50 protein-coding genes and 1 tRNA gene are annotated in these 57,671 nt (G+C 27.0%); 16 read left to right on the top strand and 35 right to left on the bottom strand.

Going from position 1 to position 57,671, the window contains the following annotated elements; all coding sequences use genetic code 11:
* The first annotated feature begins 103 nt into the window (after positions 1 to 103).
* The 6 genes from T483_RS0114845 (at position 104) to T483_RS30525 (ending at position 6,274) form a co-directional block, all read left to right on the top strand.
* Positions 104 to 1,117, top strand: a complete 1,014-nt coding sequence (locus T483_RS0114845) for a type II TA system antitoxin MqsA family protein (RefSeq protein ID WP_026887574.1) — start codon at positions 104 to 106, stop codon at positions 1,115 to 1,117.
* 176 nt (positions 1,118 to 1,293) lie between these two features.
* On the top strand, positions 1,294 to 1,632 hold the full coding sequence (locus T483_RS29170) for a hypothetical protein (RefSeq protein ID WP_035790215.1): 339 nt from the start codon (positions 1,294 to 1,296) through the stop codon (positions 1,630 to 1,632).
* 52 nt (positions 1,633 to 1,684) lie between these two features.
* Positions 1,685 to 3,613, top strand: a complete 1,929-nt coding sequence (locus tag T483_RS0114835; RefSeq protein ID WP_026887572.1) for an N-6 DNA methylase — start codon at positions 1,685 to 1,687, stop codon at positions 3,611 to 3,613.
* 1,006 nt (positions 3,614 to 4,619) lie between these two features.
* Positions 4,620 to 5,468 carry a glycoside hydrolase family protein gene (locus T483_RS0114825; protein WP_026887570.1) on the top strand — a complete coding sequence of 283 codons (849 nt, stop codon included), beginning with the start codon at positions 4,620 to 4,622 and terminating at the stop codon, positions 5,466 to 5,468.
* 109 nt (positions 5,469 to 5,577) lie between these two features.
* The gene (locus T483_RS0114820) at positions 5,578 to 6,030 is read left to right on the top strand and encodes a hypothetical protein (RefSeq protein WP_026887569.1); all 453 of its coding nucleotides are present in this window, start codon (positions 5,578 to 5,580) and stop codon (positions 6,028 to 6,030) included.
* Positions 6,031 to 6,103: 73 nt separating this feature from the next.
* Positions 6,104 to 6,274: a YvrJ family protein gene (locus T483_RS30525; protein ID WP_080697005.1), complete on the top strand. Its 171-nt coding sequence runs from the start codon at positions 6,104 to 6,106 to the stop codon at positions 6,272 to 6,274.
* 290 nt (positions 6,275 to 6,564) lie between these two features.
* On the opposite strand, the gene T483_RS0114810 is transcribed toward T483_RS30525, so the two are convergent.
* Positions 6,565 to 7,899, bottom strand: a complete 1,335-nt coding sequence (locus tag T483_RS0114810; RefSeq protein ID WP_026887568.1) for a hypothetical protein — start codon at positions 7,897 to 7,899, stop codon at positions 6,565 to 6,567.
* Between the two features lie 574 nt (positions 7,900 to 8,473).
* Here T483_RS0114810 and T483_RS0114805 point away from each other — a divergent pair.
* Complete coding sequence (locus T483_RS0114805) at positions 8,474 to 9,058, top strand: sigma-70 family RNA polymerase sigma factor (protein WP_026887567.1); 585 nt, start codon at positions 8,474 to 8,476, stop codon at positions 9,056 to 9,058.
* A gap of 185 nt (positions 9,059 to 9,243) precedes the next feature.
* Here the strand turns inward: T483_RS0114805 and T483_RS0114800 are convergent, their stop codons facing one another.
* Positions 9,244 to 10,161, bottom strand: coding sequence for a tyrosine-type recombinase/integrase (locus T483_RS0114800; protein WP_026887566.1), 918 nt, complete (start codon positions 10,159 to 10,161; stop codon positions 9,244 to 9,246).
* A 138-nt stretch (positions 10,162 to 10,299) separates the two neighbouring features.
* Here T483_RS0114800 and T483_RS0114795 point away from each other — a divergent pair, with 138 nt between their 5' ends.
* The 4 genes from T483_RS0114795 to T483_RS0114780 all read left to right on the top strand — a co-directional run bounded on the left by T483_RS0114795 (position 10,300) and on the right by T483_RS0114780 (position 11,477).
* Positions 10,300 to 10,521 (top strand): DUF1659 domain-containing protein, encoded by a 222-nt coding sequence (locus T483_RS0114795; RefSeq protein ID WP_026887565.1) that lies wholly within the window; start codon positions 10,300 to 10,302, stop codon positions 10,519 to 10,521.
* A 109-nt stretch (positions 10,522 to 10,630) separates the two neighbouring features.
* Positions 10,631 to 10,849: a DUF2922 domain-containing protein gene (locus tag T483_RS0114790; RefSeq protein WP_026887564.1), complete on the top strand. Its 219-nt coding sequence runs from the start codon at positions 10,631 to 10,633 to the stop codon at positions 10,847 to 10,849.
* Positions 10,850 to 10,915: 66 nt separating this feature from the next.
* A complete protein-coding gene (locus T483_RS0114785; protein WP_026887563.1) occupies positions 10,916 to 11,140 on the top strand; it encodes a DUF1659 domain-containing protein in 225 nt (74 codons plus the stop codon).
* A 112-nt stretch (positions 11,141 to 11,252) separates the two neighbouring features.
* A complete protein-coding gene (locus tag T483_RS0114780; protein WP_026887562.1) occupies positions 11,253 to 11,477 on the top strand; it encodes a DUF2922 domain-containing protein in 225 nt (74 codons plus the stop codon).
* 73 nt (positions 11,478 to 11,550) lie between these two features.
* Here T483_RS0114780 and cloSI read toward each other — a convergent pair whose 3' ends face one another.
* Positions 11,551 to 13,149, bottom strand: coding sequence for a clostripain (cloSI, locus tag T483_RS0114775; protein WP_026887561.1), 1,599 nt, complete (start codon positions 13,147 to 13,149; stop codon positions 11,551 to 11,553).
* A gap of 528 nt (positions 13,150 to 13,677) precedes the next feature.
* On the opposite strand from cloSI, the gene T483_RS0114770 reads away from it, so the two are divergent.
* Both T483_RS0114770 and T483_RS0114765 read left to right on the top strand, forming a co-directional pair.
* A complete protein-coding gene (locus T483_RS0114770; RefSeq protein WP_026887560.1) occupies positions 13,678 to 14,322 on the top strand; it encodes a septal ring lytic transglycosylase RlpA family protein in 645 nt (214 codons plus the stop codon).
* 234 nt (positions 14,323 to 14,556) lie between these two features.
* Positions 14,557 to 15,648: a hypothetical protein gene (locus T483_RS0114765; protein ID WP_026887559.1), complete on the top strand. Its 1,092-nt coding sequence runs from the start codon at positions 14,557 to 14,559 to the stop codon at positions 15,646 to 15,648.
* A gap of 133 nt (positions 15,649 to 15,781) precedes the next feature.
* Here T483_RS0114765 and T483_RS0114760 read toward each other — a convergent pair whose 3' ends face one another.
* The 20 genes from T483_RS0114760 to T483_RS31040 form a co-directional block, all read right to left on the bottom strand.
* Positions 15,782 to 16,507: a LytR/AlgR family response regulator transcription factor gene (locus tag T483_RS0114760; protein WP_026887558.1), complete on the bottom strand. Its 726-nt coding sequence runs from the start codon at positions 16,505 to 16,507 to the stop codon at positions 15,782 to 15,784.
* A 25-nt stretch (positions 16,508 to 16,532) separates the two neighbouring features.
* Positions 16,533 to 17,849: a sensor histidine kinase gene (locus T483_RS0114755; protein WP_026887557.1), complete on the bottom strand. Its 1,317-nt coding sequence runs from the start codon at positions 17,847 to 17,849 to the stop codon at positions 16,533 to 16,535.
* A gap of 287 nt (positions 17,850 to 18,136) precedes the next feature.
* Positions 18,137 to 18,307, bottom strand: a complete 171-nt coding sequence (locus tag T483_RS30520) for an AgrD family cyclic lactone autoinducer peptide (RefSeq protein ID WP_080697002.1) — start codon at positions 18,305 to 18,307, stop codon at positions 18,137 to 18,139.
* Positions 18,279 to 18,911, bottom strand: coding sequence for an accessory gene regulator B family protein (locus T483_RS0114745; RefSeq protein ID WP_026887556.1), 633 nt, complete (start codon positions 18,909 to 18,911; stop codon positions 18,279 to 18,281). Before T483_RS0114745 ends, T483_RS30520 begins: the two co-directional genes overlap by 29 nt.
* Before the next feature lie 1,113 nt (positions 18,912 to 20,024).
* Positions 20,025 to 21,431 carry a HAMP domain-containing sensor histidine kinase gene (locus T483_RS0114735; RefSeq protein WP_026887555.1) on the bottom strand — a complete coding sequence of 469 codons (1,407 nt, stop codon included), beginning with the start codon at positions 21,429 to 21,431 and terminating at the stop codon, positions 20,025 to 20,027.
* Positions 21,424 to 22,119 (bottom strand): response regulator transcription factor, encoded by a 696-nt coding sequence (locus tag T483_RS0114730; RefSeq protein ID WP_242841868.1) that lies wholly within the window; start codon positions 22,117 to 22,119, stop codon positions 21,424 to 21,426. Before T483_RS0114730 ends, T483_RS0114735 begins: the two co-directional genes overlap by 8 nt.
* A gap of 77 nt (positions 22,120 to 22,196) precedes the next feature.
* Positions 22,197 to 23,531: a lanthionine synthetase C family protein gene (locus T483_RS0114725; RefSeq protein ID WP_026887553.1), complete on the bottom strand. Its 1,335-nt coding sequence runs from the start codon at positions 23,529 to 23,531 to the stop codon at positions 22,197 to 22,199.
* A 10-nt stretch (positions 23,532 to 23,541) separates the two neighbouring features.
* Positions 23,542 to 25,350 (bottom strand): ABC transporter ATP-binding protein, encoded by a 1,809-nt coding sequence (locus tag T483_RS0114720; RefSeq protein WP_026887552.1) that lies wholly within the window; start codon positions 25,348 to 25,350, stop codon positions 23,542 to 23,544.
* 27 nt (positions 25,351 to 25,377) lie between these two features.
* Entirely contained in the window at positions 25,378 to 28,506 is a 3,129-nt protein-coding gene (locus tag T483_RS0114715) for a lantibiotic dehydratase (protein WP_026887551.1), read from the bottom strand.
* A gap of 281 nt (positions 28,507 to 28,787) precedes the next feature.
* The gene (locus tag T483_RS30515; RefSeq protein WP_080697001.1) at positions 28,788 to 28,943 is read right to left on the bottom strand and encodes a gallidermin/nisin family lantibiotic; all 156 of its coding nucleotides are present in this window, start codon (positions 28,941 to 28,943) and stop codon (positions 28,788 to 28,790) included.
* A gap of 491 nt (positions 28,944 to 29,434) precedes the next feature.
* Complete coding sequence (locus tag T483_RS0114705; protein ID WP_026887550.1) at positions 29,435 to 30,802, bottom strand: sensor histidine kinase; 1,368 nt, start codon at positions 30,800 to 30,802, stop codon at positions 29,435 to 29,437.
* Positions 30,793 to 31,452, bottom strand: coding sequence for a response regulator transcription factor (locus T483_RS0114700; RefSeq protein ID WP_026887549.1), 660 nt, complete (start codon positions 31,450 to 31,452; stop codon positions 30,793 to 30,795). The genes T483_RS0114705 and T483_RS0114700 overlap by 10 nt, the downstream gene beginning before the upstream one ends.
* 142 nt (positions 31,453 to 31,594) lie before the next feature.
* Positions 31,595 to 32,356: a lantibiotic immunity ABC transporter MutG family permease subunit gene (locus T483_RS0114695; protein ID WP_026887548.1), complete on the bottom strand. Its 762-nt coding sequence runs from the start codon at positions 32,354 to 32,356 to the stop codon at positions 31,595 to 31,597.
* Positions 32,356 to 33,084, bottom strand: a complete 729-nt coding sequence (locus tag T483_RS0114690; RefSeq protein ID WP_026887547.1) for a lantibiotic immunity ABC transporter MutE/EpiE family permease subunit — start codon at positions 33,082 to 33,084, stop codon at positions 32,356 to 32,358. Before T483_RS0114690 ends, T483_RS0114695 begins: the two co-directional genes overlap by 1 nt.
* Before the next feature lie 5 nt (positions 33,085 to 33,089).
* Positions 33,090 to 33,791 carry a lantibiotic protection ABC transporter ATP-binding protein gene (locus T483_RS0114685; RefSeq protein WP_035790213.1) on the bottom strand — a complete coding sequence of 234 codons (702 nt, stop codon included), beginning with the start codon at positions 33,789 to 33,791 and terminating at the stop codon, positions 33,090 to 33,092.
* Between the two features lie 183 nt (positions 33,792 to 33,974).
* On the bottom strand, positions 33,975 to 35,264 hold the full coding sequence (locus T483_RS0114680; protein ID WP_035790211.1) for a lanthionine synthetase C family protein: 1,290 nt from the start codon (positions 35,262 to 35,264) through the stop codon (positions 33,975 to 33,977).
* Positions 35,265 to 35,284: 20 nt separating this feature from the next.
* On the bottom strand, positions 35,285 to 37,033 hold the full coding sequence (locus T483_RS0114675) for an ABC transporter ATP-binding protein (protein WP_207641435.1): 1,749 nt from the start codon (positions 37,031 to 37,033) through the stop codon (positions 35,285 to 35,287).
* Between the two features lies 1 nt (position 37,034).
* The gene (locus T483_RS0114670; RefSeq protein WP_026887543.1) at positions 37,035 to 40,079 is read right to left on the bottom strand and encodes a lantibiotic dehydratase; all 3,045 of its coding nucleotides are present in this window, start codon (positions 40,077 to 40,079) and stop codon (positions 37,035 to 37,037) included.
* A 120-nt stretch (positions 40,080 to 40,199) separates the two neighbouring features.
* Positions 40,200 to 40,343 (bottom strand): gallidermin/nisin family lantibiotic, encoded by a 144-nt coding sequence (locus tag T483_RS0114665; RefSeq protein WP_026887542.1) that lies wholly within the window; start codon positions 40,341 to 40,343, stop codon positions 40,200 to 40,202.
* 1,083 nt (positions 40,344 to 41,426) lie between these two features.
* Positions 41,427 to 41,567 (bottom strand): gallidermin/nisin family lantibiotic, encoded by a 141-nt coding sequence (locus T483_RS31040; RefSeq protein WP_155268484.1) that lies wholly within the window; start codon positions 41,565 to 41,567, stop codon positions 41,427 to 41,429.
* Between the two features lie 352 nt (positions 41,568 to 41,919).
* Between T483_RS31040 and T483_RS0114655 the strand changes: the two genes are divergently transcribed.
* A tRNA-Glu gene (locus T483_RS0114655) sits at positions 41,920 to 41,994 on the top strand.
* 73 nt (positions 41,995 to 42,067) lie between these two features.
* Here T483_RS0114655 and T483_RS31630 read toward each other — a convergent pair.
* The 3 genes from T483_RS31630 to T483_RS0114640 all read right to left on the bottom strand — a co-directional run bounded on the left by T483_RS31630 (position 42,068) and on the right by T483_RS0114640 (position 44,645).
* On the bottom strand, positions 42,068 to 42,199 hold the full coding sequence (locus T483_RS31630) for an FDLD family class I lanthipeptide (protein WP_196244879.1): 132 nt from the start codon (positions 42,197 to 42,199) through the stop codon (positions 42,068 to 42,070).
* Between the two features lie 55 nt (positions 42,200 to 42,254).
* Positions 42,255 to 42,404, bottom strand: a complete 150-nt coding sequence (locus T483_RS31035; protein WP_155268483.1) for an FDLD family class I lanthipeptide — start codon at positions 42,402 to 42,404, stop codon at positions 42,255 to 42,257.
* A 792-nt stretch (positions 42,405 to 43,196) separates the two neighbouring features.
* Complete coding sequence (locus T483_RS0114640; protein WP_026887541.1) at positions 43,197 to 44,645, bottom strand: S8 family peptidase; 1,449 nt, start codon at positions 44,643 to 44,645, stop codon at positions 43,197 to 43,199.
* 776 nt (positions 44,646 to 45,421) lie between these two features.
* On the opposite strand from T483_RS0114640, the gene T483_RS0114630 reads away from it, so the two are divergent.
* Positions 45,422 to 47,506 (top strand): glycoside hydrolase domain-containing protein, encoded by a 2,085-nt coding sequence (locus T483_RS0114630; RefSeq protein ID WP_026887540.1) that lies wholly within the window; start codon positions 45,422 to 45,424, stop codon positions 47,504 to 47,506.
* Between the two features lie 68 nt (positions 47,507 to 47,574).
* On the opposite strand, the gene T483_RS0114625 is transcribed toward T483_RS0114630, so the two are convergent.
* Entirely contained in the window at positions 47,575 to 48,108 is a 534-nt protein-coding gene (locus T483_RS0114625; protein WP_026887539.1) for a hypothetical protein, read from the bottom strand.
* A 174-nt stretch (positions 48,109 to 48,282) separates the two neighbouring features.
* Between T483_RS0114625 and T483_RS0114620 the strand changes: the two genes are divergently transcribed.
* Complete coding sequence (locus T483_RS0114620) at positions 48,283 to 48,948, top strand: hypothetical protein (protein WP_026887538.1); 666 nt, start codon at positions 48,283 to 48,285, stop codon at positions 48,946 to 48,948.
* A 74-nt stretch (positions 48,949 to 49,022) separates the two neighbouring features.
* Here the strand turns inward: T483_RS0114620 and T483_RS0114615 are convergent, their stop codons facing one another.
* The 8 genes from T483_RS0114615 to T483_RS0114570 all read right to left on the bottom strand — a co-directional run bounded on the left by T483_RS0114615 (position 49,023) and on the right by T483_RS0114570 (position 57,500).
* Complete coding sequence (locus T483_RS0114615; protein WP_026887537.1) at positions 49,023 to 49,529, bottom strand: hypothetical protein; 507 nt, start codon at positions 49,527 to 49,529, stop codon at positions 49,023 to 49,025.
* 113 nt (positions 49,530 to 49,642) lie between these two features.
* A complete protein-coding gene (locus T483_RS29165; RefSeq protein ID WP_242841869.1) occupies positions 49,643 to 49,825 on the bottom strand; it encodes a BhlA/UviB family holin-like peptide in 183 nt (60 codons plus the stop codon).
* A 53-nt stretch (positions 49,826 to 49,878) separates the two neighbouring features.
* The gene (locus T483_RS0114605) at positions 49,879 to 50,409 is read right to left on the bottom strand and encodes a sigma-70 family RNA polymerase sigma factor (RefSeq protein ID WP_026887536.1); all 531 of its coding nucleotides are present in this window, start codon (positions 50,407 to 50,409) and stop codon (positions 49,879 to 49,881) included.
* A gap of 1,241 nt (positions 50,410 to 51,650) precedes the next feature.
* A complete protein-coding gene (locus T483_RS31625) occupies positions 51,651 to 52,214 on the bottom strand; it encodes a hypothetical protein (RefSeq protein WP_035790209.1) in 564 nt (187 codons plus the stop codon).
* Positions 52,208 to 52,960, bottom strand: a complete 753-nt coding sequence (locus tag T483_RS0114595; protein WP_026887535.1) for a ParA family protein — start codon at positions 52,958 to 52,960, stop codon at positions 52,208 to 52,210. Before T483_RS0114595 ends, T483_RS31625 begins: the two co-directional genes overlap by 7 nt.
* Before the next feature lie 290 nt (positions 52,961 to 53,250).
* Positions 53,251 to 53,496 carry a type II toxin-antitoxin system Phd/YefM family antitoxin gene (locus tag T483_RS0114590; protein ID WP_026887534.1) on the bottom strand — a complete coding sequence of 82 codons (246 nt, stop codon included), beginning with the start codon at positions 53,494 to 53,496 and terminating at the stop codon, positions 53,251 to 53,253.
* 202 nt (positions 53,497 to 53,698) lie between these two features.
* On the bottom strand, positions 53,699 to 53,842 hold the full coding sequence (locus tag T483_RS31030) for a hypothetical protein (RefSeq protein ID WP_155268482.1): 144 nt from the start codon (positions 53,840 to 53,842) through the stop codon (positions 53,699 to 53,701).
* Positions 53,843 to 56,342: 2,500 nt separating this feature from the next.
* Positions 56,343 to 57,500, bottom strand: coding sequence for a replication initiation protein (locus T483_RS0114570; RefSeq protein ID WP_242841867.1), 1,158 nt, complete (start codon positions 57,498 to 57,500; stop codon positions 56,343 to 56,345).
* Between the last annotated feature and the right edge of the window lie 171 nt (positions 57,501 to 57,671).

The raw sequence follows: 57,671 nt of genomic DNA, 5'->3' as shown, positions 1-57,671 counted from the left end.
TTTCGAGCCATATGATATTATATATCTATAAGCTATTAAAATTGTATTGTATTTTTAGCATAGCTAATATATAAAAACTCTTTAAAAATAAGGAGAGATTAAAATGGAAAAATTTTTTTGTGAGAAATGTAATAAAAAAGTTAATTATTATATAAAAGAAAATACTATAAAAGAATATAAAGGTCAAATTGTAAATGTTAAAGAAAATATTGCTGTTTGCTCTGAGTGTAAGAATGATATTTTTGTACCAGATATAGAAAATGATAACTTAAAAAGACTTTATGCTAAGTATGGAGAGTTAGTAGGTATAATATCTGCTGAAGAAATTATTAAATTCAGAGAAAAATATAATATATCACAAAGGGAGCTTGTTTTAGTGCTTGGCTGGGGAAAAATGACTATTAACAGATATGAAAAAGGTGCCCTTCCAAGCAAAAGTCACAGTGATATTTTAAAAGATATAATCGATAATGAAGAAAGATTTAAATTAATTGTTAATGAAGCCTTTGAAGCTAATCGAATTAATCAAAAGACTTATGATAAACTATTAAGTTCTTTTCAAAGCTCTAAAAAGAATATAATTAAGTCATTACTAGAACTAGAACTTAGTCATGATGAAGATATAGAAAATGGATTCAGAAAATTTGATATTGAAAGAGTTGAAAATTTAATAAGTTATATTGCATCAAAAGTTGATAATTTATATAAAACAAGCCTAAATAAATATTTATGGTTTATCGACTTTGAAAATTTTAAAGAAAATGTAAGATCAATAACAGGTCTTAGATATGTGAAGCAGCAATATGGACCTGTTATTGAAAATAAAGGTTATGAAAAGATACTTGATTTACTAGATGATAAATTTTATAAAGAAGAAACTGAGGATATTTACTCTAATTCAAGTAAAGCGAAAATAATAAGTAAGAATAATTATGATATGTCTATATATACTGAGGATGAGATTGAAGTAATAGACTCTGTAATTGAAAAATTGAAAAATATAAGCTGCAGTCAAATATCAGATGAATCTCACAAAGAAAATGGATGGATTGAAAATGATATAAATGATATAATTTCTTATGATTATGCTGATGAATTAAAAATGGAATTCAAATAAAAATTACATCTAATTGTTTTTTACCTAAAATATGATTAATTGGTAAATAGTGCTTGACTTTAAATTGGAATAGATATATCATTTAAATATGCAGAAAAGTTCTGCATATTTATTTACAATGATTGCATTAGTTATCAAAAGTATACATTAAGATATGTTGAAAGGGGGTACATATTATGAGAGATGAGTTTCTAAATGAATTCTTAAAAAAAGTTAAAAAAACTGTTGCTAAAAAAGGACATCCTTGTTTGGCTAAAGATAAGCAAGGAAACTATAGAGGAAAAAATTATAAATTTTTAATAGACAATGGTTTAACTTTAGATCATGCTAAGGAAGCTATACTTCAGCTAAGCAGTAAAGACAAGGTCGGAGGACCCGAAGTAGATAGAGATGGTTATCCTGGTTATGTATTTAAGTTTAAATCTAAATATTTAATTGATGAAGTTATATATATCAAGATTAGATTTAATCCACCAGATGAGGTTGTATGTATATCATTTCATGATGATGAATAAGAATATTTTTACATCAAAATAATTAGATACCTAAGGTATACGTGGAGGAAGCATGATTAAAGAACGAGAAAATATAGTTAATGATCTTTTTAATAGAACAATTCAATTATTAAATTTATTAAAGTCTCAAGCTTTGCAGGAAGAAATTTATTTTCTCCCTGTAGGGATATTATTGTTAAAATGGATTAATGATTCAGAAGAAAGATTTAAATGGAATATTCCATTAGAATGTAAAAAAATATTTACTAGTGATTTGGATATGTATATGAATAATTATCATAATAATGGATTTAGCGAAGAGCTTTATACTATGGCAGCAAAACTTGAACATAGTAATCCCATACTAAAGGGTATATTTACATCTTTATGTTTTTATAGCCTTGATTATGTTAATCCCAAATACCTAGTGAACATATTTATGAGTTACAGTGACTTTGAATTTAATTATATAGATTCTGAAAGGAATATAACTGGACCATTTATCGAACTATTTTTACAAACATTAAGTTATGATTCAAGTTCTTATTCATTTATAACTACAAAATCTATAAGAGAATTACTAGTAAGATTATTTGAATTTGATATGTATAAAAATATGGACATAGCAGATATTACTTGCGGAACAGGTGGTATTTTAGCTGAAATTATTAATGAGTGTAATTATAGAGATATAAATTTTAATAGAATTAATCTATATGGACAGGAAATAAACTTTAAAATAGCACTTATAGGTAAACTTAATTTACTACTTCATGGAATTATGAATTCTAATATATCTATGAGAGATAGTTTAAAAGATCCAATTTTAAATAGAAATAGTTTGGATATAATATTATCTAATTTACCACTTGGATTAAAATGGGATATAAGCGAAATAGGTTATAGAGATGAGTTTAAATATGGTATTCCTAGCACTATGAATGCTGATTGGTTGTTTATTCAAAGGGGGATAGCTGCATTAAATGATTCTGGCAGAGCTGCATTTATAGTTAGTAAAGGAACACTAACCCGTAAAACAGAAAGTAAAATAAGACAATATATTTTACAAGAGTATCTTATTGAAGCTGTTATTTCTCTTCCAAGTAATTTATATATATCTACAAATATATCTATTGAAATTTTAATAATAAACAAAAATAAGAAAGCAAGCTTAAAAGATAAAGTATTATTTATTGATGCAAGTAAGGATTTTTATAAAAGAGAACGTGGGAAAAATGATTTAAAACCTGAACATATTAATAAAATAATTAATGTATATCACAATTTTAGCGAAATTGATGAATATAGTAAAATCGTTGATATTTCAATGATTGAAAAACATAATTTTGAATTAGACAGCTCTTTATATATAAATAACTCTTTAGATCATTTAAAAGATGCAAAAATGAAATTTTTAAGTGAAGTTGCTGATGTAAAAAGGGGGTTGCAGCTATCAAAAAACGATATAAATAGTAGTAATTATTCAGAGAATAATTCATATTGTTACATTAAAATAAGTGATATCAATAATGATACTATTGAATTTAACGAGGAAAATGAAAAAGTAAATAATTTATCTGATAGTAAGATACAATCATATGAATTAAAACCTAACGATATTCTTATATCTGCAAGGGGAACATTAATAAAACTTGCTATTTATGATGAAGATATGCCTCCAAGCGTTTTTTCAGGAAACATTTTGCTTATAAGAGTAAAGCATGATTACAATCCTTATTTTCTGAAATTTTACTTAAGTAGCCCTAAAGGTAGAGAACTTATATCTAGTATGCAAAGTGGTTCAACTATAATTGCTTTAAATCCTAATAAATTAAAAGATATGTTGGTACCAGATATAAGTTTAGAAGAACAAAATGTATTAGCCGAAAGAATAAAATCAAATGAAACAACTTACAAAGAAAGAATTCAGCAGGCAAAAAAAACATATGAGCAAAACTTAAAAGCTATTGATGAAGAAATAAATTATTATATAAATTATTAAAAACGTTATTTTATTAAAGCTAACTGAAGAAATTGAGTTGAACTTCAGATCTTATATTGCATCATATATAGCCGATAAATTTGGATCACTTGGTTATTTAGATAGCAATAACTTTTTCAATGCTAGTCATCACAAAAATTTTGATAACATTATAAATATGTATAATATTAAAAAGTCATATTTATCAGGATTTTTTCCTGATTGGAAAAATAAATTAAAAAAAATAAGAAAGGCTTAATGCCTTTCTTATTTTTATAGAAATATATATCTGTATATATAATTCTAATATTGCCTCATACCTATTCTGCAGTGCAAATGCCTTATGCGTCATGAGTTCTATCATTAATAGTATATTCGAATTTATTAATGTTGTTAATTATTATATAAAACTGAATTAATTAAAATCCGTTTGTTAAACGAGTTGAATAAATACTATTAGCTTAAAACTAAGTAAAAACTCTTATATTTTTATTTTATAAGAGTTTTTCAATAATTACATAATTTAATTTTAAAAGTTAATCCCTATTTGTATTATAGCATATTTCCAAATTAATACATTAATCGTTCATAAAAATGTCACTTAATCTGTTACAAAATGTATTACATTTTTATGTAACCTAAGTAGTAATAAATATTGTTACTATATTAATTATAATTATCTGCATTAATTATTATGTTACCTCAAATTTTGTATTATTTTATAGTATAAAAATTTTAAAATAAATTACAAAAAATCATCTAACTTAATTAATATATTTATAACATTAAATTGCAATAATTCTCTCAAAATTTACATACCTTTTTTACAAAATATACAAAAACTTAACTCTAAAGAACAAAAAAACAAAAAATTTTTTTATAAAAAAGACATAAAACTTGCAAAATGATAAATTGAATAAATTTAACAGTGCGTTTGGCAACGTAGATAAAAAATCTTATATACATATCAATCATGTACTAATTTGCTTATATATTTAAGATTAAACTTTATTGGAGGTATAAAATTATGATCTTAAAAATTGGTTCTACAGGTAGAAATGTTAACATAGTTCAAAGAAATTTAAAGATGATTTCTTATGATCCAAAAGGTGTTGATTGTATTTATGGAGAAAATACGGAAACTGCAGTTAAGAATTTTCAAAGTGAAAACAGTTTAGTATGTGATGGAATTGTTGGAGATCATACTTGGAATGTATTAATAGATACAATTAAAAATATTCAAGCTGCATTAAATTCATATGGCTTCGATTTAGTTGTAGATGGAATAGCTGGCATTGATACTTATAAATGTCTTTTGAGATTTCAGGAAGAGTATAATTTAACTGCTGATGGAATTGTAGATCCAGAAACAAAAAATGCTCTATTTAAAAATAATAATAACAGCTTAACAGATTTTGATATTTCAGAGAATGGAGTTAACTTTATAGCTGATTATGAAGATTTTTATGCTGAGCCATATCGAGTATTAGATTCTCAAAATCAAACTATAGGCTATGGGCATGTTATAATCTCAGGTGAACATTTTGAAAGTATTACTAATGTTCAAGCTAAAGCTCTGCTAAAAAAAGACCTTCAAAGCTTTGTTGATATAGTTAACACTATAACTTTAAATCTTACCCAATGCCAATTTGATGCCATTATTTCATTTGCATATAATTGTGGAATATCCGCTCTTAAGAATTCAACCCTTTTAAAAGATATTAAAGCTAATGCTTCAATTGAAAAGATCAGGGAAGATTTTCTAATGTGGTGTAATTGCAATGGAAAGCGTGAACTTGGTTTATATCGCAGGCGCTATGATGAATTTGAAATGTATAAAGATGCTGATTATACAAGGACGTATAGAGATTTTTAAGTAAATTAATATTCAGGAAGATACTACATTTTCCTGACTTTTTATCATATAGTTATCTAGATATCTTGTTTGAGAATATATCTAGAAATATTTTAAGGAGATGATTTCTTTGGGCAAAAAAGGTCAAAATTATAAGCCACTTAATGAAAGTGAATATACTGATATTGAAATTAATGGATTCACGAACTCAGAACCACTAGATGATGGTATTGAAATAGAAGCATTTTCTTTTTCTGATAAAGATGATACTTCAAACTATAATACTCAAAATATTATTAAAAGCTTTGAATATTCTAAATCAAATTTTTCAAATATAAGAGATAATCATAGCTCTAAAAACAAAGAAATAAATTCATTGGTCCAAATTCAAAAGGTACGTGGATTAACCCCTGCTGTTAATGGAGAAAGCTTTGATATAAAGAGATGTTATCAATTTAGAGCTTCAACTTTGAAGAAATTAAATCAGATTAAAGGCGAATCTGATAATGTAAATATTTATCTTAATGAAATTATAGATAAAGCTATCTGTCACTACTATAATTGTGTTTTTAGTAAAAATTAACTGTTTATTCTTAAAAATGTATAAACCTCCCTGCATACTTATTTAAAAGTACAATGCAAAGGAGGTTTTCTTTATGGGTGAAATGATAACATTAATTACAAACGTTGGCTTTCCTATAGCTGTTGCAACATACCTATTAATCAGATTTGAAACCAAGATTGATGGATTAACAAAAGCTATAACAGACCTTTCTGCAGTAGTTACGGAGCATTCAAACTATAAAGGCGATGATAAAGTTGCTTAATAAGCAAGAAAATCCTTTAAGCTATAAGTTTTTATAGCTTAAGGATTGCTTTATTATATAAGAGCGTATTTCAGGAAACAAATTATTAAGCCAATCTCTACTAAGCTCTAGCCCAGTATTATACAGTAACCAAGTATTTTAAGCTTAAGTATGATTGTACTTAATATTGAATTACATATTCCAAAACTTAAAAGTAAACAGGCTACGCCCCATTAATATAAGGGCGCATTTCATGATACCAGTAAACTTAAGTCAATATCTATAAGTACGTATTTGGTGATACCAGTAAATCATATATTCCAGTATCTTTTTACTGTTGCGATTCCTTTTCCAAGTTCTTTTGAAACGCTACTTTGGCTTAATCCTCGCTCTTTTAATTCTTGCACAGCTTTAATTGTATCTCGCTTTTGCTGTTCTCTTTTAGTTAATCCATCTTCATTTCTTCTTGCTTCTCTTTCTTTTAAAAGCTTTCTACGCAATTTTTCACTTGGATTTATAATTGTTGTCATTAGCTTCATTTCATCATCTGTAATGTTTAATTTCTCTATTAATGTTTCATTTTTATAATTGTATCCACCACGTTTATACACGCCATTTGGGCTGTCTAAGAGCCACTTCTCATAGGCCTTTTCTGCTTGCATTGTTATTTTCTCAACTTCATTATTAACTAATGGTTTCCTAAAGCCTTGATTAAACTCTAATGCGTTCTTTAAAGCCTGCACTGGATCATTACAGTAGCAGCAATACCAATACCTATACAGAAAGCACATAAACTCTCTTTGACCTTCCTCAGTAAGAACTCCATCATTATTCCTGCAGTATCCGTCTCTTATCTCCTGAAGCTTCAATATATCATTAAGTCTTGCATGATGCAGGGAATACAATGTATAAAAGTTTACTACTTTGGCTTTTCTTCCGCGTCCTTTGTATGCTGGATTTTTTATGTACGGTGTAAGCTGTGGCAGATAATCATTTTGTATATTTCTTAATGTATAAACTAAGTTTTCATCATACATGTAAAGCTTTGATCTTAGCCCAGTTTTATCATTAATGCTTCCAGCAAGTCTCATTATCCTGGCACCGTCAATACTCTTGGAATCTGCTCCCATATCTTTAAGCTTGTCTACAAAAAATTTCTGTATTGAATTCCAAAGTGGAAGTACTTTTATTGGAACTGGTTCAATAAGCCAGTATATAGCAAGTCCTCGACCTGTATATATAACAAAACTTGGCTCTGGAACATCTTGTCCAAAATAATCATTTTCGAGTATGGCAAGAATCCTTTCATGATCATACGTCCTTAAATTTTCAATATTATAATAATCAATATCTATGTACAACGCGTTTAATTTTCTTATATTTTCAATCTTTCTTTTTGGCATAAAAAAAGAATTTGGTGTCATATATATATTTGCATCAAGGCTTACAGCCTTTCCTATGTTATAAGTTAAATCATCAACTTTATAATGATATTGAACATACTCCTTGTCTTTTTTTGCAGCTATAGCAATAAATCCATCATCTCCTTCATGGAGAATAGATATATTTTTTACAGCTTCATCTTTAAACTTAGGATCAATATTATACTCTATGTCTTCTGTCAATTTTCTAATAGCGCTAAGCACGTTATTTTCCCCCTTTGTTTTCTATACAATTATAAAAAAACAAAAAAACTATAAATAAATGTATAAATAAACATACATATTTATTTACAATCACTAACCCACTCACTTATTGACTTAATATGTCACATATTGTATAATTATTCTATAATAAATAAAATATAATTAAGTAAGTGATTCCCTATAGTGTATTTAAGTTTCCTAGGCCTAGTACATTATAGGGGTTGTTTTTTATATGGAATTGTTTGGATTTTGTTATTTATATCATACAATATTCTTTCAAATTATACAAATATTTTACATTTTTATCTAAATATTTTCTTTTTGATTCATCTAATGTTAATCGTTTTCGATTGTGATATAATAATCTTATGGCTGCGCACTCCTGGACTGGGTGCCCTTGGTGGTATTAGTTCAACTAAATTCAGCCAGAGTCAAAACTCCATCTGAAAAGTTTCACTTTATATATTTAAAGTTAATCCCCTTTGTAAATTTTTATAACTTTTGCATATATATTAGCAATTAGAAATTGACTGCTGATAATTAACACTGTCAATTGATTTAAGGGGGTATTTTAATGAATTATGACCAAATAGAAGATCATGTTAAACTCGCCAAATCAGGCAACTCTGAAAGCTTAACCAAGCTGCTGCTCCAATTTAAACCTTTCATATTTAAAACAGCTAAAAGTTTTAATATAAAAAATTATGATGAATATGATCTTGTACAAATAGGATATATTGCTTTAATTAATGCTGTAGATAAATATGATACTTCAAAACATTCATTTTCAAGCTATGTTTATAGTGCAATAAAAAATATAATGAAATATACAGCAAGAGAAAATAAAAAACATCAAAGTACATTAAGCATAAATGCATCTATTGATGGTAATTGTCCTAATGACTTTACAGAGTTTCTACAAAGTAATGAAAATTTAGAGCTTGATTATTTGGAGCATGAACGAATATTGAATATTCAGAGAATAGTTTCAGATCTTGAGCCTGATGAATTCGAACTTATATTTTTTGTATACTACAATAATTTTTCACTTACGGATTATGCAGCCAAGAAAAAGATTTCTTACTCAAAGATAGTTAGGAAAAAGAACTTTATTTTAAATAAGCTTGGATCCATGCTTAGACAAAATATAAAAAACTAGTATAATCCACACCTGGACTTGTGGGTTCTACTAGTTTTTTTGTGCAATTTAGTTTTAATATAATTATATCATTAACCATACCTATTTTTATTAAACTTGTTACTATTACTTATACATTAAACTTTAGAAATACCTTTTATAAAATATCTCAAAGCTAATATCTTTTCAATCATTATATCTCTTCTTTAAAGTTGCATTTCATTTAATGGATTAGATCTTATTGCATTTCTTACTTGTTCATTATCTACATGCGTATAAATTGTAGTAGTTGATATATTCTTATGTCCTAAAATAGTTTGAATAGTTCTAATATCAACATTACTATGTTTGTAAAGCAGTGTTGCTGCCGTATGTCTTAATTTATGTGTTGTATATTTACTTGTATCAAGGCCTGTGCTTGAAATATTCTTTTGTACTATGTATTGAACCTGTCTCTTACATAACTGATTTTTTCTTTCAGATACAAATAGATAACTATGTTTGATATGTTTTCTTTCTTCCATATAATCTTCAATTGCTCTTAGGCACATTTCATTTAAATAAATGGTCCTATCCTTATTCCCCTTCCCCCTTACAACAAGTGTATCTTCCTTAATGTCTTTAAATCTTATATTACAAAGTTCTGAAAGTCTAAGGCCGCAGTTTAAAAATAATGTTAAAATTGCTAAATCTCTTTTTTTATTTCTTCCCACTATGTCTTTAAGTAATTTTTTAGATTCATCTAAGTTTAAATAGTTAATTTGTTTATTGGGCTTTTTGGGAACCTCAAGCTCCCTGCATGGATTATTATTTATTATTTTAAGCTTGGTTTCACAATATTTAAAAAAAGATTTAATTGAAGCTATCTTTCTAGCCCTTGCAAAAGAACTATTATTCCTTTCATTTTTTACATAGCTTAAAAATCCATACAAATCATGCAGCTCTATTAATTCTATAAAACTTTTATCAATTTCTAAATTCTGATACTTATCTTTGGTTTTTAAATAATTTATAAGTAACATTATATCAACTATATAACAATATACGGTGCTAGATGCTTTTTCCTGAATAATATTCAAATAATCCTTGTAACTTTTAATTATCTCTGGTAAATCTCTATTCATTTGCTTTGCTCTCTTTCTTAAATGGAATATCTATATTGTAACATTATTGCACCCATTCTATATAATTTCAAATGATTTGAAAAAAATATCTTTGATTGCATACATATGTATATCCAAATGGTAAAGGAGGGAATATCCATGGCTGTAACTACAACACTTAAAAGCAAAACTCTAGCTATTGAGGTTCAAACTGATACAGATAAAGCTGGCGATCCTATCTATGGAAAGAAGAGTTTTTCAGGAGTTAAAACTGCAACTGATCAAGGTGTTTATAACGTTGCTGAAGCTATTAAAGCTGTAATAGAAGCAGACACAAGGGGCACATACATTAATGAAGTTGAAACACTTGCGAATGCTTAAGCAGATATCTAAAATCTATGATTTTATGATAGTCGCTTACTCTGTGAGTACACCTACGACGTCAGAAGTAGGTGTTTCCTTAAATAAATTGTAAAGGAGGTACACTTTCATGGAATATACTTTGAATATGGTTTTTCTAACTGCAGGTGCAAAGAAAACTACATTTTCAATAACAGATGTTAAAAGTACTCTTGCTAAAGCTCAAGTTGTTGAACTTATGGATAATATCTTAAAAGAGAATATTTTCACTACATCTTCAGGAGATCTAGTAAAAAAAGATTCAGCTACTATAGTAGCTAAGACTGTAACTCAAATTAAAATGGATTAGGTGATTTATAAGGATCAAGTCTTCTCAATTGCTCTAAGATAAAAAAATATGAAGGAGGTTATTTTCATGGCAGTTACTAAAGTAATTGATTCAACATCACTTTCTATTGAAGTTAAAAGTGGAACTGATGAAAAAGGCGCAGCTACTTATTCTAAAAAAAGTTTTGCAAATATTAGAAATGGAGTAGATGAGCAAAGTGCTTATGATGTTGCTGAAGCCATTAAAGCAGTACTCTCAGAACCAACTAGAACTTACTTCTTAAATCATAGCTCTGAAATAGTAAACGCATAAGCACACATATAGAATCTATGATTTTATGATAGTCGCTTACTATATGAGCACTCCTAAAAGACATTAGGAGTCGGAGTTTCTTTAACTAAATCATAAAGGAGGATAAACTTTCATGGAATATACTTTAAGTATGGTATTTATAACTGAAAATGGTCTTAAGAGTTCTTTGTCTGTTAGTGGTGTCAAAGCAAACATCACACAAGCAGAAGTTGATACTCTTATGGACACTATAATTGCTAAAAATATATTTTTACCAGACTCAGGTGCATTAGAAAAAAAAGAGTCAGCTCAACTTGTAGCTAGAACAGTTACAAAATACGAAGTGACTAAGGCTTAATTATAAGAGCAATAGGAGGTTCTCCTATTGCTCTTATTTTTTGTATAACTTAAAATAGTTTATTTATACTTCATTACCACCTATACCAATTATCTCCGCCACTCTCATCATTTGTACTATCAAACCATGAATCAAGAAGTTCAAACCAATTGCCAACATCATTAACTTTAGAAGATTGTCCATCTTTGCACCAACTTAATTTTCCATATAGATAATCTGGTTGAAGGATTGATGTATCTATTGAATTATACCACCTTTGACCTTTCCACTCTGAATAACTTGTATTGGTAGGTATATCTTTGTAAATCCTGCTTCCATCTGGCAAAAAAATGCTTAATCCATTTTTACCTTCAGTAAATCCATTATATTTTGAACCACCGTATGAGTAAACTATCATATCATCTACATTTTTCATTACATCTTTAGCTAAGTTCCTAATATTATCACTAAAGTTATTGCTTGTACTTATTTTCTCACATAAATCATATAAATCAAAGTAAGGATAGTTTAACCACTTACTTCTGCTTCCTTCTTGGAAGTAATGAATAAGAGATACATTCTTCTGATTTCCTCTAAGATCTTCAATATCCGCTTTCTTATTTTCATTCCACAGGCTTACAGATAGCTTATCTACAGATTTTTTTACAGCTTCTATTTTTTCAAGATCATAACAGCTCAAGACTTGATCATTTACATTTGCTGCATTGACCGAATCTCGTTGAGCTTCAACCATTATTGCTCCTAGCTGAAGATCTGTAACATTAGAAGGATTAAAGAATTTTTCTTGCCCCCCCAATGTCGAGTCTACTAGTCCATTATTTCCATCTTCAGATTTAAGCCGGCTAAAAATTTTTTCATAATCATATCCATCTCCCCAAACCTCAGGAGGTGACGCAACCATAACATTTGCCTGAAAGCTTCCATTTCCTGGCCTATATTCATATGCAATTTCAGCTGTTCCCATTAAACAGGCGTCATAAGCCAATACATCTACAGATTCATTATTAGTTAATTTATCTGATATTTCTGCAGTATATAAGCAATCTGAATCATTTGTTTCATCAATACACACTGACTTTGGATCTTTTACTTGCTCTGTTAACTTATCAACTCTTGCGCCACCACCGTGATTAGAAATAATTAATGAATATTTATCTGCTGGATAATTTTCCTTACAAGAATCTATAAATTTCTTTAGGGTATCAGCATCACCCATATCCGCTTCATAATCACTGGTCTTAGTTATTTCAGGAAACTTATCTCCGCCATCAATTCTGATTGCTTCATTTTTTTCAATTTTATACATTCTTGTATCTGAAAAATTTTCTCCTAGTACAGTTGAATCATCAGAATAATCAGGACTTCTATCAATTAAAACAATTAAGTTTAAGTTTGGATTATTTACATAACCATCTTTCATTTGCTGAATATCACCTAGCAGAGAATCTTCAAGATTATTATCCCCATCGCTATAAACCATAACTGTTAATTTTTTATCTGTATCGTTATACTGTACCGCTGATTCGGTAGTGGTATACGTCACTGCTGATCCCGTAGTGACATTCACATTAGTGCTGCTAATATTATCAGCTGCTTTTACTGGTGCAATACTATATAAAGAAGCAACTAAAAATACAGATGAAGTAAATAAAATAAATTTTTTCTTAATCATAACTTAATCTCCTTTAAATATAATTATGTGTAGCTTAAGCTTACACATAATTATATTGATAAATTTTTCTATGATTTTAACATGTAATTTTATGAAGATATAAATTATGACATAAACGTTAGTAAATATGTACTATAAGCATTTAATTTATAAATTTATGCGTTTATTATTCTAATCAATGTACTAAAACTGTGGTTATCCTTTTATTAAGGCACATGAAAATATATAACAAGTCCATTTGCAATGGAGTATATGCTTGCAAATAGACTTGTTATTTTTTGTTGTTACTACTATATATATTTGAAGAAAAACTTGTGAGCCTTAAATAGTGTTCGTATATGATATAAAGTTCGCTATATTTACAATACTATATATCGTTTATTACAAATAAAATATAGTTATTTACAAATTCGATTTAGTTAAAGAGTTACATGATAATATCTTAGTATAAGTTAACTTAAAGCAAACCAAACAAATAAACAAATAAACAAATAAAAAAATAAATAAAATTAAGGGAGAATGATTAGCATGAAAAAAATTAGAATTTTAACATCAGCTATTTTACTAGGTTCAATATTATCTTCAACATCTGTTTTTGCAGCAGATACTACTGTAGTACCAGGTCATATGGCTCCTGGAACAGTAATTAAATTTAATCAAGATAAACAAATGGAAGTTGTAAAGCAAGGTAAAGAAAATAGAAGTTCAAATGTAGACAAGAATGCAGTTCCTGAAGATTTACCAGCTATTAAAGCTAATATGACCGTAACTTATGATGCATTAGGTGCACCAATTGTGATTGTTCCTAAAAGTGAATTAAATAATAGTAAGATTTCTGTAGAAATGAAAGAAGTAAAAAGTTCTGATTTGAAAGATACTGATCAAAGCTCAATCTCTAGAGGAAGTCAATCAGGAAAAATTTCTTGGTTTGATATTTGGGGTGAAGATGATACAGCTTCTGGATTAAAATCATCTAGTGGTGCAGCTCATAAAACTATTAAATTAAAAACTTGGGTTGATGTAGATGATGAGGATACTGGTAATTCAACATCAGTTCAAATTTTAGATAGAGGTCCTTATGTAAGTGGAAGAATATTAGACATGTCTGAAGAATCATTTAATCAAGTGGATAATACAGATAATGGCGTATTTAGCGGTTCAATTTCTTGGTAACATTAATGATAATTTATTACAACACATATTTTAAATGAATAGATTTTGTTATCTAAATAGAATTATCATATGATAATTCTATTTAGTACATAAAAAATAGGCGTGGTTCAAAAATTATATTTTTGTTATTGATATTACTACATTCAAGGCATTAAATTTTATCAAATTTGAACTAAGCTAAGAAATAAATTAAACAAACAATGCTTTTAAATAATTAAGATAGGATGATGAATTATGAAAAATAAGTTAAGTAGGAATTTAAGAGTCCTTATATGTAGTATTCTTCTTATTAGTGCAGTATGTGGTGGTATATTTATTATTAATAATAAACATACTGCATTAACAACTTTATTAAATAATAATAATACTGAAGATCTTATAGTTTCATTATATGATACAGATGGTAAAAGTAATATTACAAAGGTAAATTTAGCATCTAAAGAAGAAACTAAGTTGGTTTCAGATAGAGAAGTTTGGCTTAGTGGGAATTTATCAGAAGATAAAAATTCTCTAATTTATATGGATGCCATCGGTGATGAACCTTGGCAGGTTTTTTCATTGAATTTAAAAAATAATAAAACATATAAAGTTACTACTGATAATATAGGCAAGTTTGGTGGAAAATCTGGAAACGGAAGCACGCTTTATTTTCAAACACTTGATAAATCATCTGGCATTGCAAAAATTGCAAAAATTAACACTGAAGATAAGTCATCTGAGATATTCGATAATGAAGATAAGGATAGAGATGTTCAAGTATATGATTCTAGAAATGATAAAATAATAGCAGTAATGTTTTCTAATGCTGAAGATAATAAAAGACATACAGAAGCAAGTAAGACAAAACAAGCAAAAACAAATCTTAAACCTATGGATTATACTATATGTGAAATAAATGCTGATGGCTCAAATATAAAAAGAATTGCATCAGTAAGTGCAAAAAGTATAACTTCTATTTCATATAATTATGATGGTAAAAAAGCTATAATTTATGGAGAAAATATTAATAATGAAAATGATTATGGCATATATGAATTATCTATTGAAACCGGTGAAATGAAATCATTATTAACAAATACCATGATTCATGACAAAAAAGATTGTATTATTTCTGAAATTAGAGATAATGAATCTGCTATTCTTTCAAAGGATGAGAAACTACTGTATTTTACAGGCAGACCTAAAGGCTCAGAAAAGTTAAAATTTTTAGACACAACATCGTATCCACAAGAGATATATAGCTACAATCTTACCACTCAAGAAATAAAAGAAGTATACAAATACAATAGGCCCACTATTATTACTAATTTAACTATTTCCTATTAAATTATTATTACTACTTAATCATTATTAATATCCTATTTAATAAAAGAAGCAGTCTGAATATTAAACTAATCATTAATTTAATATTCAGACTGCTTCTTTAAAAATAGAAATTAAAATAACCTAAATATTTTTTTTATTTTAGCAATCCTTTGAGTAATCTAGTAGCAACTAAGCACTCTTGTCCATTTGTCATATAAAGAACTCTATTATTTTTATCTATTTCTTTTATATTATCTTTATTAACTAAGAAAGATCTGTGACATCTATAGAAACGATCATCTAGTTTATCTTCTATGTCCTTCATTTTTGCATAAAATTCAATTTGCCTATCCACTGCATGAAGTATTACTTTATGTATAATATTTGATGTTTCAAAAAATAAAATTTTATTATATTCAATATTTATAATTTTATCTTCTGCTTTAATGGTAAGGTTTTTTTGCATTTCTGTTGCCTTTGAAGAATATTTTTTATGAGCATTTAAAATACACTCATGTATTCTTTCTTTCACAGATTCTGGTTTATCTTTTATTATATAATCCATTGCTTCAACTTTGTATATAAACGTTAAATAGCTCATTTCTGCATGAGTTGTTACAAAAACTATAAATCCTCTTGGATCGTACTCCCTTATAACCTCAGCAAGTTTTATTCCATTTACATCGGAATTTAAGTCTACATCTAAAAAATACAGCCCTGAAATTTCATTGTTATTTAAATATTCTATAGTATTCTCTGGATTTTCTGTAGATAAAACAATTTCCATATCTAAATTTTCAATCATAATGCTGTCTTCAATGCACTTTGTAATTTCTTTTCTCTGGTTTTCATTATCTTCACAAATAACTATACTTAGCATATTTCTCCACCCCCTTAGTGTAATACTAATTACTGTTTAATATTTGTAAATTTTGAATAAATTCTTGATTTTCGACACTGGTATCAATAGTTACATTCTTATAAGAACTTATAACTTCTTTTAAATTACTTAATCCAAGACCACGGTTAGATCCTTTCGTTGAAAATCCACTCTCAAACATCTTATAAATTGGCGGATTTCCTTTTAAACAAGAATTTATAATCAAAATGACAATAGAGTTTTTCTTATTTATAATACCAAGTTTTAAACTTGGAGATTCACATTCAAGTGCGGCTTCAATTGCATTATCTAAAAGAATTCCAATAACTCTGCATAAATCTATAATATCCATATTTATAAATTCAATGGGTTCCATAATATCAATAAATACATTTATACCTAATTCCTGTGCTCTGATAACTTTTGATGATAATACACCTTTTAATTCTGTAACCTTAATATGCTGGAGCAGCTCAAGCTTATAATTTTTCTTTGAAATATCGTGACTCATAAGTAATATTTTCTTATTAAAAAATTCATCTAATCCTTTTAAATCCTTCTGCTCAATATACCCTTTCATTGAGGAAAGAATATTTACATAATCATGCCTAAATTTCCTCATGTCATTGTACATGCTTTCTAAATTTGAGGTATACTCTTGTAAGTTATCAAACTCTATTTTTTTGCCTTTAAATTCTATTTCTTTCTTTAAATGAATAGCGAGAATATAACTCATTATAATGGTACAAAAGAAGTAAGATAAAAATAATATGCTATCTACACAAACGATAAGATTATCGATATGAGAGAATTTCATCATCATTGCATTAATATAAAATATTAAACATGTTAATGCTATATTTATAAATATTAATACAGAAAATTTATTTTTGAAATTTACTTTTTCTAAATTAAATTCAAACTTTCTCAATATTAAAGCAATAAAAGAACTAAGCAGAAAAGCAATAAACAATAATAATACGTGCATTAAAACAAATGTAATTTTATTGTTTATAATCTGATTGATGTCTTGATTTAGTACCTCTATAAAAAAAGTACCCTGTATTGTATCTGATAATAGAAAAATTATAATCGAAAAGATTATAGATATAAAATTTTTAAGAATTTTCCCATTTTCAAGGAAAAGTAAAATCATCATAATAATAATAAATAGAGGAATTACAAGCATTTCAAAATTTAAACACAAAATCCCTACTATTAAATATACAATGGCTAAATTTTTAAGGAAATTCTTCTTGTTGAACGCTATTATTTTTAAATTATAAGTGACAAAAACATAAATAAACATTGCTATAAAAGAAGTAACTAATCTTATATTCATAATTTTTCCTCATCATTCTATAATTATCAGTTATAATCTAAAAAAGTAAATATATTGTATCAGTACTAGTATTGTACAATATATACCTATACTTTACAATGCGTTATATTTTGTGAGAATGTTTATTTTATAAATCAGATAAATTGAAATGTTGTATATAAAAGACCTTCCTTAGTGATTGGTCTTTTATATAGAATTATAGGTAAGTATTGTCACCTTATATGATTTAAATTTAAAAATTAAAGGCTATCAACTTTGTCGACAGCCTGAAATGTTTATTATAAAACCTATTCTTCTTCTAATCTTAATAGCTCTTCTGGAAATTTAGTTTCATATATCCCTCCAGAAAAGCAGCATGTTTCTGTAGAAGATTCAGCAATTTTTACCGATATTTTTCCAAGTTGATGTAACGATACATCAATTAAATTTTTAACAAATGACTTTTTTATAACGTTCATAATTTTTATATCCCCTTCCAAATAATTTATATATAATTGGAGTTATGGTGATTGACTCGCACAATGCTCCATAACTAATACAAAACTTTAAGACAGAGTTATTTATACAAAGTACTAAAATCATCAAAAATCCTGCTGATAGTAATGATTTAATTTTAAGTTTCATTCTAAATTTCTTTCCTAGCAAAGGTCTTGCTTCTGTATCTGCAGGGGCATATATGTAAAGTAAAGGTATTATTATAAAAAATATAAGAAAAACCTTATCATTTGTCATAATTAAATATTTAGATATAAATCCCCCAATAAAAAAGAAAAAAGAAGTTATGCTTGTACACTTTATGCTGCTTTTAGCATGTACACCAAAAGCATACCTCCTTAAAAAAGTAAAGCTTAACATAATTAACAATGTTCCTTTAATTATTCCTAACACTTCGGCCATAATAAGAATTAAAAATATTTTGGATAGATTAATAATCAATACCTCCAAGCCATACTTCACTTTTACAAAATGTAGATTATCTATTTCCGTATTGTTATTGATTTGGATTGCTAATTTTAAAGCAATCCTTTCCTCCAAACTTTTTTTATTTAAATTAAGTTCCATATTCCCACCCCTTTTTACTACCAAACCTTTGAATATATTATTTGTTTTTAATAATAATATATTGAAAAACCAGAATAAAAAACATTCCTCCTATTATAATTCCCTTAATAAACATATTTATTGGAATGAAAAAAACCCCTATAAAAACAAATAAATTTAACATTAGTAATAAAATTAAATAGTTTTTCATAAAACAACCTCACTAGTTATTTATTTAATATTATTGTATTACGTTAAGCCGTGATTTTTTTCAATTTATAATAAATGATATTATTTCTGTAATAAACGCATTTTGTTATCTCACTTTTATTATTTTAATATAAAAATCTAATACTAAATCTTTTCCAATTATCCATAATAATAATTTTATTATGTTTTGCAGATAATTTGATTTTACATTCCAATAATAAAACCATCATTAGATTTATATGACAACAATGAAAATCTACAATAAAGAGAAGATTTATATCACCTAATACTCCTTTTAATATTTCATATGGTTTTCTATTAGAATTTACGCAAGATCATTTATTTTCCATACTCCACCAAGTGATAAAATATTGCATGAAAGATTGATTTCATGCAATATTTTAATAATATCCTCTATTTCCTTATCGACTTCTATAATTTATCACATACTATTAATATTATATGTGGGCAAATATTGCATACATTTCTGAATTTATGATTTCTATTAATTTATCTTCATTATAGGGGAATAGCCTCTGTATTGTTTAGTTTAAATTTAAGTTATAATATACCAACTTATGTCCTACCAAAAGATAATAAAGAAAAATAAGAAAATTTAAAAATCACTTTGATGTTCTAAAAAATATCTTAATGGCTTAATTGATACCATCTTATTTGAAGATGAATCAATGATTAGACATTATCAAGCAATACAAAAAAGTGGTTTATAAAATCATATCAGAGAAGATGCCTACTTAAGGAAAAATTATTATGGTATTAGACAATGATAAAATTCATCATAAATTTAATATCTATAGCAAGGCTTCATTTCTATAAAAATAGGCTGCAGTAAACTAATTTGTTAGTTTGCAGCAGCCTATTATCTATTAAAACTATTATATTCATTGTAAATTGCTCTAAATGTTAATGGATATAATATTCATCCAGTTCTTTTATGTAAAATTCTATTACAGCTCCACCAAATTCATTATTATATGCTTTTACTTTACCTTTAAAATTCTTAATAATTTTTTGTGCTATATACAGACCTAAACCAAAATGACTTTTATAATCTTCATCTTGGTAAAATGCAGTAAACAATTTGGATGTATCCTCCTGCTTAAATCCTGTTCCAGTATCAGTGCACTTAAAATTAATTTTTTCCATATCATCATATGCTTCAAGGGTTATTTCACCCTCTTGTGTAAATCTCAAGCTATTATATAATATATTATCTAAAACCCTAAATAACATACTACTATCTAAAACATATTTCGGTTTCATTAGGTTAGTTTTAAACTCAATAGCTACATTTTTTTTATCAGCTATACTTTGTATTTCTATTTGTTTATATTCAAGCAATTCTTTTAAATTTACTTCCTCATTCCTAAATAAAAAGTTTTCTCCCTCAACCTTATAAAATAAAGATAAATTATCTGTTAGAGTTGTCATTCTGTCACAATTTTTATTAATTATCCTCATGTTATCATCTATTTTATAATCTGGACTATCCTTTAGATTATATATTATTTCAATCTGTCCTTTAATAACTGTTATTGGTGTTCTTATATCATGTGCAATAGATGAAACCATCATCCTACGTTCTGCATCTAAATCTGATAAATCTTTAATAGTACTTTTAAGTACTTTTACCATATCATTAAATGATTCTTGAATTTTGTTAAATTCTATTCCACTTGTACCTTCAATATTAAAATCAAGGTCTCCATCTGATATTTTTTGAGCCCCATCTAATAATATAGTTATATTTTTTGAAATAGATTTATACAATTTAGATGTAAATAAAAACAAATATAATAGGAAATATATTATCGGAGATATCATAAATAACATATAAATAAAGGTTACCCCCATATTCGTTTTATAGTTATTAGTTACAAAGTCAAATGGAGCTTTTATTACATATATAGCTTGTATAGAGTTATTTTGTGTTACTGGTATATATCTATAGGTATAATTATTATCATACTTATCTTGATTTATGGAATTCAAGATATTAAAATTATCATTTTTTATGTTATATTCCCCATATAAGTGATTACCAGATAAATCTATAACTTCACCTTGAATATCTTCACCATATTTTTTTATATCTATCAAATTTCCTTTTAAAATAGTATCTCCATTTTTCTGAATATCATCATTTATTTTGTCAATATATTTTATATAATAATTGGTCGACTTTGTATTGTTTATCTCCATAGTTATTATTAAAATCATGTATGTAATTGCACTTGAAATAGCTGTATATATAAAAATCTTTAAAAACAAATTATAGAAATTTCTCTTTATAGTCTTATTTTTATTCATCTTTCACTTCCCACTTATATCCCTGTCCATAAATAGTGCTTATATAAGATTTATGTTTGTCTATATTTTTAAATTTCTTTCTAATATTCTTTATGCTTTCTGTAACGGTTTCCAAATAACTTTCAGAATTTATCCCCCATACATTATCAAAAATCCTTTCTTTTGATAATACCCTATTCTTATTAGTCATTAAGAACCTTATAAGTTTATATTCTTTTCTAGTTAAGTTAAGCTTATAGCCCTTGCAAAGTACTTCATTTGCTAAAACATCTATTACTATATTTCCAGATGTTAGTATATGAACTTCTTTATTTCTTATTCTCTCTTCTCTCCTTAAATGAGATTCTATTCTTGCCCTTAATTCCTTTAAACTAAATGGCTTAGTTATATAATCATCACCTCCAACCGAAAGAGCTTCAATCTTATCTTCCTCTAAAGTTTTAGCACTTATAAAAATTATAGGGTAGGATAGTTTTTCCCTAATAATACTACAAAACTTTATACCATCCATATCAGGCATCATTATATCTAATAAAATTAAACCAAATCCTTCATTTATAATCTCAAGTGCTTTTTTTTGATCGTGAACTGTTTTAACATCATAATTATAAATTTCTAAATAGTTTTTGATTGTTATACAAATATCTTCATTATCATCAATAACTAAAATCTTATTGTTTTCTTGCACAAGTCTTCCCCCCATGTAAATTGTATATATACTTTGCAAATAAGTGTACTTCACAACATAATGCACAAACAAATGAATTATATTCTTTGTTTATAGTCACCTAATGAGAATGCAGTATCCCAAGGAGTTTTTTTTCCCTCTTCAATAGATAATAAGGTTAAGATTATTCCTACTGATCCTTCAATTAGTCCTGTTGAATCGCAACATCTTGTTTTTCCATTTTCATATAATATATCTACAAAGTTAAATATATTTTCTTCATTATATAAAGAAAGGATTTTATCGGATAACTCTACGGCAATACTTTTAAATTCATTAATATTGGTCAATTCATAAAATTTATTACTTATATATGCAATCCCTGAATATCCATGACAAAATGTTGGTGAAACTGCGCCCTTAAGCCTTCTTCCGGCTATTTTCATAGCTTCAATTGCATAATTCATATATTCCTTGTTATTTAATATCTGTCCAGCTAAAAATAACGAATATGCAACTCCAGGAGTTCCATAACACCATGCATCTCTGGCATTTTGACTATTTCTAATGCTATTTTTGTAATCATTTAACGAAATACTATAATCCCAACCATACCCTTCTTCTGCATCCACTTTAAAATCAAAAAGAAATTTTGAAATTTTATCAATCATTTCATATTGTCCTTTTACTCTTATATTAAGTTTTTCGGCATTACATAAATTAACTAATAATGAAGGTACCCCATGAGAAAGCCCCAAATTAAAACATCCTTCCTTATAAGTTTTCCTTTCCTGTTCAGAAATTTGATTTTCTGCTTTTATGTACCAGCCTGGAAGCATCGTTCCCATAACCTCTTTATCTTCGCAAAGTTCAACTATATATTCTAAAATTGAATTTATTTCTTCATTCATTCCATCTTTAAATAACATGCAATAATTTAATACACCTGATATTCCAGATATTGCATCATAATCATACATATCTACACTGGATTTACTTTTTAAATAGTTTAAATGTTCTTCTAAGCCATCCTTTATTATTTCATTAATAGTATTAATAAACTGAATATACCTTGTCCCATTTTTAGATAAACATACTGCTGCAAGCCCTATTCCTGACATTCCTGAAAACATTGATAACATTGAGTGTGGATTTTCTTCTATTAGGTGTCCTATTCTTTTCATATATTCATGGCCTTTCATATCCCATCCATCCTCTGGATACTGTTCATTTAGTTCTCCATATAAAATACATAATGAAGGTATCCCTTCACTAAGAAATAATTCATTAAATCTATTAATCTTTTTTCCTTGTATCTCTATGTAATTTTTTTCGCTTTTTGCAACTTCTAATACTTTATTATAATCAAATAATCTAATTGCTGTATTATATGCAACTTCCTTTACTTTTCCAATAACTAGTGTCTGTTCCATAGTAGCCCCCTTAATGCTTTACTTCCCATTGAAATGTTTCAATTTCATACATTTTTTTATATGTTTCGTTATTTTGAAGCAGTTCTTCATGGCTTCCTATTCCTATAATATTTCCATTATCCATAACTATTATTTTGTCTGCCAATTTTGCTGTTGATAGTCTATGAGATATAAACACACCAATCTTATCCCTTACCATATTAATGAATATATCAATAATATTTTTTTCAGCTATAGGATCTAAGGCAGCACTTGGTTCATCTAATATATATAAGGATGCCTTTCTAAATAAAGTTCTTGCTATCGCAATTTTTTGCCATTGCCCTCCAGATAGTTCTGTTCCATTATCAAACCATAATCCTAACTGTTCGTCTAAATTGTCAATATAATTAATATTGGTATTGCTAAGTACATTTTTTATTTTCTCATCATTATTAATATTAGCAATATCTCCAAAACCTATGTTTTCCCTAACCGTTAATTCATATTTAACAAAGTCTTGGAAAAGTGTTGCTATATTATTTCTTAATTCAACAGTGTTATAAGTATTTATACACTTACTATTAAATAAAATTTTATTATCCTCTACTTCATATAGCTTTAGCAATAATTTTACTAAGGTACTCTTTCCAGATCCATTTCTCCCAACAATTGCAATTGTCTCCCCTTTATTTATTTCAAAGCTTATGTTTTTTAAAACTTCCTTGCTATCATTGGGGTAGTTAAATGTTAAATTTCTAACTTCAATCTTTCTTATTTCATTTATACTATTTTTCTCTTCTAAAGTTGCCGCTACTTCGAGTAAATCTTCTTCGATTGACAAAAAGTCAAATAATTGTTTTATATATAAATTATCTTGATATAAAGAATATATGGTATTTAATATTTTTTTACTATTAGTTGTAACTAAATTTAAAGCGTTTATTAATCCAACAACATTCCCAATTAATATCTCTCCTATAATTGCTGAATATATGATAATTACAAGTACTATATCTATGCATATTTGCTCTATTAATTCAAAAATAAATGTAAATAAATTTCTTTTTTTTAATAAACTTATATCTTGTTTTACAAAAAGCTTATTTATATCCTTGAATTTTTGTAGCAAGTATTTTCCTAAGTTGTATAGCTTAATTTCCTTAAATGCATTATTTCTTGTTAATAAATAAGATAGGTACCATGATTTTCTAGACTGTGTAGCTCTGGACCATAAAACATTAAATTCCCTTTGTGCTATTTTAAAGAAATAAAATGAAGATATTAATGGAATTAATACAACTATAACTAATACCCAAGGCTTCCAATTAACTATTATAATAACTGACGAAATTAATGTAATTATTGAGGTTATTATACCTATAGTTTCTTCAAATATTTTATATGGTTTATATGAAGTTTCATCTTGCACACGTTGTAATTTATCATATATATCTGAATCTTCAAAATGCCTTAATGATAAATTAGTGCACTTTTCCATAACTAAATAATTAAGTTTAAAAGTTATAACTTTCTGAAAGCGACCATCAAAATATTCCGTTAAGCATCCTATACATTCACTAAATAAATTAGCTAATATATAAACAATTAGTGCAGATATTATTATATTTGTATTTCTTGTTACTATTAAATTTAATAAATTCTGCGAAGTTAATAAGGTAATTATAGGGCATAACCCCATAACTATACTTAGTATTATAATTATATAAAAGTTAACTGTATCTATTTGATTTATTAACCTAATCACTTTAGGAACCATTTTCATTATATTTAATATTCCTTTTATTGACACATGGTTATCATACTCTCTTAAATCCATATAATTTCTCCTATTGTATTAATCTGATTATTCATTCCTTTTAAAATATTTTAATGCATATAGTGTATGTGAAGCTAATGCTCTAACCTTCTTTTCAAATTTTCTATCTATGCCAAACAACCTATTACAATGTAAATGAATTATACTATCTAATATAGACAACATCTCTATATGATTTAAGCATTCATTTATCCTTTCAGAATATTTTCTTACTATTTGTGATCTTTGATTTAAAATGTTTAATAATAAAATCCCCTCTTCATTTTCTTTTAGATGTTCCCACTCATTGCTACTATTACATAGATTCATATAATCTTTTCTATTTTTATTAAAATCATCTCTATAATCTGAGGGTTTAACATGGGTTCTTAAAAAATCAACTTGATCTTCATATTTAATTCCATAGCTTTCCATATAGTGTATTATAGATATGATTCCTATAAGCTCTTTAGAAAATGTTATATTATTTAATCTTTTTTCTGCCAATATATTTTCTACTACCATACTATCAAAGAAAAAAACACTTTCTGCTATATCCATTAATTCTAAACCACCATATCTTTCAATTTCTCTATCATAAGAATCAATTGTATATCTATTTATTATACCTTTATTCATTAAATCCACTAACCATTCTTTTATATCTGGATATAAATCTAAAAGTTGTTTACTTGTTGAATTAAATCTCAATCTTATATGTGGTACTGGATCTGCATAACGCATAAAAAAGTATCTATTTATTTCACCATTATTAATTTTTTCTGTGCAATATTCAGAAATATAAAATGCTATTAAATCTTCAAGATTACTTGTTACTCCATATAATTTTAAATAAAGCCAATCGTCAAAAGGTACTTTCAAGCGTTCATTGCTTAAGCTTGATATATTATTTGTTCGTTTTTCGATAGAGACTTCTTTAAGCTGCTTTATTTTTCTTTTTACTAAAGGAATTACTAACTCGCACATATAACTGTTTTCTTCACTATCTGTAACCACATTAAATCCATCATCTTCATATGAATTTAATACAATATCAGCATTACTGTTGTTAATTTCATGTTGGAGTATAGTTAAACTCTTGTCATCTTTAGTATTTAATAATATTCTATTATCTAATGAAGCTATATAAATATATTGTGGTATATCATATTTTTTACAATAAATTTTTACTGCGTTTTTAAATTCTCCGAAGCTTGTCTTCTTGTTGATCTTTAAAAGTTCCTTATTTACAATCCAAGTTTCAGGAGTTATGGTAAAGTTTTTATATTGAACTTTAGGAATATAAATAGCATCTCTAAATATGTTTTTCCATATAAATTCATACCAAGTTTTATATCCATCAAACTCTATATCATGGAGAAATTTTATTGAATTTGGAGCAAACTCTATATTTAGCATGTTATTCATTGTTATAATTAATCTTTTATTTAATGATTTGCTTTTAGCATAAAATCTATCATTTTCTAATCCGATAACAATATCATCTAAATATAATCTATGATCGTCATCCATTGAATTATTTATAAATAAAGCTAGCTCATACTGGCTCCTATGTATGTTCCTGCTTACATTTGCTATTCTAGCATCACTAGGCAAATATACCAGCTCACATGTTACATAATCATCACTAATCTTTTTTTCCAATTCGTCTTTAGACAATATATTAAAACATTCCGTTGCCTCTTTCATCATATAGGAAAATCTTCCAAATGATTTCCCAGCATGTTCTGACCCGAAATTAGGTCCTATATAATATTTCAAATTATTATCTATATTATCTTTAGAATTTGACTTTATTATTAAATTTATTTCAAGTGAATTAGGAATTTCATTATAAGAATACTCCTCTAATTGTAATTCTTTTACTTCTTTGTCAGTTATAATTATACTCTTTTTATTTTTAACTGCATCTATATATTTGTCTGAAAAATACCTTTTTAATTTCTCATTTATTTCAGTATTTAATACTGTATATTCATCTCTATTATTTTGGGGATGTGCATAACCTATAGGAGCACCAATGCCCCTATCATTATCTAACATTTCTAAAAGCTCTACTTCTCTGTCCTGTCCATACCTTTCAATATAGTCATTCTTATATCTTTTAAGGTAAGAATCTTTATTTTTATAAGGCGTTGATAAAGTTAAAAGTATATTAATTAAATCATTCATTTCATCTATTACTTTAGTACTCAATATTTTTTCTTTTAAATTTAATTTCATATCCACCTGTAGAATATTTTCAGCAGAAACTAAGCCTTTCATTTTATCATATACACTTTTATATAACTCTTCCCCTTCACCTAAACCGGTTTTCATATACTCATAAAGCATTTCTCTGATTTCCAGCAATTGATTTTTTAAATCGGTTTCAATATCTAATTCATCAAGTTTAGCTATAATATAAACTAATTGATCCTCTATTGTTAATGGCGGTCTTAAGCTAGATATTAAATATTCATTTTCTATTAAGCCCTTTAAGTAATTTTCGATTTTTTCCTCAGATACATCTTGATTATCATTTATTAACAGCTCTTTTAAATCATTATAAAATATTGGTTTCTTTGCTGCCTTTAACACATTTTCTAATGGTTCTGTTATCCTTACACTTATTTCTTCAACATCATTCTCATCCTCTTCTTTTCTAGTTGAATATAACAAAAAAGCTCTATCTCCCTTTTTGAAAATACTGTCATTTATAGTGTATTTTAAATTCATGTACTCTTTTTTTTCTATAAATTTGACAACGTCTATCAGCCATTCTATATCAGGTCTTACATATTTTCTATGCTTATTATCAGAATATGATATATCTGTCTTCTCTTCACTATAACTTCCAAAGTCAACCCCAGAAAATAATCCAAAAGGTGTTGGTCTTGTACTTATTCTTATTAAATACTTATAAATAGACTGTAAAAAATACTCCTGCTTCCTTATGCTTTTTCCTTCACAAAAATCTATCATTGTATTATAAAGGCTTCTACTTCCTATTAAAATACTTTCCCTAAATACAGAATTTTTACATAAAATCTTTATATGATCTAAAATCTTTTCATTATCAGAATTTCCGTTAAAAAAATCAAAAAACTTTTCACTTTCAAAAGCTGGAGTTCTGACCATAAACGTATTTATTGGTTCATATAATCTTTTTTTCATACTACATAGTCTCCTTTTATTATATATTTGAGGAAATTTCATAATTAAGTTATTTACAAAATCATCTCAATATGAGTTATATGTATCTGGTTATAAAATACTATATATTGTAGTTGATTATTTTAGATTTGAATCATGAAAAATCATGATTATTTAATAAATATGATAACTAAAGTTACTAATTTTTTTTCATACTAGCACACAATAAAAGATAGTAAAGAATTAACAATCCTTTACTATCTTTTTAATACATGTTAAAAGATAGTTATAAATTAACAGTATTAGCATCCTTTACAAGATCTAGTCAAGCAAGTCCTAAATAGGCTTGTAGCACATCCCGGAGTGCATGCACTATAACTTGTAACTGATGGCTTTACTCCTCTCTTCTCATCCTTTTTTATCTTTACATCCAAATCAAAATTATCTAATTTTCCCATAAAGAAAACCTCCTTTGAATTTTATTTATTATTTTCAACATAAAATTTAGAAATGTATAAATTCTTCTTTAGCTTTTAAAAAATTAATAATTTAATAAATATATATTGTATAGTTTTCTTTTATATTTTAACATTAAATTCTAATTTTTTCATAATGTTCTGTTATTGTTTATATTAATCTCAATTATTCATAAATTTATAAAAATTATTCTTTTCATGGTTTAATAAGTAATTTTTAATGAATTTAAACCTTCTACTTAATTAAGTAGATAATTATAAAAATGGACTCTCCTTTATTATTACTTTGCCAAAAACCTCTAATAAAGGAGAGTCTATATTTGTAGTTTGTTGATAAAATATTTAATTCAAAGAGTACATGAGAACTAGTCTTAATTGCTTAATTTAATGTAAAATTCTGATATTATACATATTATTCTTTATTTAGAGCGAGTTAAAAAAATTATACACTAGATTTATGTTAAACTTTAAATCTACAGTGGAATCTGGATTTCTACTTCTGCGCCATTAGTAATTTTTGAATTACGTAATATTAAATTTCCATTATGTTTTATAGCTATAGTATGAGCTATATATAGTCCCATTCCATAATGAGATTTATTACTTCTACTACTGTCCCCCATATAAAATTTTTGCATTCCTTTAGCCAAATCTTCTTCTGAAAATCCTATTCCATAATCAATAATTGTAATTATAATATTTTTCTGATCGCTATTACAATTAAAAATCACTTTTTCATTTTCTTTCGAATGTTCTACTGCATTGGAAACTACATTTATAATAGCTCGTTTTAATAAAGATGAGTTTCCATAAAAATCCTTCGGGAGTTTTCCTTTATTGAATTCTAATTGTAATTTTTTTATTCCAGTTAACGCACTAATAGAATCATGAATCTCCTCAATAAACTCTTCAGCATTAATTTTTTCTGTTTTAAGATTTGATTTCATTTCATCTCTTGATATTTCAATTAATGTTTTAATATATTCTTGTATCTGTGATGAGCTTTGGATTATAAAGTTTAAATATTCTTTTTGTTCATTAGTTAGTTCTGTTTCAAATAACAATTCTGTATTACCACGAATAACCGTAACTGGAGATTTAATATCATGTGCTAATGAAGACATTTGTTCATTACGCATTTCTTCTAACTGCCACTGCTCTTCTAAAGATTTTTTTAATGCATTCCTCATTTTTATCATTGATTGTAAAACATTGTCTATTTCATAAATACCACTCTCATCAACAACAAAATCTAAATCCTGATTTTTTATTTTTTCTGTTACCTCATGTAAACATCTCATTTTGTGTACAATTTGTTTTGAAAACAATAATGCTAAAATTATTACTTCTAAAATAAAAAATACAACAAATAAAATAACAGTTAAAATACCAGGCGTAGGTAAAAACTTCCTTAATAAAGGAGATTTAAATTCTGAAGAGATAGAGTATCTAAAAATACAGACCTTATCTTCTATAGAAACTTTAACATAGTAATAAAAAAAATCTTCTACAACTTCATTTTCTTCTAAAAGTTTATAAGCCTTTTTAGCAGTTGATTCTTTTAAGTTTCCTGAAATAATTTCTCCATTAGTTGTAAATAAAGCATAGCTGTATTCTCCATTAATTAAATCTGGTGTTATTTTTTTTTGCTCAATCATAGTATCCTGTATTTCTTGAATCCTCTTTTCATTATAATTTGAGGAAAGAATTTCACCATTAGATAGGAGCATTCCATATGAGACTCCAAGAATTAACAGTAATAATAAAGTACCTATACAAAATATAGATAAATATTTAACAAAAATTCCTCTTAGATGTTTTGATTTTTTATTCATTTCCATTTATATCCTAGCCCCCATATAGTTTCTATTGGAGATATATTAAATTTCATAAATTTTCCACGTATATTTTTAATATGTTCAGCTATAGCTGAACTCTCACCTTCACCATAAGTGCCAAAAACCTCTTCATATATTTTTTCTTTAGAAAATACTTGCCCATGATTACATGCAAGAAATTCACATATTTCATATTCACTTTTTGTTAAAGTTAGCTCTTCATTATGAACAGCTAACTTTTTACCTGAAATATCAATGCACACATCTCCAATGTTAAATATATTACGTCGCTCTCTTCCTTCTCTTCTTAAATGAGCATTTACACGTGCACGTAATTCACCTATTCCAAATGGCTTTAAAATATAATCATCGCCACCAACATCTAAACCTTGCATAATATCATTTTCCATCGTCTTTGCACTAAGAAATAATATAGGACAATCTGTTTTACAGCGTATTTTATTACATAATGTAAATCCATCTATATTAGGCATCATTACATCAAGCAAAATAAGATCATACATCCCAAGCTGCAAATCAAAAATTTGACTTGGTTCAGATAAAGTACTAACTATATGGTTATCCTTTTCTAATGCTTTTTTTATTAGAGCTAATATATTTGTATCATCATCAACAGTTAATATTCTTGCCATATTTTTGCCCCCTCTATTATTTACATTACGCACATGAAACAAAATAACAAATTAAAATTAATTAGGTAATTAATCATCTATTCGTATAAAAATATTTAACTAAAGTATATTTCACTTTTAATGGAGAATAAATTAATAACCATTAACTTTCCGTTCTTATTCCTTCCCAATGATAAAACCACACACATGAAATTATAAATGCTAGAATTGTTAATATTGTACATGAGTATATAGCATAGTAAATTTCTTTAGAATCAGTATTTATAAAAAATGAGCTTGAATTTGATATAATCCAGTAATTCACAAATCTGGTTCCCCAGGCACATGGAATATAAGGCCAGATTTTATATCCTAAATCAGTTATTAATATTGCACTTAGCATAGTTTCTGTAATTCCAACTCCCATGGATACACTTTTTCCATATCTCATAGATAAAAATAAATGAAAAATATATTCAAAGATATTACTTAATATAAGAATTAATGCTGCCATAATATAAAAACCAATATCAAAATTATTTCTATGAAGTAGATACGAAAAACCAAAATAAAAACCAACACATGCTGCCATAATTGCTAAAAATCCCATGATTATAAGTAGCATCATCTTGCTTAAAAAGGTCATATTCTTGATTTTTGAACCTATTAGCATCTCTATAAAATTTCCTGCTGCAGATTCCTGATCTATGCATATGGAAGTAACAATACTAATAAGTAATGGGAAAGAAACTCCAATAACTTGTAAATATCCTGTTATTTCCCCAATATGACTATGTGGTGAAAATGAGTAATAGCTTAAAAACGTAACGATTCCAAATAAAGGTATCATAAAATGAATTCTTTTTAGCATGGATTTCTTCATTTTTAACATATCTGAATGGAGGACTCTAAAAAAATATGTCATTATATTCCCTCCTGAGTATTAAACCACATACCGGTTAATGCTGTAATTCCAATGAAACAAACTAAAGATATAATTATTCCAGGAATAATTACATTAGTGTTTAAAAGAAAACTTCCTTTTTCTACAGGAAATCCATTTGGCAGTATATTCAAAATAGCACACATTAATCTAGAAGGAATAGAAAAAGGATATAAGTACCAATTTGCACCATCCGAAAAACCCGCAACGCCTATTACATTTGCTATCATGTTTATTAAAACTGTTGCAATCATTCCAAACTTTCCACATAAAATCATACACAATGGAATTTGCCACAAAAATGTTATAAACAATACTATCATACCCTCTATAATCTGAGAAAAAGACATTATTTCTCCAAATATAAATCCCCCTAAGATTATACCAATAACAAAAACAATAGAAGAAATTAAATACATAAAGCTACATGCTATTATTTTACCAATCCATACTGTATTTTTACTGAAAGGCAATGTAAAAAGTTCATTGTACTTTAACTTTTTATCTTTATCTACCATTGTTCCACAAATAATACTTAAAGCACCGGGTAAAAACATTGTATACCACCAATTATAAGCACCATTTTGAAAAGTTTCTCCTGCTCCTAAAATCCCACAAATAAATAAAGTGGCTAGTGGTGCAATAAAAATTAGTTTTTTACTAAATGTTCTTTTAAGTTTTTGCATTTCAGATATAATACATTTAATCATACTGTTTATGCCTCCTTTCTATTATTTAAAACAACATTCATAAATAACTCTTCTAAATTATCATTTTCAGTAACTTTTCCTTCATATCCCAACACTCCACCAGATATTATTCCTACTTCATCCACTACTTGCTGAACTTCAGCTAAAATATGACTAGAAAGGATTACCGTTATTCCTTGCTTTGGAAATGAACGAATTAAATTTCTAAGCTCCTCAATTCCTATTGGATCTAAGCCATTTGTTGGTTCATCTAATATAAGGAGTTTAGGTTTATTTAGTAAGGCAATTGCAATGCCTAATCTCTGCTTCATACCTAGAGAAAATTGCCCTGCAAGTTTATTATCTGTCTTGGTTAAATCAACACTCTCTAGCACTTCCTGAATTCTAGAGTCTGGAAGCCCTAAAACTGTAGTTCTTACCTTAAGATTTTCTCTTGCTGTTAAATTTTCATATAATGGAGGATTTTCAATTAATGCGCCGATATCGCTGAGGTTTTCTCTCCTCCATTTACTTCCACAAAAGTAAATCTCCCCAGAAGTTGGTCTAAAAATACCCGCTATCATTTTTAATGTGGTTGATTTTCCTGCTCCATTAGGACCCAATAATCCATAAACACAATTTTCAGGAATAGAAAGACTAATTTCATTAACAGCTTTTTGATTTTTAAACTTTTTACTAAGATTTTTAGTTTCTAAAATATAATTCATATTGTTTTTCCCTCTTTCTTTCACTATATAAGTTAATTTTAAATGATAATTTTAAGGATTTTATAAGGATATAACAAATATTTTCAAATTAATTTATTTGATTTCTAACAACTAAGATAGTACTTCAATAAATTTATATATAAAAATAGTCATTGCTAAATATAAACAATGACTGTTTTCAAATTAATTATCTAATAAGAAAGCTGAATCCCAATCTACACTATTAGTTTTTGAAATTAACTCTAATAGTGTTAATAAGGTTCCTGATGCTCCATCTAATAATGCTATTGAATTTAAATTTTTTATATTCGAACTACTATTCTCAATATTATAAAATCCAAAAGGAGCATCATCAGTATAATAACTTAATATCTTTTCCAAAAGTCTGTCACTTTCATTTAAAAATAATTTATCTTTTGTTTTACAATAAAATTTATATGAGATATATGCTAATCCAGAATATCCATGACAAAACGATGGTGAAAATAATCCGTTTTCCTTCTTCACAGATTCTTTCATTGCCTCACAAGACATTTCATATAAGCTATTATTTTTCAAGGTGTATGAAGATCCTAAAAGTGAATAGGCAATTCCTGGAGTTCCATAACACCATGCATCTCTAACAGCATCTGAATTCTTTGCACCATTAATGTATTCCTCTAATCCTATCATGCCATTCCATTGATTAGTGCCTTTTATTTTACACTTAATAATATCTCCAACAATTTTTTCTATTGCTTCCTTTTGTCCATCAACTATTATGTTTTTACTATATGATTTACATAGTATTATCAAAGGACCTGGAATTCCATGTGAAAGTCCTAAATTTAAAATACCTTGATTATAGTACTTCTTTTCATCGTCATTAAATAAGTGTTCTTTTTTTATAAACCATCTTGGAACTTCAAAATTTAAATACGAAACCGGCTTTGACAAATCTACAAAATAATTCAATATTTTTTCTAAATGTTTTTCTTTATTATTTAATAATAAATAATTTCCTATTCCAGACATTCCTTCAATTACGTCATAATCAAACATTTCTGTGTCTTTCTTATTTATAATATAATTTAAATTTACATCCAATTGACTATACAAATGATTATCAAGAGTCTGCAACAGTGATTTGTAGTATGCTCCATTATTGGAACAGGCTTTTACCGCCAATGCTATTCCTGATGTTCCTGAAAATAAAGAGCTTGACTGCAGTCCTTCTTCTTGTATATAATCCACGATTGTTTTGATATAATTATTACACAACTCATTCCATCCTTCATTAGGGTATAATTTATGCAATTCATTGTATAATAAACATAATCCAGGAAGCCCATGGCTTAGCGCTAAAGGAATATTAGGATAAAACTTTATGTCTCCTAAATTTAAATAATTATCCTCTTCAAGCAAAACTTTATTTACAAATTTAATATCTCCTAATTTTTGTGCAATATTTTTAACAATTTTTATTCCATCCATAAACCTACTCCTAAATTATATTAATATTCATATTCTCCTTTTTCTTTCAACTCAATATACGCTGGACAATTTTTAGATAAATACTCATCTGTTCCACATCCTACAACCTTACCATTATCTAAAACTATTATCTTTGATGCCTTTCTAGCCGCTGCAACTTTATGAGTAATGAATAATCCTATTGAATTTCTTGATAATTTATAAAACGTACTAAATACATTAATTTCTGCATCAGGATCAAGTGCAGCACTAGGCTCGTCTAATAAATAAACATCTCTATCTCTATAATATGTTCTAGATAGAGCAATTTTTTGCCACTGGCCTCCTGAAAGTTGTACTCCTTCATCAAACCAATTTCCAAGTTGAATATTTAAAATATCGTTATTAGATGATGTATCAAAAAAATCTCCACCTGCTAATTTTAGTGCATTTAAAATGTCTCCATTTTTCTCATCCTTTGAAATATCCCCTAAAATAATATTTTCCTTCAGTGTCATTTCGTATTTTACGTAATCTTGAAACAAAACTGATAGTCTGTTTTTATATGTTGTCTTATTTATTTCTTTAAGATTAATTCCATTAATTAAAATTTCTCCTTGATTAATTGTATATAATCCACAGATTAATTTTAATAAAGTACTTTTACCTGATCCATTTTTTCCAATGACAGCAACTGTCTCGCCTTTATTTATTTTCAAATTTACATTATCTAAAGCTTTTTTATCATTACTATAATCAAATGAAATATTTTTTAATTCTATAGATTCAACTGTATCTATTTCTTTTCCTACATTTTCATTAACTACTTCAATATTCATAAAATCATCAAATAACTTCATATATAGATTATTATTATATATAGAATATAGCGAGCTTATGATAGTATTAGTATTAGATTGAATTAAGCTTATTGTTTTAATATAAGTTGCAACATTACCAATTAAAATACTTCCATAATAAGCTGATATAAGTGCCATCAAAACTACAATTGAAATTAAAAGTTCTTGTAAAATCTCAAATATACAACTAAATGTAGTCTTTTTCTTATTAATACCATTTTGTTTTTGAAAAATATTCTCCTTAATATCCCAATACTTGTTTAAAAAATATTCTTTTATATTAAGAAGGTTAATTTCCTTGAAAGCCAAATCATGTGTCAAAAGATAGCTTAAATACCACGCCTCCCTTTCTTTTCCACTTAGTTCATAGTGAATATTAAATTCTTCTTTTCCAATTTTCAAATAATAAAAAAGTCCTGCACAGGAAAGTAACATAATAACAATAATAATCAGTGGTTTCCATGTAAACAAAATTACTATTGACGATCCAAAGGAAATAATGGATGATATTAAAGTCATAACAGCTTGTAGTGATTGATATGGTTTATAAGTAACATCATTCTCCAGCCTAGTTATTTGATTATATATTTCAGACTCTTCAAAATGTTCAAGAGAAAGTTTTCCACATTTCTCCATTATAATATAATTAAGTCTATAACCTAATTTTATTTGTAATTTTTCATCAACATAATTTGATATATTTGTAATTATTGAAGAGAAAATCGAAAATGTTATATATGATACAAATAATAACATTAATCCATAGATTTCTTTTTTGAGTTGTAATGCATTTAGTAATTCCTGTGATAGAATCATAGATATAATTGGAGAAAAGCCAAGGAAAACAGAAAGTAAAATTGATACTATTAATAATCCTTTGCTAATTTCTAGTATTAATTTTATAGTCTTATAAACACACTGTATATTCAATTTAATAATATTGAACATTGTCAATCATCTGCTTCCTAAGATATTTTTGACCATGTAAAACACGACAAGCGTAATTTAGTACTTTTTTTTCAATTTCTCTATCTATTCCAAATAATCTATTACAATGTAAATGGACAATACTTCCTAATATATCACTATATTCATTTGTGCGTTCTGAAGAATTTGATAACTTCATACAATAATCTGATACTGACTTTTCTCTTTGTTTTAATAATCTCAAGAATTCTCCATAACTATCATTTTTTACAAGGTTATTCCATCTGTTATATGAATCACAATCATTTATATATTCATTCTTTACTTTTTTAAATTCTTCTAAATATTCACTAGATACAAAAGAATTGTTTAAAAAATCAAATTGCTCTTCAAAACTTAAATTAAATGATTTTAAATAATGCAAAACACTTATTACTCCATATTTTTCTTTTTCTTTTTCTATATCTAAATTAGAAATTGCTTCCATAACTACTTTACTATCTTCAAAAAATATTTTTTCTGCATAACTTATAAGACTTTCTCCGCCATATCTCTCTACTTCTGGAATATATGTATCAATAACAAGATTAGAGATAATTCTTCGCTTTTTTAAGTCTTGTCCAAATAAGTTCATTTCATTTAAAATTTTATACAGTTTATCTTCATTACCTTTAAAACGAATTCTAATATGTGGTTTTGGGTCTACATATCGCATAAAATAAAATTCTTCTATATTTGCTGAAGATTTTATAAAATAATTCAAATATTCAATTAATTCATTCTGCCTATCTAAAGGACCATATAGTTTAAAATATAACCAAGTATCAAATGGTAAAAATGTCATTTGATCTTTTGTACTATGTTTGTTTATTTCTTTAAAACTTAATTCCTCATATTCTTTACCTTTACTTTTTATAAATGGTATCACTACTTCAGTATTATGCTTATTATTGTCATTGTAAGTTATATATTCAGCTTCATCAGCTTTTTCTAATTCTAAAAAAAGACCTTTTTTATAATAATCAAAAAGAAGTTTTAAATATTTTTCTTCCCTTAAATCTAGCAATAACCTATTATCAGCAATAGTGTAATATATTTTATCTGGAATCGATAATTTTTCTCTTAAATCCATAAATACCGTTACGAATTCATCATAACTATTCTTATTTTTTAAGTTTAAACTATAATTTGAAATCTTCCATTTTTCGCTGGACACAACAATATTTTTATATTTTATTTCAGGTATATAAGTAAAATTTTCATAGTATTTTTCCCATGGGAATGTACTTAATATAAATTTTGAATCATATGAAATATCAATTAACAATCTGAATATATTTGGCAAGGTACTTATATTAAGCATATTTGTCATAAAAACTTTAATTTTTTTACCACTAATTGAGTCCCGAAGATAAAACTTTTCATTATCATATCCAACTAAAATATCATTTATTCTAATTTCATTATCTTCATCATATGAGTTTGTATAGCACGAAATATTCTTATTATAATTCGTTATGTTTCGGATAACATTTCCCGCTCTTACAGTAGAAGGAATAAAGCTTAATTCACACCTGCATTCATTTTCTCTTGATAATAAACTAGATATGTCATCTAAAACATTTGAATATTTAGATGACATATAACCAAATCTTCCAAATGTTTTTCCCGCCATAGCAGATCCAATGTTTGGTCCTAGATAAAATATTTTTTCATTATCAAGCATTTTAACTATAAAGTTTAATTCAAGTGATTCTGGTAAATTACAGCTTTCTATCTTGCTTTCTAAAAAAGTGATTTCATTATCATCTAATTGTATATAACTGTTGCTTTTTATTGCTTCTGAATATTTTTCTAAAAAATACTCCTTAAGCTTTAGATTAGACTCATTTAATTTTTCTGAATTAATAAACTTGTTTTTAGGATTACTATAACTACTTGGTGCACCTATGCCTATTGATTCATCAAGTAGCTCATATATGGGAACTTCTATATACTCTCCGTATTTTTCTATAAATTTTAATTCATATTCTTCTAATATACTAGTGGAATTTTCCATAGAAATAACTGAAAATAAGTAGTTAATAAATTCACTCATTGTTTTAAGATCTTTATTTTCAATATTTGTTTTTAAATTCATAACTTCACAATCTACTTGCAAAAAACTATTTTTATTATGATCAAATAAGCTTTTCATTTTTTCGCAAATAGCCTTGTATTTATTAATTCCCTCACCTAATCTTGTATTTTTATATTCCATAATAAGGTTATTTATAACTTCTAAATCATCTGCATAATTAACAGATAATGTTGTATTCTTCTTTATTACATTAATTAAATATTCCAGCTCATTTGTATTACATAAAGGAGCTCTTAATTCTGAAATTAAAAATTCTTTTTTTATTAAACTATTCAAATAATTATTAAATACTTCTATGTTTCTATCAGGATATTCTTTTTTTAGGTTATTAATAATACTTAAATAGCTTGTTGATTTATCTGTACACATTTCTTTAATTATTCGAAATGGTTTACTATACATTATACTTATTCTTCCACAATCTGACTCTGTATTATAAGGTAAATACACCCTATCTCCAAATTGATAATAGCCACTGTTCAATTTATAATTAAGTGTTTTATAATTTTCATTTTCCAATTTTTTAACAAATAATAACAACCATTCAATATCAACTCTACAGTTCTTTTTAATATCTATGTTACCTTGGTGATATGTTTCATTAATTTCTTTTAACTCAACACCTGAAAAAAGCCCAAAAGGTGTTGTTCTATATGCAGCTCTATTTTGATAACTTAAAATTGAAGAAATTAATTGTTTTTTCTTTTTTGGTGATAATTCATCCAACTTATTTTCATGTATCATTTTATACAAACTTGGACTTGCAATTAATAATTGTTCATTAAATATATTATCTTCTTTAATTTCCTCAAATGATTCCTCAATATTGCTATATCTTTCAGAAAAACTTATTGGATGAAGTGGTGAACGAACCATATAATAATTAGTGTTAATATATTTATCTTTCATACATATATCCCCTTTAACAAAAAACTACATAGACGTAACATAAAATATATATGATATATTCATAATATTACATCTACGTAGTTTTATTAAATTAAAACAAATCTCTGGTAATGCTTATAATTATTTAGCAGTTGTTGTAAAGCAAACCCATTTCCAACATGAACCTGGTGTACATGCATAACGGCTATTTACTTGTGGTGTAACCTTTCCAGTTTTATTGTCGTCCTTTTTAATCTTTAAATCGAAATCATCTAATTTTATCATTTTGAATCCCCCTTAAGTTTATTTCATTATTTCGAATGTAAAACCTAGTAATTTATCAATTTTGTTTGACGTCTTAACAAAATTTCAGATTTACTAGACATATATTCTGTAGCTCTATGCTACATTTCTTATTTTATACTTCAATTCTAATTTTTCTATAATGTTTTTGTTAATTTATTACATAAAGTTTAAAAAAAGAAAACTAAAATAATTCAAGTATCAGACAAACTTATAAAAAGTATATAACATTCAACATTTAAATTTCATAATTCATGTGCTTATCAAAATGACTTGTGGCATATTTTAATTCTTTTTCATACATCTATTAGATACAGTTATAATGGTGCATGTCCAGAAGTGTAATTAAAATTAGTATAATTAAAGGTCCTATATGATTTTACGGTAGATACAAATCATCTGTGTTCGTGGACTAAACTCACTCCTCAAACAATCCGCTGGTAAAAGAAGTATCCAAATTAGCCATACTGGAGCATATCTAAAACATTTATTAATCAAGTATGCTAATATCTGTATAAACGGAAACTCATAGGCAAACATCACTTTGATAAAAACTAATAAGATATAGTTTTACCCCAAAAGTAGTTCACCCTTTTCAAAAAAGTACAGTTTGGGTTTTTATTGTTATGCCTTAATTTATGATACTTTCTTCCAAGTTATCCTTCGGCCTTGTAATAACAGATATAATCCCTTAGAGAGCAGGTGATTCCTCGAAAAGTATTGGAGTGGTTATATATTAGACAATACAGAAACAACTTTAAAGTTTGCAACCCAAATGACCTGGAAAGGAAAAAAATTCAGTTGTACACCTAGTTGAAAAAGTATATGAATAAATTATATAGAGATCAGAGCAAATTGTAAAATGACTAGTTATACTCAAATCCTAAAAATGTAAGCAAACTTTAAAAATACAAATTAAAATCAGCTTAATGCTCAAGCATTAAGCTGATTCAAATAAAATATAAGTTAACTTGTTATTTATTTTAGTAAATCTTAAACAAAACAGGCTCTCTTATGATTAAAATTTAATCATTAAGGCTACTCCTTTTTCTTGTACAAGCAACATTAAACTCTGTCATGACATTGTATAAATTGAGTATAACAGCTTGATGTACATAAAATTCTACTTGTAATTGATGGTTTTACTCCTCCTTTTGGAGTTGCCTTTACCTTTACATCTAAATCAAAATCATCCAATTTTCCCATTTTTAAGTCCCCCTTTATTTAATTTATTATTTTAAATATAATATTTTGTAATTTATTAATTTTGTTTGACGTCTCAACTAAATCTCAAATTTACTAAATATATATTCTGTAGAACCTGTCTACATTTGTTATTTTACACTTGAATTATAATTTTCTTATAATATTTTTGTTATCATTTTAAAAGTTATACATTTATTATCATCTGTTGTTATTTTTTTATTATATTCCATTTACGGATTACTAATATAATTCTATAATTCTGACATTTAATTTTAATACTTATCCTTTTTTTACTTATTATAGAAATATATTGACAAATAATAGGTACATGTGTATTATAAAAATATAGCAAGGCTCGTTGGTCAAGCGGTTAAGACACTACCTTCTCATGGTAGAATCAGGAGTTCGAGTCTCTTACGGGTCACCATATTGTAAATTAAAATATAAAAAGAGTTTGAATTTAAGTTCAAACTCTTTTTATATTTTAATTTTAAATCCGTTTATATATTGTCCTTCACTTTAATACAACCAAACAATGTACAATTAAATCGAGAAACTGTTGCTGGTGTTACGCCGCCTTTAGGCTTTATTTTCACCTTTAAATCTAAATCAAAATCACCTAATTTTGCCATATTAAAATCCTCCTTTAGTTTGTTTAATGCAGTTTTGCATTCTAATTAAATTATCTTACTTACATCTTTTGCTAATACAAACAAACACGTTAGTAGGGCACAGTGATGTACACTTTGGTGTAAGGCTTAGATATGATGGTTTTATACCTTTTTTAGAATTTATTTTTACTTTTACATCCAAATCAAAATCATCTAATTTTCCCACTTTTACTCCCCCTTAGACTTTATTTGTTGTTTTCAATATAACACTTATCAATTTATTAATTCTGTTTGACGTCTTAACAAAATTATAAATTTACCAATAGATATTGATTAGTTATCCATTATAACCTTTATTTTACATATGAATTGTAATTTTTTTATAATGTTTTAATACTTTTCTGAAGAAACATTGCTTGAGCTGACAGACATAAGCAAACATATCTCCAGCTAAAGTCAAAAATTTTAAAAATACGTGAAGTATGTATAAACCTTGATGACACTGTCGTAACTGTCTTTGCAAATCAAGAAGGTTCAGGTATAGTATATATTCCTAGATATAACATAAGACCTTATTTTAAGGAGAAGGTCGGTTTCATTTATGGTACTGATGAGCTTTTAGGTATAACTTTAGAGGATTGAAAATATCATAGTAATCATGAATTCCTGACCTTTTCAAAAAATAGTAAATTACAAAGTATAATTTAATTTATAAATAAAAAGATAGATGAGTTTAGTAGAAAATTTGTTATGCTAAATTAACTACACAACAACTAAGCACAATTTAATGGAGCTTCACTTGCTGATGTTTGTTAGGTTTATCCAAAAGTAAATTAGAATTCTAAAAATTTTTAAAAATCTTATAAAATAATAAACGGCAATTAATTTTGAGATTTTCAAAATTAATTGCCGAATTCAATATGAACAAATTTATTTCTGATTTAGGTATAAAAAAATAATAGATATAGATGATTATATAACACACTCCAAATATCTTCGGTATACTATTTTATATTATTTATTTTTTACTATTTAATGCCTTATATGCATTAGCTAGTCCCGCTCCATAATATTCACTTGATTTATTACCAGATAACTTATCAGATGTTTTATAAATTCTTTTTGCGACTTCTTTTGGTGTAAGACTAGGCTCTTTACATAAAATAAGTCCTGCTATTGCTGAAACTTTTGGTGCTGCAATTGATGTTCCTTCTTGAAACATATAACCAGTATCATTAGCTGCTGTACTCAAACACAAATCATTTACAGTTTGTCCTACAGCTGAATCACCTCCAGGTGCCGCTACATCAATAAACTTATTCCCATAATTTGAATATGATGCAATTTTATCACCTGCTCCGGTAGCAGAAACATTTATAACACCTTTAATATCTGCTGGAACTACATAAGTCAATCCACTATACGTAAATCCATCTTTTCCATTCTGCTTATTAAGAAATTCTGTTAATTTTTTCGTATTTGAACAATTAATCCCATCATTTCCTGCTGCCGTAACTACAGTAACATTATGTTTTATTGCATATTTAATTGCACGTTTATATAACTCGTATTCTGCCATATCATCTCCTACATTATGTTTAACTCCAGTCTTAGGGTCAGTCCAATAACATTTTCCTTTCAAATCATAACCTGTCATACTTAAATTAATAACATTAACTCCATCATTAGTTGCCTTTATTATTGCTTGCGATACTATAGATGCATTTGTATTTCCTTGTGAATCAAAAACACGGTAACTCTTAAATCCGATATTAGGTGCGACCCCCTTAACTCTTCCATTAGCAGCAATATCCCCAGCTACATATGTACCATGATCAAATCTATCTTCTATATCCTTTGGATCTCCTGTTTCTGTTTCATCATCATCAAAATTCTTAGATACAAAATTTTCTCCACCCATAAAATTTTTCTCTAAATCAGGATGATTTTTTTTTATTCCAGAATCTACAATACCAATTACCACATCATGATTTCCACTACATAAATCAAAACTTTTTCCGTTGCTCGTTACTCTTTTAATATCCCATTGATACAAATTATATAAATCCCCATCATTGCTAGTATCATCAACTTTATTTAAACTCATTTTGTTCGATTTAAGCTGTTTAAAATCTATTGCTTTTCCTTTTTTAATATTAATTTTATGATTTGGTGCTATTGATTTTACAGTAGCATAATCTTGAATTTTAGGTATTAATTCAACATCACAATAAATTTCCATTCCCCCGATATCAGCAAGTTTATTAACTACTTTACCACCACTTTCACTTACAAAATTTTCAACATCAGTATCAATATTATTGTCATTAAATAATACAATTAAATTAATTTGATTTTCTGACTTTTTCTCAATAGCTTGTACACTATTTCCAGTAAACATAATCTCAATCATAAAAAATATAATTAGTAACGAATATATTTTTTTTAAAGTTCTTCTTTTTTTCATAATATACTTCTCCCCTATTCAATAATTTTACACAAGAATAATTATATATCATATTTTGTATTTTTTTACAACATATTTAAAAACCGCTATAAGCGAGTAGATTTGGTTACATTTACTTACGTATCAACTAAAATCAACAGTTTAGTCATCGTCTATAGTAAGTATGAGAATCGCAAGAAAACTGACAAATCTCACTTTAAGGCACTTATTACCATAATCACAAAACAGAAATAGTTAATTTATTAACTGCCCTTAAAAAATAAATTGGGTATGTCTTTAAATTCCCTTTTACTAATGGAAATTGATTTTATTATAGTTATATTTTTGTTAACCTTCTTGTTACTGTTTTTGTTACTAATTTAGTAATATTAATGGTTACATTATTTACTACAAAATATGTATTATTATCATTAACACACTATGTTATGTATTTAGTATCAATATTAGTTATATTTTATGTACCAATATTTGTTGCATTATATCTTCTAATTTAATTTACATTCTTAGTAATAAAAATTGTTACTAATTTTATTTTCTGATTATCCTTTAATGTTTTTGCTACAATTGCTTTTATTACCTCTTTATTCCTTATTACCATGACACTACCTACTTTGCCACATTATATATATTATTTATCCATCAAATTTTCCACCTAAATATTAAATTAAATACTAAGGTTTACAAATTACACTTATTTTCACTTTTAGTATTTATAGATTGATTAACTAGCTAGTTTAAAATCTTATTTAAATTTAATAGATAAAGGAGAATTTAAAATGGATGAAATGGTCAACAAAACACAAGATTGGTTAAATCACACTTATGTAGGTATTTATCCTTATACTCATATCCCTGAAGACGGAATAACAGGATGGACTACTATAAAAGCATTGATTACAGCACTACAAATTGAAATAGGCATTCCAGAGCCAAATGGAAATTTCGGACCTGCTACAATGGAAAAATGTCCAACACTATCAATAAATTCTGATGCTTCTGATCCTAAAATTCAGCATGAGATTTATATTTTACAGGGAGCACTATTTTGCAAAGGCTATAATCCTACTGGTTTGACAGGAACATTTGGTGAAAATACTAAAGCTGCTGTAATGAAATTTCAATCTGATGCAGGTTTATCAAATCCGGATGGTATAGTAACTCCTATGATATTCAAAGCACTATTAAACATGGATGCATTTGTATTGATAAACAATGATAATTTAAAGGGTGATCCAAATATTCGTATCATTCAACAAAACCTTAATAGAGACTATAATAAGGTAATTGGTTTAATACCTTGTGATGGTTTATATTCTCGTTCAACTAACAAGGCATTAATTTATGGATTACAAATTGAGGAAGGGCAAACTAGTCCTGATGGCATTTGGGGCAGCAATACAGCATCAAAGTGTCCAGTATTAAGTGTAGGAAGTACACAAAAGAAATTTATATTACTACTCCAATATGCGTTATACTGCAATGGATTTAACCCTAATGGATTTGATGGATATTATGGAAATGGTGCCAAAAGTGCCGTTACAAATTTCCAAAGTTTTTGCGGTTTAAGAGCAGATGGAATTGCTGGCAGTCAAACTTTTGCATCATTACTTGTAAGCACTGGAGATAATACTAGAAAAGGAACTGCATGCGATTGTTCTACAACAGTTACACCTGCTATTGCAGCTACTATTAAATCTAATGGTTACAAAATAGTTGGAAGATATCTTACTGGAAAGTTTAGAATGACTTCAGATGAACTAAAAGTTATATTTGATAATGGCTTAAATGTTATTCCAATATTTGAAGTTGGAGGATATAAATTAGAGTATTTTTCATATGATCAAGGATTATTAGATGCAAATTCAGCTATGTTGGCTGCAACCCAATTTGGTTTTCCTGAAAATACAATAATATATTTTGCTGTTGATTTTGATGCAATAGATTACGATGTAACCTCTAGTATATTACCGTATTTTAGTGCAATAAATGAGCAATTTGCCAATTTAGGTTCTAAGTTTAAAGTAGGTATTTATGCACCTAGAAATGTATGCATACGTACTCGAAATGCAGGATATTCTTGCAGCAGCTTTGTGTGCGATATGTCTACTGGCTTTAGTGGAAATCTTGGATACCCACTTCCAAAGGATTGGGCATTCGATCAAATCTCAACAGTTACTTTACATGGAGCAGCTGATATTGAAATTGATAATAATATTGCTTCTGGCAGAGATAACGGTATTAGTAACATCTCTCCAATTAATATTTTAGATATTCTTAATAATAATAGCTTTGCCAAAAGGTTTGGTGTTGAATTTTCATCGCCTGAAGCAGAAATAGAATTACTTAATAACGCACTTGTTAAAATCAGCATAAGTGCAGCAATAAAAGCTGCTTCAGATGGTGATTCCTCAGTCATAAAATTTAAAGGCGGTGAATTTGAAGGTGCTGATATACAAACTCCACTTGATAATCTTAAAGCATCTCTAAATAAAGATAACATTGAATTATCATCAATTTTAGCAAAAGCAAATGATATGGAATTATCAATTAAAGTATCCACTAATGGCGCTAGCTTAAAAATTGAACTCGAAAATTCATTTAAAGTACCTGAGTATGATACCTTTTCTCTTTCAGAAACTTTATCTATTGAATTTAGAATAGATAAAGATAAATTACTTGAGGAATTTGAGCTTGCTGTAAATGACATAGTAGACTTTGTTAAGGAAAACCCTGCTATAGGAGTTTTAGCCGCTATTGCAATTATTGCTGCTATCGTAATCCTAAGTGCAGAGTCAACCTTTGCTGCTGCTGTTGCCACACTTACAGAAGGGCTTGAATCTATAGCCGTAGCCTTAACATAATAGAGAATATAAATAAAACTACTTCAAAAGTTTTGAAGTAGTTTTATTTATATTCTCTATTATATATCTTAAACGTCATCAGGATATTGTTTTTTTAATTCTAACTTTGTATTTTTAATAATAGTATCTATGAATAAATCTTTATCTTCTAGGGGATTAAAAGAAAATATAGGAATCAATAAGTTTTCGCGATTTAACGTTGTTATAAAAATATACTGTTCTACTAAATATAAACCGTTAATGGCACCCCACTTATAAATTGTTTCAGAAAATTTTGCACTAATTTTTATTCCATCATCTATAAAGCTTAAATGTTTAGTTTCAAATAAGTTTTTATATTTATCAGAATCATATATTTTAAAAACCTTTTTCCTTAATCGCCATTTATAAAATCTTTTCCTAAAAATAAGGAATATGATACAAGTAATTAGTCCTGCTATAATATATAAAACATTTCCAAATAAAAGTATTACCCCAATCGCTATTATTAAAATATATATGGTAAATAAACGTAATTGCTTATTATAAACTTTCGTTTCATCAATATGTTTCATATGAAAATCTAGCAAATCATCCTTTGAAATCTTGAAATCTACCTCCATAAATACCTCTTTCTATCCTTGTTTTAATTATTATTATATGATAATATTTCATTATACATATTTTTACAAGCAAATTCAACATAAGAATGATTTAATCTTATAATGTATGCTTTACTATTTATATTTTTAATGGTATTAGTATTGTTTTTTGAAGCTATAAAAGGAGGACATATATTGAAAAAATTTAATTACATAATACTGACAGCATTACTACTATTATCTTTTACGGCTACTGGTTGCAAATCAACAGTTCAAAATGGAACTGCTACTGAAAATCAAACGACAACTGGAGACGAATCTCCGAAAACAAGTAGAGATGCTACTGAAAATGATAATTCTGAAACTCGTGGGAACTCTCCAAGAGATCAGGCAATTTTTGAAGAAAACGAAGAAAGAGATAATACTGAAATAGATAAAAGATATAAAGAAGTGGATAAATCTAAACTGAATTATGATAAAGTTGATTCTTCTCTTACTTACTATGAAACTGAAAATAGCTTTGTTGGCAGTGAAGCTGGAATACCTAATGTAGATAATAAAAAATACAAAAATATATTATCTGATTATACCTATGCATCTGAGGTAAATCCAACAAAAGTAACTTATGAAGATGCAATAAAACTTGCTAAAAGTGTGTTGCCTAATGATATAAAAGAAATAAGAAATAAATATGATAATTCCACTGGAAAAACTTATATAGTTTATTCATCTAATCAAGGTAATTTTGTATTAGGTCTAGCATACGATTATGACGAATCGCATAATTCTGGTTTCACCCCAAATTCCAAGAATAATACTATCGTTGGAATAAATTATATGAAAGAAATAACAGAACAATAAATAAGGACTGTAGCAAGATTTGCATAATGACAAATCTACTACAGTCCTCTATTTTAAATTAATGCAATATTTTATTAATTCCAATCTCCATAAACAGGAGTATTACCAGAATTATATCTTATTTTGCAATCTATGAACATTCCATAGGTATCTGTATTAATCGGATTTTGTCCTGAATCATATAATCCTCTTATTCTAAGAAAATCTGGATGGCTGGTTCCATTTTGTGATCTACTATAATCATAAGGTTCTACTAGCGTACCTGCTGGGAATGATCCTACATAGCTTCCACCAGAATTGTACATATCTATTGTTCTATCTGTACGAAATACTCTTGCTGCTATAGCACCTGGTACGAATAAATATTCACACCAATCGCTAATATCAGCATTTACATCCAGTCTACCATCAACCCAATTTCCTGAAGAATTTACAAACTTTATAACTATTGCAATTGGTCCACTGCTTGTAACTGCAAATCTTTCCTTATAACCCAAACTTCCTATCCTTGTGTTATCCTCAATATTTGTAGAATATACTGGTATACTTGATCCTGACATGTTAATTCCTAAATAACCCATAATTTTTTCCTCCTAAATATTAATAATAATTTTATTAAGCCTTTGAGGTTAGCTAACTCATTTGCTTTACATATACTTAAATAAGTTTTTAATTAAATTTGTAAACCTTAAATTTAATTAATTTTATTTTTTATTTCATTGATAGTTAAATTTATTGAATCCAAAAGTTTTAATTTATCCGTAAGTTCTCTTATTATCTCCTGGTAATTCTCTTCTCTTTCTTCCTGTTTTGAATCTCTAGTTTCCTGTGCTTTTAATATGTATACTATAAGCACACAACTAAGCACAGCCCATATTCCTTAAGTAGCAGCATTTTTTATTAACTCATTCAAAGCAGTTTCCTCCTTATCTAAATTGATAATTGAGTTTTTAGATTTCTTAAAGCTAATCTTTGAGTTTTATTTACAGCTTGTCTTGATATTTTCAGCATTTTAGCAATCTCTACATCTGAAAATTGCATGTAAAATTTATAAAATGTTATCTCTCTTTGTTTCGGCTTCAATATTGAAATCAAATCATTAAATCTAATATCTGAGTATTCATCACTTCTATCATTAATGTCAATTACATCTAATATTTCTGTTTCCGATGTAAAGCTCATTAATTCTTTATCTTTAAAGTCCTTATAATACAATAATATTGATCTATTTTTGAGGCACCTATTAATATAGGCCACTATATCCTGTTCTTTTTCAAACTTATTTGGATTTAATAATTTTAAAAGTTCATATAAGTAAATAATTAAATCTGTTTCTGCTTCAGGATATCTCAGTTTATAGGCTAAATACCTGATTTTTGAATTAAAATAAGCAAAAATATTTATAAAGTTTTCTTCATTATCTTGAAACATTGTAATTTCTTCTAACAAATTAGTATCCATTTATAACCTCCCCCTGAGCTCTATTAAAAGATTCAGTTAATGTTTTACTTATCAAAATCAAATTCTGTGTCATGACATATTTACATATTATCAGTTTAACCGTTAAAAACAAATAGCCATATAATCATAAATGCCGATAATAAAAATGATTATATAGCTATAAATTATATTTTCTTCTATTCCCTTTGATTTTTAATTATTTTTATCAGTAATGATGATAATATTATCATCTTGTAAAAATATATGGTAAGTTATAAAGTAAAACTTTTTAAATGAAAAAAGAATTATCCAACAAGAATAATTAACTATAACCATTCAAGTAAGATAATCTATAATAGATATTCTTCATAAATAAAACTGACATTTATAAGGGTCTTATTTTATTACTTTATATTTAATTTTTCTAAGTAATTTAATATATTTATTAATTTAAAATTTAAATACATATAAATAAATAAATCTTTTTATATTCTAAATTTATGATACTTTTTTATTGCATACATATGATAAATTTTAATTTAATCTTTCCGTGTTATTGCTAGTGAATTTAGCTAATTCCCCTATATTATTAAGCATAATTAGTTTTATTATTTCCGTATTTTTAGTAACTTTTTTGTTACAATTTTTGTATAGGTACTTAGTTACTTTTATCGTTTTATTATATGTTACTTATTTTGTAATATATATAGTTATATAATTAGTTACTATATAAGTATCATATGTATTAACACTTTATGCTACATATTTAGTATTAATGTTAGTTACACTTTATGAAATACTGTTTGTACTATTAAAAGTTATAAAATATACTTCTTACACCAAAGACTACCTTCTTGGAAAGTATGGATTTGTTCCTATTTTAAGAGGGTATGACATGTAGAGGACTCAAGATTCGAAATTAAATAGAGCTGGTCGTAAACATAAACCGAATAATTAAAAGTTCATTTTATAATAATATTATAGTTGAAAAAATAGATTTAGATGTGCATGGTACTGCGCCATCTACTAAAGTTCTAGTTAATGAAGCCATTAAAAAGCGAAGCTTATCGGCTTATAGTAAAGTTTGAGTAGGTTTGATAAGGATGATAATCAAGAGCTATAGCTCTTGCAAAACGAGAAAGCTTAAATGTAGCTTGGTCAAAGTAACAATTTAGTTAATAGTAGTATCATTAAATATTCTTAATGATACTACTATATTTTAAATATAAAAGAGTATATAAAATTGACCTTTAAATCATTTTTTATAATTTTTTCTCTAAATCCTTTAATACTTTTTCTAATGTTCCATTTAAATATATATCAACAAATTCAGCTTTCTTATATCCTAAAATTTCTGATATTTTTTCTATTTTTTCTACTGTATCTTGTGATAAATTGTAATTAGGTCTTACTCTCTTATCACTGGTAAACTTAGCCATTATATCCTTTTTTCCAATTGAAATTGTTTTAACTATTGTAACTTTCTTTGTTACACTTTTAGTACTATTTTTATTAACTTTCTTTGTATCATTAACAGTTAGTTTATCTGTATCACTATTAATAGCATTATCAGTTACATTAATTGTATTATTGTCAATAACATTTTTAGTATCTTTGTTATTTACACTATTTGTACCATTTATATTAACATTCTCTGTTACGTTATCAGTATTAGTTACGTTTTCTAAACTATTACTAGTAATACTATCTGATACAGATTCATTTATATTATTCGTAACAAAACTTGTTACCAAATTTCTCTTTTCCGCATCATTTAACGGTTTCGCCACAACCGGTTTTATTATATCTTTCTTTTTTCTTACCATGATATTATCTCCTTTGCTACGTTGTTATAAGCTATAGAACCATCAAACTTTTCACCAGCATATTGAGTTATACTTTCAAACCTCATTACTGCATCTTTAAATTTAGTGCTGGTTTTAATGTAATCTTTGAAAACATAATATTTTTCTTTTAGCATCACAGCAACTTCTCTGCTGTGATTAGCTCTGCCGTCATACATGGTTATAAGTACTTTTACGTCTTTTAATTTCTTATTAAATTCTTGAACCTGTTTAACAGTTTCATTTAATATTCCAAGAGCTCTAAAAGAAAGATACGATGCATCGGTTGGAGCTATTGCATAATCTGATGCAAACAAAGAGTTTATTGTAGTATTTCCAAGTGATGGACTATTATCTATAAGGATGTAATCAAAGCTTTTCTTAGCATTTTCTAGAGCTTTAGCAAATACTGTTTCCCTTCCCATTACTCCCATTAAGTACATTTCTATAGTAGAAAATTCTATGCAGCTAGGAACCATAAATAAATTTTCATTTCCAGTTGGCACTATTACCTCCTCTAATTTCATCTCTCCCCTAAATACATTTTCTATACTTGCGTAATGTTCTAGTGGATCAAGTCCAACATATACGCTCAAACTACTCTGTGGATCCAAATCTATTATTAATGTTTTTTTACCCATTTTACTTAATTCATATCCTAAATTATATGTTGATGTTGATTTACCTACTCCGCCCTTATTATTTAAAATACTAATTACAATGCCCATTTTTGTCACTCCTCTGTATATCATTTTCTTTAATTTAGTTACAGATTCTGTTACAATTAAATTAACTCAATTTTGTAACATGTACTATAACGACTTTCGTAACTCAAATGGTTAATGCCACTCTACTATTTGGGTTACTATTTTTTTAACCAATTTTTTTACTAATTATGTTACAAAATAATTTACTAATCTATAGCATAATATAGTGCACTTATTGTTACCAAACTGGATACTAAAAACGTAATCTAATTCGTTACAAATTGTGTTACATATTTTATAACAATTTATATCTATGAATCAATGTCTTTCAAATCACTATTTTCCATCTGATTTAGCAATTTGTAGAGCTTAATCAAATACTTAGGATCTTTTAAAATCTTTATATTTTCAAGCATATTATTATATTCATTTTGAGATATTAAAACAACATTTTTATTATCTTTTCTAGTTATGATTACAGTTTCATCCTCATCATTTACCTTGTCACAATATGATTTTAAATTTTCACGTATATTCGTATAATTAACTGCTATCATTTAATCATCTCCTTTTTTCTGTACAGAATATAGTACAGTATTATTATAAACTATTTTTTTAACCAAGTGTATAATGTTTAAGTTTTCTCAAGGCATTTTTTTTCAGATTAATATTCTTTTTAGAATCATTTATAACTATAAATTTTAAACATGTACCCTTTATTTTTGTGTAGCAAAACATGGTATAATTTATTAAAAATATTTAAATAAGAGTTGAATGTTTCCCTCTACCATCTTCACTCATAATTTTATCTTTAATTCCAAGTGCGGAAAGAAACAATCCGTTAAACCTTTCCGCATTTACTCCAAGCTCTAACATTGTTACTTTCCTTAGTGTATTCTCCAAATAAAGCTAGTGCCTTAAAGGCTTCGCCTTCAAGCCAAAGGTAGTAATAAGCAAGCTTATTTTTATTCCATAATTGATAAAAAAGTATGTTGATAAAGGAATAATCTACCTTAAGATTATTCCTTTAAAGCTTGTCTATTACCCTAAATTAACTCGCTACGCTCACACAAAAGTAAGAAAAGTAGAAGCCATGATTAATATTTTTTATGTTTAGATAAGCTTTGTTCACTTAGTATATGGAAACTTATTATATAGATTTATGGCTTGTACTTTTCATTAATGAGATGGCCTGCGGCTTGTTCATTTATGGAGTTTGCGATTGAATTGAAGCGAAGTTGTGTCTTTTAGCTAAAAATATCTACATTCTTTAAATTTCAAAGATATTTTTTGCTATAGGACACAACGAGCGGAAAGACAAAAGCGAGCCCATAATGGGACTCGCTACAGGCATGTATAAGATGGACATGCCCTCGCACTTCTGGAAAATTATCCTCTATACTTGTGAGGGCGGGTCCAAGGCCCAAATTTCTTTGTCAGCTTGCCTGACCTACTCTCTCTAATGTTCTTTTCATTGATTCACCTTAAATCTTCTCTATAAGCCTAATTTTGACCTTGTGGCACAAAATAATTTAATGTCTGTCAAGATAGCCTGTACATTTATCTAAATAACGTTTCCCGAAGTGTTCTAGCTGAAATATAAGAATAAAATATCATCTTCAATAAACTTTATGAGCAGAAAAAACAGGCCTAGTAATAAACCCTCAATTATTTTAGCTTGGACATTATCGGGACAACGGCTTATTTAGCGAAGTGTACTTGCTATCTTTTGGGGCGTTCTTATGCTAGCTTGTTGCCTGTTCCAATCCATGATTGGACTCGCATGCATGCCTGTATAAGATGTACCTGCAATCTTGATTGCAAGTACAAGCCCCAGACCTCGACCGACCGCGGATACGCCACGATCCCTCATTACAGGCCAACCACGCATAGACCAACTGGATAAATATTCATCTGTATGACTCTATATTTAGAATAACTTATGAACATCTATTTATTAAAATTTACTGTAAACAACAATAGATTGTACTTTTAATCCTTAGCCTTTAAGATGCAATCTTTAAGGCTCTATATTAGACTTTAAAATAAGCTGGTAGGAAAGTATCAATGTAATGCTGCAGAGTGTAGCTCTGTAGTATGACATATTGATTCTTTCCGTTTCTGGAATTCAAATTTAAATTATAAATTACGTAGATTGAGAGAAACATTAAAGTTCGAGCGATAGCAAGGGTTAATCAATTGATATTAATTAGTTCAAGCTGAATTGAAAAGATGCGATATTTGGGCTTTATATAATGTGTACATGTGCTCGTACTGATACATTTGCTTGAAGCATATTAATATCTTCCTTTTTTCTAATTCTGAACCTATTGCTGATCTTCTAGAATCATTAACAGTTCATTTTGATATATAATCTCTTAAAAATTAAATTGAACTTATTTATTCTTACATTGCCATGCCTGAGTATATTAATATTATAGTTAGTTAATAATTTAATTAAGATGTTTACAATTACAAATTTTAAATCTAAAATAAAAGAAATAGGAACTATAGTCGTTACCTACAGCTCCTATTCCTAAGATATGTTTAATCGTTACTTAGACATATCATACAAGTTTTTTATTATTGTGATTATAATCCCAATGATACTAAAAATAAATGAAACTTTTTCTCTGAACTGCTTTGGATCGTTACTCTGAGGCAGTTTATATTTTTTTGGCCTTCTTTTTCGCATATACTTCACCCCTTTCAAAATTATTATAACTTGATTTTTTTTATTTAAATCACTTCTAAACATTTTTTTTAATAAATTTTTTAAAATTATTAATTCATTAAGCAGTTGCTATGATTCCAACAACTTTATAGCATCCATTAGATCTTTTATAGCTAAAATAATTATAGCTAATATTGTAAATAAAAAAATCATTCCATATTTCTATTAAATGTTTAAAATATTCATCTCACTATTTATTATACCTTGATTTTATAACGTCCTCATTGTTATGAACTATTTTTTTAAGTTTGATTAAAATTTCAAGTGGTACCTAGCTAGCACTATATTTTCTTCAACATATCATCTCCTTTCTGAAAATCTTGATAATGGTTTTATTGCACTATGAAGTATTAACTGAAGGCATATATATTCCACGAAATCCACCGGAACTTTCACGTTTTTTTATAGATCATTTGCCATTTTCTAATCATCATTCGTTAGATCTGATCATTGCATTCTGTTATCATTCTTATTTACTCATAATATTTAATATTAGCCTTATAATCAATTCAAATAATGTTTAACCTTGTCTTATATTTATGTTTAAAATTTCATACATAAATAACTCTCTAAACAAAGAGTGACTCTCTTAATAAGGATATATGGTATTTAATCTTAAATAACAAAAAAGGAAACCTAATTTAATAGATTTCCTTATGGATTTAATATTTACTTATCCCATCCAAGCAACTTTCTCTCCAGATCATCATAATCATACTGCCTTGGTTCAAAATTATTAAACCGTAGCTTTTTAGAGTCATCTGCTTGCTCATTTAAAGATTTATTATTTAAATTTTCAAGTATTCCTGTCAAATACTTAACTGGTGCTGTTATCTTTCCTTGTTTTGATTTATTACACATTATAGATACCCCATCATAAACCAGAACTTCACCATATTTTAACTTAAGTCTATGTATAGTTGAGTCTGCTATGGTAAATCCTGATTTTTTTAAGTATTCAGTAGCATCTAAAGTTTCCTTTTTATCTTTTAACAAGGATTCTTCATAAGAGCTATCATCTAATTCTAAAGCCAACTCATCAATTGAAATTTGCTTATTTATAGCCTTGTCTTTACTAAAATCATATATTCTAGGCTCTAAATCTTCAACAATAAAAGTTAAGCTTTTTACTGATCTTCCAGCTTTATTTTCTTTATAAGATACTTTCATATTTAACTTTTGGTTTATTTCCTTTAATGCCGGCTCTACAACTTTAGTTTTGAAGTTAAAATACCTGTCATAAGATGTACCTTCCTCAATCATAAGCCACCCTTTAAGCTGCTCTATTGTATGCGTAACTTCCTTATTATGCCCGCTCCAAACTCTAAATAACTCATAAAACCTTTGAGTGTAATATCCATTTGCCTGCCTTATCATCTTTAAATTTATAGGCGAATATCCAAGCTCTTTATATCCCATTAAAACTTCATAAAGATCCTTATCTAAATAACAATTGAATTTAAGAGTGTCTTTATCTACTACAACCTTATTAATAAGTGTTGTAATCACATAACTTTTTTGTTTTTCAAATCTGATAGGAATTTTTATAAACTTTTCTAAGCTTTCAGTTAGTGCTTTCACTGTATTTTCTTTTTTATTCTTAACAATGCTGCTTAGCTCATCAATTGTTAAAACAGCTCTTAACTGGCTGTCATTTTCTTTCTCAATTTGGCATTTATATAAAATCTTATTAAAAATCTTATATTCCACGCTAGTGATGTTAATATTACTTTTAATAAGCGTATTACTCTTAAAAAGTACCTCACTAATATCTTCCGCTTTCTCTTCATCAACTATACTAATATCTGAACTAATATCTGAATTCATATAAGCCTCCAGTTTAGGCACATGAAAGGAAATAATAGATAATCATACTGGTCTATTATTTTTTTGCTTTTGCCTAAGTCTTATTAAATAAATAATATCATTAAAACTACTAATCTTCAAACAGGTAGTTTTAAATCCTTAAAAAGTAGTTTTAACTAACGAAAAATTCCT

Source organism: Clostridium beijerinckii HUN142 (assembly GCF_000621745.1).
GTDB classification, from domain to species: domain Bacteria; phylum Bacillota; class Clostridia; order Clostridiales; family Clostridiaceae; genus Clostridium; species Clostridium beijerinckii_A.
The sequence above is the reverse complement of the archived record's forward strand: the minus strand, read 5'-3'. Positions and strand labels throughout refer to the sequence as shown.

What these genes read in the sequence shown, in the direction of transcription:
- T483_RS30515 (WP_080697001.1), bottom strand. Translation starts at nt 28,943, where the DNA reads ATGGGAAAATTAGATAATTTTGATTTGGATGTAAAGATAAAAAAGGAT.
- T483_RS0114715 (WP_026887551.1), bottom strand. Translation starts at nt 28,506, where the DNA reads ATGAAAAAAAGATTATATGAACCAATAAATACGTTTATGGTCAGAACT.
- T483_RS0114795 (WP_026887565.1), top strand. Translation starts at nt 10,300, where the DNA reads ATGGCTGTAACTACAACACTTAAAAGCAAAACTCTAGCTATTGAGGTT.
- T483_RS31040 (WP_155268484.1), bottom strand. Translation starts at nt 41,567, where the DNA reads ATGGGAAAATTGGATGATTTTGATTTAGATGTAAAGGTAAAGGCAACT.
- T483_RS0114680 (WP_035790211.1), bottom strand. Translation starts at nt 35,264, where the DNA reads ATGGATGGAATAAAAATTGTTAAAAATATTGCACAAAAATTAGGAGAT.
- T483_RS0114720 (WP_026887552.1), bottom strand. Translation starts at nt 25,350, where the DNA reads ATGGATTTAAGAGAGTATGATAACCATGTGTCAATAAAAGGAATATTA.
- T483_RS29170 (WP_035790215.1), top strand. Translation starts at nt 1,294, where the DNA reads ATGAGAGATGAGTTTCTAAATGAATTCTTAAAAAAAGTTAAAAAAACT.
- T483_RS30525 (WP_080697005.1), top strand. Translation starts at nt 6,104, where the DNA reads ATGGGTGAAATGATAACATTAATTACAAACGTTGGCTTTCCTATAGCT.
- T483_RS0114590 (WP_026887534.1), bottom strand. Translation starts at nt 53,496, where the DNA reads ATGATAGCAGTTAATTATACGAATATACGTGAAAATTTAAAATCATAT.
- T483_RS0114685 (WP_035790213.1), bottom strand. Translation starts at nt 33,791, where the DNA reads ATGAATTATATTTTAGAAACTAAAAATCTTAGTAAAAAGTTTAAAAAT.
- T483_RS0114595 (WP_026887535.1), bottom strand. Translation starts at nt 52,960, where the DNA reads ATGGGCATTGTAATTAGTATTTTAAATAATAAGGGCGGAGTAGGTAAA.
- T483_RS0114700 (WP_026887549.1), bottom strand. Translation starts at nt 31,452, where the DNA reads ATGGCAAGAATATTAACTGTTGATGATGATACAAATATATTAGCTCTA.
- T483_RS0114665 (WP_026887542.1), bottom strand. Translation starts at nt 40,343, where the DNA reads ATGATAAAATTAGATGATTTCGATTTAAAGATTAAAAAGGACGACAAT.
- T483_RS0114605 (WP_026887536.1), bottom strand. Translation starts at nt 50,409, where the DNA reads ATGGATACTAATTTGTTAGAAGAAATTACAATGTTTCAAGATAATGAA.
- T483_RS0114745 (WP_026887556.1), bottom strand. Translation starts at nt 18,911, where the DNA reads ATGGAACTTAATTTAAATAAAAAAAGTTTGGAGGAAAGGATTGCTTTA.
- T483_RS0114735 (WP_026887555.1), bottom strand. Translation starts at nt 21,431, where the DNA reads ATGAATAAAAATAAGACTATAAAGAGAAATTTCTATAATTTGTTTTTA.
- T483_RS0114570 (WP_242841867.1), bottom strand. Translation starts at nt 57,500, where the DNA reads ATGAATTCAGATATTAGTTCAGATATTAGTATAGTTGATGAAGAGAAA.
- T483_RS0114770 (WP_026887560.1), top strand. Translation starts at nt 13,678, where the DNA reads ATGAAAAAAATTAGAATTTTAACATCAGCTATTTTACTAGGTTCAATA.
- T483_RS30520 (WP_080697002.1), bottom strand. Translation starts at nt 18,307, where the DNA reads ATGAACGTTATAAAAAAGTCATTTGTTAAAAATTTAATTGATGTATCG.
- T483_RS0114695 (WP_026887548.1), bottom strand. Translation starts at nt 32,356, where the DNA reads ATGACATATTTTTTTAGAGTCCTCCATTCAGATATGTTAAAAATGAAG.
- T483_RS0114630 (WP_026887540.1), top strand. Translation starts at nt 45,422, where the DNA reads ATGGATGAAATGGTCAACAAAACACAAGATTGGTTAAATCACACTTAT.
- T483_RS0114825 (WP_026887570.1), top strand. Translation starts at nt 4,620, where the DNA reads ATGATCTTAAAAATTGGTTCTACAGGTAGAAATGTTAACATAGTTCAA.
- T483_RS0114625 (WP_026887539.1), bottom strand. Translation starts at nt 48,108, where the DNA reads ATGGAGGTAGATTTCAAGATTTCAAAGGATGATTTGCTAGATTTTCAT.
- T483_RS0114705 (WP_026887550.1), bottom strand. Translation starts at nt 30,802, where the DNA reads ATGGAAATGAATAAAAAATCAAAACATCTAAGAGGAATTTTTGTTAAA.
- T483_RS0114845 (WP_026887574.1), top strand. Translation starts at nt 104, where the DNA reads ATGGAAAAATTTTTTTGTGAGAAATGTAATAAAAAAGTTAATTATTAT.
- cloSI (WP_026887561.1), bottom strand. Translation starts at nt 13,149, where the DNA reads ATGATTAAGAAAAAATTTATTTTATTTACTTCATCTGTATTTTTAGTT.
- T483_RS0114690 (WP_026887547.1), bottom strand. Translation starts at nt 33,084, where the DNA reads ATGATTAAATGTATTATATCTGAAATGCAAAAACTTAAAAGAACATTT.
- T483_RS31625 (WP_035790209.1), bottom strand. Translation starts at nt 52,214, where the DNA reads ATGGTAAGAAAAAAGAAAGATATAATAAAACCGGTTGTGGCGAAACCG.
- T483_RS31630 (WP_196244879.1), bottom strand. Translation starts at nt 42,199, where the DNA reads ATGGCAAAATTAGGTGATTTTGATTTAGATTTAAAGGTGAAAATAAAG.
- T483_RS0114780 (WP_026887562.1), top strand. Translation starts at nt 11,253, where the DNA reads ATGGAATATACTTTAAGTATGGTATTTATAACTGAAAATGGTCTTAAG.
- T483_RS0114835 (WP_026887572.1), top strand. Translation starts at nt 1,685, where the DNA reads ATGATTAAAGAACGAGAAAATATAGTTAATGATCTTTTTAATAGAACA.
- T483_RS0114755 (WP_026887557.1), bottom strand. Translation starts at nt 17,849, where the DNA reads ATGAATATAAGATTAGTTACTTCTTTTATAGCAATGTTTATTTATGTT.
- T483_RS0114790 (WP_026887564.1), top strand. Translation starts at nt 10,631, where the DNA reads ATGGAATATACTTTGAATATGGTTTTTCTAACTGCAGGTGCAAAGAAA.
- T483_RS0114805 (WP_026887567.1), top strand. Translation starts at nt 8,474, where the DNA reads ATGAATTATGACCAAATAGAAGATCATGTTAAACTCGCCAAATCAGGC.
- T483_RS0114640 (WP_026887541.1), bottom strand. Translation starts at nt 44,645, where the DNA reads ATGAAAAAAAGAAGAACTTTAAAAAAAATATATTCGTTACTAATTATA.
- T483_RS0114800 (WP_026887566.1), bottom strand. Translation starts at nt 10,161, where the DNA reads ATGAATAGAGATTTACCAGAGATAATTAAAAGTTACAAGGATTATTTG.
- T483_RS0114670 (WP_026887543.1), bottom strand. Translation starts at nt 40,079, where the DNA reads ATGAAAGATAAATATATTAACACTAATTATTATATGGTTCGTTCACCA.
- T483_RS0114615 (WP_026887537.1), bottom strand. Translation starts at nt 49,529, where the DNA reads ATGGGTTATTTAGGAATTAACATGTCAGGATCAAGTATACCAGTATAT.
- T483_RS0114760 (WP_026887558.1), bottom strand. Translation starts at nt 16,507, where the DNA reads ATGCTAAGTATAGTTATTTGTGAAGATAATGAAAACCAGAGAAAAGAA.
- T483_RS0114785 (WP_026887563.1), top strand. Translation starts at nt 10,916, where the DNA reads ATGGCAGTTACTAAAGTAATTGATTCAACATCACTTTCTATTGAAGTT.
- T483_RS0114725 (WP_026887553.1), bottom strand. Translation starts at nt 23,531, where the DNA reads ATGGAACAGACACTAGTTATTGGAAAAGTAAAGGAAGTTGCATATAAT.
- T483_RS0114765 (WP_026887559.1), top strand. Translation starts at nt 14,557, where the DNA reads ATGAAAAATAAGTTAAGTAGGAATTTAAGAGTCCTTATATGTAGTATT.